The sequence below is a fragment of the Zhenhengia yiwuensis genome (assembly GCF_014384995.1).
GTDB classification, from domain to species: domain Bacteria; phylum Bacillota; class Clostridia; order Lachnospirales; family Cellulosilyticaceae; genus Zhenhengia; species Zhenhengia yiwuensis.
In genome coordinates, this window is the sequence record NZ_JACRSY010000023.1 from 1 (window position 1) to 56,446 (window position 56,446).

The window sequence follows — 56,446 nt, forward strand, 5'->3', positions numbered from 1 at the left end:
TTCGGACATCTACGGATCAAAGTTTATTTGCAACTCCCCGTAGCTTTTCGCAGCTTATCACGTCCTTCATCGGCTCTCGGTGCCAAGGCATCCACTCTACGCTCTTAGTAGCTTGACCTGCTAACAAATTCTTAGTGAATGTAATGAGTTTAGAATTTGTGTACTCAGCCTAGCTGAGTTTCCTTTCAAACTCTTTCACTAAAAGTTTGTAACTTGCCTTGTTCTCGTTAAATTTAAGAATAAGTTATATCGGTTAAATTGTAGATTTAAAATTTGATAAGTTTAAATCTATTTTTCGATTATGTTTAGTTTTCAAAGTACAATTTCTTACTTGTTTCAGCAGCGCCCGCCGCTGACTTTTAGAAGTATACTAAATCTATATATGAATGTCAACTATTTATTATAAATTTATTTCCGCAACATTTAAGTCTAACTTTAATAAATTTTTCTTTAAAATTCTTACGATCTTTCTTATCCTAAATACATTTATACATAGACTCTTATTATTTATATATTCCTTCCTTTGGCAGTGAGAACTACACTCACCTGAGCATCTCTTAAAGATGCAGGGAATACTTCTCCTTCTTTCCTATCCTAGAAAAAAAATAATACCCTATTAGGGTATTATTTAAAAATAAAACGATCTTTATTTACATTAACCCATTCTCTAGCTTGTGCTGATTCTGGAACAATTTTTGCAAGTACAGTATTGCTGTCTTCAATACCATTAAATCTACAAAGTGATTCTACAAGTACACTATCAATTAAAGATACTGGGCCTACCCCGATATTAACATCAAAAGTAATTGTATCTTCTTCTATATACCAAAGTCTGCTTTGAAGTACTTTAACATCTACTTTCTTTGGCATTTTCTCAAAGTGCTCACCGTAAATTTTTACACGCTCTTTAAGCTTACTTAAAGTTTTAGCTATGTACCATTCTAAAAGTGGTAGCATCATTGTTTCTTTTGTAATGTTTTGTCCTTCTACAACAAACTTACCTCTTACAAGTTTAACAACTGCTTTCTCTTTTGTTTCATCTTCTACGAATTCAATACCATAATTTTTACCTAAGTACATACAATGGTTTGCATATTCTTTTGCACGCTGGATACGTAAAAGCTCTCCTAAAATCCAATCTGCATTTCCTTTTACTTTATCTACAACACTAAAAATAGGTGTCCCTACTGGTGCAAGTACTTTAATTTCTCCATTTTCTTCTACTTGTATAGCAATGCTCGATCTTTTTTTGTATGTTAGGTCATAATTGATCTTTGTTCCTTCGAACTCAAAACTTAATTTCATATCATACCTCTTTACTATTTATTCTGTCCTTTTTCTGTACAATGTAGTATTATAACATAAATTCGTTAAAACTTTGTATAGTTTTTTTTGGTTTTTTCATCCATTTCAACTTTGAAACTTTCAAAATATTCCCACTTGTGTTATACTCTACCTATCAAATTCAAACATAGGGGAAATAGGAGTGATATAAATGGTAGAAACAAGTGAACTTGAACAGTTCCAAAATTTTATAGATGATTTAGTTTTACGCAACAAAAGCATTTTAGATCAAATGACAAAATTACAAGATGCTTCTGCACGTCTTAACCGTACCCTTTCAAAATCAGCTACTACTTGTGGCTGTATTAAAATGAATATTATCAAACAACAACTTGATTTTGCACACATTACTTCACCAGAAGAACTTAAATCTCTTCTCAGTACACATATAGAAGGTTACCCTTGCCCTGAATGCAATGAAGCTATTGAAAAAGAAATGGGGCGCGTTCTTTTTTATCTTGCAGCAATTGCTAATACTTTAGGTATTTCTCTTTCTTCTGTACTCGAAAATGAAAAAACACGCACAAATCTTCTTGGTAACTATTCCTTAAAGTAATTTTTAGCGTCTTAAAAACTTTTTTAGTGTTTTTAAGACGCTTTTTTTATACTTATCCACACTTTATCCACATTTTGTGAATAATTGGTATTAATTTCCATATTATTTTTCAGTAATCATGCCTCTATGATATACTTCATAATCTTTAAAATCGTTTTTTAAGTCTTCCCAAAATTGTTCTTTGAATACTGGAGGAAAAATAGGAATTTTGGAAGCTTGAATTTCTTCTTTTGAAACAAAACGACACTCTTTAATATACTGTACTTCTACTTCTGGATCATACCCAGCTTTTATAGTACTTTCATCTTCTACTTTCGTTAAAAAGAACATACCTAAATGATGTGTATCTATTGTATAATCTACATACTCACTCATATAAATAAGTTTAATTGGCCTACATTTAGTATTACACTCCTCTGCTACTTCCCTTACTATTGTATCAATAACACTTTCCTCTGGCTCCATCCCTCCTCCAGGAAGTGTCCACCATTCAAACCCTGTCTCTGGATTTTGCTGTCTTAATAGAAGCAATTCTTGCTTATTATTTAATATAATCGCTGCTGCCCTTGGTCGTATATTCATTCTTCCCCTCCATCTTATATAGTTATATATTATTATATCATATTTAAAATCCTACTACTTACAAAATCCCCCCTTCTCCTTGAAAATCCCTCTATACGTACGCTATACTATTTCAAATAAGTATTTTACAAAAGAAAGAGGTTTATAATGAAAGATTTTAATCTAGAAATTTGTATTGATTCTGCTGAGTCTGCTCTTATAGCTGAAAAAAATGGTGCAACACGCATTGAATTATGTGGTCACCTTATGATCGGAGGTGTTACACCTTGTACAGGTCTTATAGGCATGGTGAAATCTCTTGTATCTATCCCGGCTTATGCCATTATTCGCCCTCGTTTCGGTGACTTTGTATACTCTGACTTAGAGTTTGAACAAATGAAACGTGATATTGTAACATGTAAAGAACACCTTGTAGATGGTGTTGTACTTGGTATGTTAACACCTGAAGGTGATTTAGATGTTCCTAGACTTAAAGAACTTATTGACTTAGCTGGCGATATGCACCTTACACTTCATCGTGCCTTTGATGTATGTCGTAATCCTTTTAATGCTTTAGAAGACGCTATCAATCTAGGCTTTCACACTATTTTAACTTCAGGTCAGAAAGCTACAGCCTATGAAGGGCGTACACTGCTTAAAGAACTTATTCAAAAGGCCGATGGCCGTATTGACATTATGCCGGGTGCAGGTGTATCTAGTAAGAATCTAGAGCTTATCCTTCAAGAAACAGGGGCTAAAAGTATCCATCTTTCAGCCAAAACACTTCGCCCCTCTGAATCTCTTTATAAAAACCCTGAAGTCTATATGGGCTTACCAAGTATTGATGAAAGCATTATTTATCAGACAAACGGTGAAGAAGTTAAAGCTGCTCATAATATTCTTCTTTCCTTTTAATCATTTAACCGTTTCCCTATAACAAGGAAACGGTTTTTATATTCTATAGCAGACAAATAAAAATAGGGGTACCATTCCCGAGTCTATCTATAGCAGCTATACTCACGAACGCCTTACCCCCATCCTATTACAGAATATGGTTAATTCCTATTTTTTACTTAAGCTTTCTATCTAAATAAATCCACGCTTTCCAGCATAAGAATCCCCATCCAGCAAAAAATCCTACTATAAATATAGGGCTTAAAGAATGCGCATACTTATGTGTAAAGAAATATTTCTCCCAACCTGGTATATCACTATAATAGTAAGAACCTGGTCCAAAATTAAGTCCATCTATAAGTCCAATATCATTCTTCATAATATATAATGCTGCACCTATAATAACAATGAATACTATAAGTGCTATTACATTTAAAACCTTTACCATTTGCATTCGCTTCATGACTTTACCCCCCGTAAACTCTAAGCTACAATAGTTGGAATTGGTAAGAATAATCCACTAAGTAATAACCATGCTACAAATAATGTAAGTACTAAATTGAATGTCTGTCCAACAACGTAAAGTGTAAGTGGTTTACCCCCTTGAAGCTGAGATGCCATTTCTTTAAAGTTTGTTTCAAGGCCGATACTCATAAATGCAAGGCAGAAACACCATCCTTTAAATCCACTAAGTGATTTAATAATAGCTTTTGTTGTTTCTGTACCAAATGCTGGTTCCACTAAGAATGAAAATACAACTGAAGCTAAAATGAACCCAATAATGAATTTAGGGAAACGATGCCAAATTTCTGAAATACCTACTTTATTATCACCAGTTTTATCTACTTTTGTTGTAAAGAAGATTGCTACTGCAAAAGCAATAAATCCGATTAAGATATTTTGAATCATTTTTACAAGTGCTGCTACTTGCCCACCAATTGGACCAAGTGCTTCACCTGCAAGTACTACTGCACCAGTTGAGTCAACTGTACCACCAATCCAAGCCCCACCAATCATTGGATCAAGATTAAACCACTTACAAACAAATGGCATAGCTACCATCATAACAACTGTGAAGATAAGTGAAAGACCTACTGCAAAAGTTAAGTCATTCTTCTTACCTTTACAAGCTGCTGCACATGCAATAGCTGCTGATGTACCACATACTGATGTTGCACATGCAATAATCATAACCATTGCTTTATTTGTCATCTTAAGGAACTTCGTTCCGAATAACCACATAAAGATAATAACTACTGGTGTTACAAGCCATGCAATGCCCAGTCCATATATTCCAAACTCTGCAATGTTTGAGAAAAGTACTTCCGCCCCCATAATAACAAGACCTGTTTTAATATAAAACTCAGTCTGAATAGCTGGCTTTAACCAATTTGGTGTTTTGATTGTATTACATACTAACATACCAATAAGTAATGCCCAGAAAGCATATTCAAGGTAGTTCTTCATTGTTACTTGAGCTGCTAATGTATAGGCAAATAATGATAATAAGAAGACACCTGCAAAAGCTCCTATAAATTTAACAGGATTTTTCCCCATAACTTTAAGACCAATACTAAATAATAGTCCTAAAACAATAAATGTAAATCCTACACCTAATATAAACTTTCCATCACTTAATACATGTAATACAGATGGATTCTCTGCTGTTCCCCATGTTGCAACCTTTACCCCTTTAAATGTAAAGCTCCCTGTTACAACGCTTACAAAGCCAAGTGCAATTACTGCAAACCCAAGCCATATAGCCCACCAGTCTTCATTTTTGTAAAGATCTGACCAACTAAATTTGCTTGCTACAACAGCTTCTTCATTTGCTTCTGCTCTTACAGGAGCAGATACAGGACTTTCTACTGTTTTTTCAAATGCTCTTTCCATATTATCCTCCCAGATTAAATAAAAAATGTTAAAAAAATAACTATTTATACTATTAAAATAACATACGTTACATATTTAGGTCAATAATTTTAAAATAGTTTAATCAAAAATAGTATTTTTAATCAATTTCAAACATTATTTTTAGTTAATCTGACAGTACATTTACTACTCTCACCCATTATGATACGACTGATATGTACAAGAGGGTAGAATTTACATCACAATTAAATAGCTATAAAAGGCACTAAATGTACTATATACTAAGAAAACACAGCGACTTTGACTGATTTTAGTCAAAGTCGCTGTGTTTTAACCATTCTATAGGCAATAATAGCTTATCACATTTCAGCTTATCTAACTGTAATGACTTCTAGGGCTTCTCCTATATGTGAGACACCTATTACTTTAATACCTTTTATAAATGGTAACTTTTCTACATTAGCTTTCGGCATAATGCATGTTTTAAAGCCTAATTTAGCCGCTTCTACTACACGTTTTTCAGCCATGGCTACACCTCTAATTTCGCCTGTAAGACCCACTTCACCAAATACAACAGTATGGGGATCAATAGGTGTATTTCTAAAACTTGATGCTATAGCAAGGGCTGCTGCAAGATCTAAAGAAGGTTCATTAATACGCATACCACCAGCTAAGTTCACATATACATCATAATTCCCCATATCTAGACCCGCTCTTTTTTCTAATACTGCAATTAAAATAACCATTCTGTTATAATCAATACCTGTCGCTGTACGGCGTGGCATCCCAAAACTTGTAAAACTTGCAAGAGCCTGTACCTCTATAAGCATAGGTCTTGTCCCTTCTAGAGAGCAACTTACAAGAGATCCTGCAACATCCATAGGCCTTCCTGCAAGCATAATTTCAGAAGGGTTAAGGACTTCTTTAAGCCCTACATCTTGCATCTCAAATACGCCTATTTCATTGGTAGAGCCAAAACGGTTCTTTACCGCACGAAGTATTCTAAATGAAGCATGCCTTTCCCCTTCAAAGTAAAGTACTGTATCCACCATATGTTCTAGTACACGAGGGCCAGCTAGTGCTCCCTCTTTTGTTACATGCCCTACAATCATTATGGTGATACCATAGCCTTTTCCAAGGTTCATTAGCTTATGAGTTGCTTCTCTAACCTGGCTCACACTTCCTGGCGCAGATGTAATATCATCACAATAAACCGTCTGAATAGAATCTAATATAACAAGGTCCGGCTTCGTGTTTTTTATATGTGCTTCTATAAAACTCATATTTGTTTCTGCTAAAAGATTAAGATTCTCTGTATGAACATTTAATCTTTCTCCTCGCATTTTAATCTGAGCTACGGATTCCTCTCCTGAGATATACAGAACTTGTCTATTTTGATTACCGAGTTCTTCACAAATTTGAAGAAGCAATGTGGATTTTCCAATTCCCGGGTCACCACCTACTAAAATGAGAGATCCTTTTACAATCCCTCCTCCAAGTACGCGATCAAGTTCTTTCATACCTGTTGTCGTTCTGGTTTCATTCTCTATTTTAACATCTCTAAGTTTTACAGGTGCGCTACTTGCTGCTCCTCTTGAACTCGGTGCTGTTAAAGAAGGCTTCTTCGCTTCTACTACTTCCTCAACTAAACTGCCCCACTCATTACAGCTCGGACATTTGCCCATCCATTTTCCTGATTCATATCCACACTCTTGACATATATATACCTGCTTAAGTTTTGCCATTCCTATAAGCTCCTTTTTCTATATTATTTAATACTTTATCCAATTTTAATCTATATCAATCTATTTTCATGCATTTAAAAAGAGGCTGCATGACACAGCCCCTTGATTAAGCTACTTTTTTAAGAATAACATGTTTTGCTGTAGAATTTACTTCTACTGAAAAAACAACTTTACCTGAAAGGTTTGTTTTGACATGATCTACAAGCAGATCATCTATCATTAACTTATACTCTGTATTTGGCTGTATTTCTAAAGTAATTTGCGCCATTTTATTGCCTTCTACTTCGAAGCTTACGCCATCATCTGTCACCATAAAATGATGTACAGTTGTACCAGGTAATGATTCGTAAACAAGTGCACCATCTTTTTTTAGCTTTGTTACTTCATAGAATGATTTTGCTTTATAGAAACGTCCATCTACTTCAAAATCATTTACTTTTGTTTTTTCTTGTAACTCATAGTTTCCGAAACTAAGTGTGCCATCCTCGTTAAGACGAATAAGTTCTGTAATAACAGCCATTGTTAAAACCCTCCACTAAATTAAATTAAGACTATCTCTATCTTTGTATTATACATGATTTACACAAAAAAGTATAGGATTATTGTCTTTTCAGTACAATTGCATCATTTTCGAATTCCACTAAAACTCTATCTCCTTCATGAATATGACCTTCTAGTATTTCATCTGCTAGTTTATCTTCAATATGACTTTGAATCGTACGTCTTAAAGGTCTAGCACCATAAGCTTTGTCATATCCTTTTTCAGCAAGGAAGTCTATAGCCCCTTGTGTTAAGGTTAATGTAATACCTACATTTCTTGTAATACGTTCTACTAGCGTACGTATCATAAGTTCTGCAATTTCTTTAATATGCTGCGCTGTAAGTGGATGGAATACAAGTGTCTCATCAATACGATTGAGGAATTCTGGTCTAAATAGACGCTTCACTTCTTCCATTACATTTTTCTTCATATCTTGATAGTTTTTTTCTGTATCCACTACACTATTAAAACCTACTTTTTTAGGTTCAATAATATTTCTAGCACCTAAGTTAGAGGTCATAATAATAATGGTATTTTTGAAGTTTATACGTCTTCCTGTAGAATCTGTAATATGTCCATCATCTAATATTTGAAGTAAAATATTAAATACATCTGGATGAGCCTTCTCTACTTCATCAAAAAGAATAACGCTATAAGGCTTACGTCTTACTTTCTCTGTAAGTTGTCCACCTTCCTCATATCCTACATACCCTGGAGGTGAACCAATAAGCTTGGATACTGTGTGTTTTTCCATATACTCACTCATATCCATACGAATCATAGCATTTTCATCACCAAACATAACCTCAGCCAGTGCTTTAGTCAGCTCAGTTTTTCCTACACCTGTTGGACCTAAGAATAAGAATGAACCAATTGGTCTATTTGGATCTTTAAGGCCTACTCTACCACGGCGCACTGCTCTTGCAACAGCTTTAACAGCTTCATCTTGACCAATAACACGCGCGTGAAGTATACCTTCAAGATTTTTAAGACGCGTAGCTTCAGCTTCTGCTAATCTTTTAACCGGAATATGTGTCCAGTTACTTACTACTTCTGCAATCTCTTCTTCATTTACAATTAACTGGGATTTTGTATGTTGAGTTTCCCACTCTACTTTTGCATTTGCAAGTTCTTCTTTAAGCTGATTTTCTTCTTGCTTAATCTCACCTGCTCTTACAAAGTTTTCATCTACTATTGCCGCTTCTTTGTCATTTTGAAGTTTTTCTAACTTACACTCTATATCTTTAATTTTTTCTGGTGAAGTATAAGCTCTTAATCTCACTCTAGATGCTGCTTCATCAATAAGGTCAATCGTTTTATCTGGCAAGTATCTATCCGCTATATAACGACTTGATAGACGTACTGCAGCTTCTAAGGCTTCTGCTGTAATCTGAACACCATGATGCACTTCATATTTATCTCTAATACCCTCTAGAATACTAATTGTTTCAAGCTCAGTCGGCTCATCTACCTGAACAGGTTGGAATCTACGTTCAAGAGCAGCATCTTTCTCAATATGCTTACGATACTCATCTAAAGTGGTTGCCCCTACAAGCTGAATTTCTCCTCTTGCAAGTGAAGGCTTCAGAATATTAGAAGCATCCATAGCACCTTCTGCTGCACCTGCTCCAATAATAGTATGAAGCTCATCAATAAAGAGAATAACATCGCCTACTGTGCGCACTTCTTCTAATACCTTATTAATGCGCTCTTCAAATTCTCCCCTATATTTAGTACCTGAAATCATAGAAGATAAATCTAAAGAAACAACTCTTTTAGTTTTAAGTAAATCTGGTACGATGCCACTTACAATCTTTTGTGCAAGACCTTCTACCACTGCTGTTTTACCTACACCAGGTTCCCCTACTAAGCAAGGATTATTCTTGGTACGACGAGATAAAATCTGTGTAATACGCTCGATCTCTTTTTCTCTTCCTACAATTGGATCAAACTTATCTTCTCTTGCTAGTTGTGTCAGGTCACGGCTATATTTATCTAAAGTCGGTGTTAAAGACTTAGCGCCTTGCATCTTTGTTTTAGTTGATATAAAAGAAGACTCTTTAACTTTGCCATCTCCTGATATAATTGCCATTAAATCTGATAATAGTCTATTAATAGGTACATTTAAAATCTCAAGTAAACTAACAGCTACGCAACCTTTTTCTTTTAAAATAGCCATAAGAATATGTTCTGTACCTGCTGCTGGTACGCCCATTTGTTTAGCAAGTGCCACACTATTTTCAAGTACACGTTTTGTACGTGGTGTAAAGTCTCTAGAAATAACCATAGTCTGGTTTCCAAAGCCCATTACTTCTCTTATCTTTTCTATAAAATCATCTTCTGTAAGACTATATTTTCTAAGTGCTGACTCAGCAACAGAGTCTTTTACATGAAGTAAACCAATAAGTAAATGCTCTGTTCCTAAATAACCATGGCGAAACTGCTCCTTAATATCTTGGGCATACTTAATGGCTTCATTTGCTTGCATTGTAAATTTTCCTTGCATGTAGTCACCTCCTGCATTTTTTAGAGTTTATTGCCACAATGAATACAATATAGTGCTTCTGTTGCATTACCTATATTACAATTTGGACAAAATTTCATCATTTTGATACCATTATCGTCTCTTTTCATACGCACACCTTGACCTTCTTCATTCCAAGTACTACGCACGTCTCTTTTATAGGCATCAAAACTATCTTTTTGTATATTAACTACTTCTTCTACTTCTTTTTCTAAACGTGCAATCTCTTTTCTAAGATTTGTAATACGATTGCACAGTGCGCTTTGATGCACCGGCTCCTGGCCTTCTATATAATGTTTATATTGCTCTTCACCAAGTCTTTGATAAAGTTTTTTAAGGTCGTTTTTTAAAGTTAAGATTTCACTGCGATATTTAGCTTGGTCTGCAGTTTTTTGAGTTTGGTCTACTGCTTCTTTACATGTATTTTTAATACTTGTTCCTAGTTTTCCAAATAAATCTTTCATCTTTTTACTCCTTTATTTTAGTGGTTTAATTGTATCACAAAAAAGGAGACTAGTGAACTAGTCTCGCAAAAGGCTTATGTATTTAATCCAAAACTGGCTTTAAGTCCCTTATCTACGAGTCTCATGAAATCATCATCTAGATGACAAATCTTTTCTTTGAGACGTCTCTTGTCAATGGTACGAATTTGCTCTAATAAAATAACTGAGTTCCTAACAAGTTCGTATTCTGTTGCGTTAATCTCTACATGAGTTGGCATCTTTGCTTTATTGATTTTGGATGTAATAGCGGCACAAATAACCGTTGGACTAAATCTGTTACCAACATCATTTTGTACAACAAGCACTGGTCTTATACCGCCTTGTTCGGATCCAATCACGGGGCTCAAATCTGCATAAAATATATCTCCACGTTTTACTCGCACTCTACCTCACTCTCCGCGGTGTGGTCGTAATAAGACTCGACCTCTCTTTCTACTTCAAAGTATAACTTTGATAAAGATAAATTGATGGCTGCCATTTCCTGATAGCCTTTCTTCATAGTACTTATCATCTTTTTATCCGTGTAGTGATCTATAGAAGCCTTTTCATTTGCTTTTGCAATATAACTTGGATTTAACATAGCAAACCACTCCCTACTTATACCATTGCCAACTTTTTATAAGATTAAACATAAATACGTGGTACTCTTTTCCCAATCATACACATAATCTCGTAATTAATCGTATCCGTAAGTCTTGCTAATTCTTCTATTGTAACAGTCTTATCTCCTTGCGTTCCAAAAACAACAACTTCATCCCCTACAGTAATATCTGGAATATGAGAAACATCTACCATAAATTGATCCATACAAATATTACCAATTACATTAGCATACTGACCTCTTATAAGAACTCTTCCTTTATTAGAAAGTCTTCTTGAATAACCATCTGCATAGCCTATAGGAATGGTTGCAATTTTTGTCTCACGTGTTGTACAGTACTTCCTGCCATAACCTATGTAGTGTTCTTTAGACAGTTCTTTAATATGCACAACTTGTGTTTTGAGTGTCATAGCTGGTTTAAGGTTTATTTTTTTACCATGTAAATAATCGGATGGGTAATAACCATACATAATAATACCTGGACGCACCATATTCACATGAGTATAAGGATGGCCCATTGTTGCAGCACTATTAGCCGCATGTACAATAGGAAATTCTATACCCGCCTCATGAAGCTCATTTAAAAATCCTGTAAAAATACTCCACTGATCCCTTGTATAAGTCTTATCTACTTCATCCGCTGTAGAAAAGTGCGTGAAAATCCCCTCCATATTAATATTAGGAAGCTGTGCGATTTTCTTAATCTCCTCTATACTTTGTGGATCTGCTAAAAATCCAATACGTCCCATACCTGTATCTACTTTAATATGAACATTGATAGACTTACCAAACTTTTTGGCCTCTCTTGAAATAAACTCTGCCATCTCAAAAGAAAAAACTGTCTGTGTGAGATCATAGGTAATAAGTGCTTCAATATCAGCAGCTGGTGTATAGCCTAATACTAAAATAGGTTTTGTAATACCTGATTTTCTTAGTTCTTCCCCTTCCTTTGCAATAGCAACAGCTAACTGATCTACCCCTTCTTCTTGTAAAATATTTGCAATTTCCGCGGCACCATGACCATATCCATCTGCTTTAACAATGCCCATTATCCCCGTACTATGAGGAATAAGTTTTCTAATTTCATGGTAATTGTGCTTAATAGCCTCTATGCTAACCTCTGCAACAACACGTGGTCTTAAAGATAACATATGAATCCTCCTTCAAAATCGCCTACTTTACAGGGTTATATATAAAATTCACAAAATCAATGCGTATTGTAAGCGACCCTTCTGTATCGTATATTTCCATTTTAATAGGATAAGTCGTTTTGTAGTCAAACCACACTTTTTCAGTTGCCATATACTTAAATTCACCAGCGATCGGCACCGTTACTGCATAAACATTTTGCCCATCTAACTGTTCTTCTACTATTTGAGCTGATTCATTATTTAAATAATTATGAAGGAATGTGCCAAATAATAACTGATTTTTTACTGGACTAACTTCTATTTGCATGGATTTTTCTGTAATAGGATTGTACTCAGATACTTTAGTGCCATCACAAACAGTGGTGTAGCCGTTTAACCGTTTGGGCTCTATAATCGTCATCTGATACTTTCCTTCTTTATCATAAATATGATTCATCTTTATGTTACTCTTATCTTTGTTTTTTGTAAATGTTATTGAGACGTCTGCTTCATAATTTTTCAAATTCTGTAGCATGCTTGCTACACTTTTATTGCGACTTGTACCTATATCCCTGTTATGACATCCCCATAAACTTATTGTAAAGCTGAGTATTAACCCAATTAATAAAACCCTTTTTAATTTGTACATAAAACCTCCTAATAAGCATATAAAAGGAAGGGTGCACTTTAATCAAAAAGCAAAATCCAAGTTATTTCTTATGTGCTCTTATACTCATTTCCTCTATAAATAATATACTCGTTAGGAGGTTAATATATGATAAACTTTGCTAATGCTTATTTTCTAGACCCTTAAAACTTTCCCCTACATGCTCTATAAGATCACTAGGTAGGACACTATAACTTCCTTTTAACCTTGCTAAAGAGCATGCTGTGTCTGCATGCAAGTAACATCCTAAAAGAGCTGCAGATACGGGCTGCTTATTTTGCGCCAATAATCCTGTAATAAATCCTGTTAAAACGTCACCCGCTCCGCCTTTTGCAATAGCTGAGTGACCTCTACTATTAATATAAATACTCCCATCTGGCACAGCCACAATCATTCTCTCAATCTTTAAGACTACAATGATGCCGTATCGCTCACTAAAACTTCTCGCACTTTCTACTGGATGCGCCAAAATATCTGCTATACTTTCTCCGCTTAAATAACTCATTTCTCCTGGATGTGGCGTTATAATAATTGGAGCCTTACGTGCTTTAAGCTGATTTAAATAAGGCTTAAGTGCATATAATCCATCTGCATCTACCACAATAGACTTATCACTTTCAAGCACCACTTCCATTATTTTCTGAATCATACCACTACGGCCAATACCTGGTCCTATTCCTATGGTAGAGTATTGCATCATATGCTCTTTCAAAATAGTTGCAGCCGTTTCATCTAAGTGTCCATCTCTTTCTGGCAAAGACAATGTAATCGCCTCTGTTACTTTTTGCTGTGTAAGGAGTGCTAAGGCATTTGGGACAGCTATTGTCACAAGCCCTGCACCAACTTTCATCACAGCCTTACTTGCTAGACATATAGCTCCTCCCATGCCTACTTGCCCACCAATCATTAGGACTTTTCCATAAGTGCCTTTGTTACTTCGTATAGGGCGATCCGGCAACATACCTTTAGCCATGTCTTCATCAATAGCATAATGCATACAAGACATCTTACTTACCAATTCTTTTGGAATACCAATATCTACAACACGTAAGGTACCTATATGAGCAATCCCAGGATAAAGGAATTGTCCTACTTTAGGTACTTGAAAAGTCAATGTACAGTCCGCTTCTACTGCAATCCCTAATACATCTGCTGTATCGGGGTGAATACCTGAAGGTATATCTACACTTACTTTAAAGGCTGAACTTGCATTCACCTTCTCAATGACTTTATAAAAGCTCCCTGTAATAGGTCTTGTAAGCCCCGTTCCAAAAATTGCGTCTACTAGGACCTGGGCTTCTTCTATTAACTCCCATACAAGTTCCATCTCTTCTAAATAGCGATAGATAGGTATACCCAATTTTTCACAGATGGTGTAATACACCTTTCCATCTGATGATAACTTCTCCTCTTCCACGAGTAATACCACTTGTACTTGTACCTTCTTAAAGCTATAGAGAATCCTAGCTAAAGCAAGTCCATCTCCTCCATTATTACCTGACCCACATAAAATAGTAACTGATTTACCTTGATGCTCTTCCATTAAATAGCAAAATACCCCATAAGCTGCATGCTCCATAAGAAGTAAGCTCGGTATACCATATTGACTCATAGCATCTTGATCTAATTGATTCATTTCTCTCTTAGTTGCAAGTTTCACTTACATTCCCTCTTTCTATAATGGCAAAAGCTGTTGCATAAAATTGACAATGGGAAATGCTTACGTGTATTTGGTTTACACCTAGCTCATCAGCTCTTACCCTTGCACCCTTATAAAGTTTTACAAAAGGCTTTCCCTTCTCATCTTTCAAAATTTCTATATCCGTCATCTCAAATGTTACAAAGCCTGTTCCCAATGCTTTACTCACTGCTTCCTTTGCTGCAAATAAGCCTGCTATAGACTCATAAGAGAGCTTATTAGCTTTATGCATTCTCTCCTGTTCTACTGGTGTAAGTAGTTTATCTAAAAATCTAGTCGTTCTTTCTACCGCTCTTTGTATGCGTTCAATTTCTATAATATCGTTGCCTATTCCTATAATCATATTTTAACTTCTCCTAGTATTCCATCTCTTTTATTAATTCCCTCTCCCTTTAAAGCTCTCTATTCTTTTTCCTATATGCATTAGGTGTTATACCAAATACCTTAATAAACACCTTACAAAAATAATTCTGATCTGCAAAACCACACCGAGTAGCAATCTCCCCTATTTTCATATCTGAAACCGATAATAATTTCTCAGCCTTTTCTAGTCTTGTTAAAGTCATAAAATGGCTAATAGTCTCTCCATAAGTTTTTTTAAAAGAATGGGTAAGGGTAGCCTTACTACAATAAAACTGCTTACACAGTATCTCCAAAGTTATTTTCTTCTCATAGTTTTCCTGAATATATGTTTTCACATCTTGTGCGAGATTTTTAGTAGATGCTTTGAACCTGTTACTAAGTGTAATGTACTCTGCACAGATCCCCATAATATTAATACACGAAGAAATCTTATCTTTTGTAGCCGCTGGAATACTCTCTATAGCCTCTTTCAAAACTACTGGATTGGATACATATTGGCGAGATAATCTATAAACCTCCTCCTTCGTATGTATGGAAGTATCTAAAGCTTGCCCCATCATAAGATACCCTGATAAAATACCTGAATAATAGAGGGGGGCTACTGCCTCATATAATCCAAATTGACACCTGTAAATATAAGGTTGTTCGTCTTTTTTCACTTTATCAAAGGCAGCGCTATCATTTTTTACACAACTTCTATAAATACTTGTATCTTGTTGCATCATCCCACAAAACCTAGTAAGTTCCTTAGGATAGGATGCAATTTCTTTATGATGAATATCATGCACAGAGATACGAAATCCTGATATGTTATGAAGCTCCTTTAATACCATTTCTAGTGAAATGATTTCACTCATAAAATCCCCCTTTAGCACTATTGAAATGATTAGCCTATTTTACTAATAATTATACTATTTTACATAGAAAACACCAAATATATTTTCTATACTGTAAGCAAGTTATAAATAATTTTAAAGGATGTGATAATGATGAATGAACCAATTCTTGTAATTATGGCTGCTGGTATGGGAAGCAGATATGGTGGACTTAAACAAATAGATCCAATTGATCAAGAAGGGCATTTAATTATCGACTTTTCAATCTTTGATGCCGTAAGAGCAGGCTTTAAAAAAGTTGTATTTATTATTAAAAAAGAAATCGAAGCAGACTTTAAAGAAATGATTGGAAATCGTATCAGTCAGTTCGTAGATGTTTCATATGTCTATCAAGAACTTGATACACTTCCTGAAGGTTATACACTTCCTGAAGGACGTATTAAACCTTGGGGAACAGCTCATGCAATCTTATGCTGCCTCGAAACAGTTGATGCACCTTTTGCAGTAATTAATGCAGATGACTACTATGGTAAAGATGCTTTTACTGCCATCTATAATTACTTACTAAATGTAAAAGATGATGATTACTATCGCTATGCAATGGTTGGATATGTTTTAGAAAATACACTCACAGAAAATGGATCTGTAGCAAGAGGTATTTGTGTAGTTGACTCGAACAACATGCTTACAAACATTACAGAGCGCACACGTATTGAAAAAACTGCAACTGGAGCAGCTTTCACTGAAGATGATGGAGTAACTTGGGTAAATATAGCTCCAGACTCTATTGTCTCTATGAATATGTGGGGCTTCACTCCAAGTATTTTAAAAGAAACTAAGGCGAGATTCTCTAGCTTTTTAGACGCATCACTCCCAGTTAATCCATTAAAATGTGAATACTTCTTACCTTCAGTAGTGTCTGAGTTATTAACCGAAAATAAGGCAACTGTTAGTGTCCTTACTTCTACTGACCGATGGTACGGTGTAACTTATAAAGAAGATAAAGAAACTGTTGTACATGCTATTGAATGTTTCAAAAATAATCATATCTATCCAACACATCTATGGGAGGAAAAATAATGAGCCAAACATTAAGTTCAGCCAAAATCATGGAAGCCATTGAAAACATGTCATTTGAAGGTAAATACTTAAATCACACTTCTTACGGTAATGGTCATATTAACGATACATACTTAGTAAACTTTCAAAAAGATGGGAAAACAATTCCTTATATCTTACAAAGAATTAATCATCAAATCTTCAAAAATCCAGATGCCCTTATGCAAAACATCATTGGTATCACCTCTTTCCTAAAAGAGAAAATTATGCTTAGAGGTGGTGATATAAACCGTGAGACACTTAATATCATCCCCACAAAACAAGGTAAATCTTACTATCAAGACAGCTTAGGAAACTACTGGAGGAGCTATGTTTTCCTTACTGATACAACTTGTTACGAAATTCTAGCAGATGCTGAGCTTTTCTACCAATGTGGTTATGCCTTTGGACATTTTCAAAACCTACTTGCTGATTATCCAGTTGATACACTTTCTGAAACAATTCCTAACTTCCACAATACACCTGTTCGTTTTCAAGCTTTCGCAGATGCTGTAGAAGCTGACATTTGTGGACGTGCTAAAGATGTACAAAAAGAAATTGCTTTCGTAATGGAAAGAGAGCCTTTAACCCATATACTGGCTAATCAATTAGCAAATGGGAATCTTCCACTTCGCGTGACGCATAATGATACTAAACTGAATAACAGTATGTTTGATAATACAACCCATAGACCTATTTGTATCATTGATTTAGATACTGTCATGCCAGGTTTATCTGTAAATGATTTCGGTGACTCGATCCGCTTTGGTGCTACAACTGGTGCCGAAGATGAGCCAGACCTAACAAAAGTAAACTTTGACCTTAACTTATTTGAAAGTTATACAAAGGGATTCTTAGAAGGCTGCGGTGGCAATCTTACGGAAAGAGAAATTGACATGCTTCCTATAGGTGCAATGACAATGACACTTGAATGTGGTATGAGATTCTTAACAGACTACTTACAAGGTGATACCTACTTCAAAGTGCATAGAGAAGGTCACAACTTAGATCGTTGCAGGACACAATTCAAACTTGTATCGGATATGGAAAAACATCTAGATACCATGAATGAAATCGTTAATAAATATCGTTAGTTTTATCATCTATCTAGAAAACCACTTTCTTAATGTGGAAGCGACAAATTACAAAATACTAGTGGCTTTTTTCACTTAATTTTAGTCTACAATTTAGGTAGTGTGCCAAAAATTAAATTTTCTGAAATATACACTAGTCTTTTTCTTTCTTATAGTGTATAACTAACTTATAAAAGGTGTTCATACCATTCTAGATAAGTATAAGCATCTTCTACTCGCTAAGATGTTATTTGAAAGTTTTAGTTCCCCCTTCTAAAGCTTACTTATTTCTTCTTAGCCAACTGCACTATTTGGTAGTGGCAATCAAATAGTTTACAGGGCACGTCCTATACACTCAATATTTTAAGCTACATTCTACTTCACAAAGAAGTAAGCTTAAAGGCAATGCCTACGGTAAATCCTATGTACAAAGTTTCTACTTCAGACACTTGCAGTGATAAATGCATGAGCATCTCTTTCACCTATAGACCCTGATTAGAAGCACCTGTAACAAGGTAAGTCCTTCCGCTTAGCCCACTGGCTTATATCTTCATACTGAAGCTGAATGTTAACCAGTACCTGAGTGTCCTTGCCACACAATAAAAACCTAGCTTAAGTTTCGCCTATATTGATAAGGGGGAGGCGACTTAAGCTAGGTTTTTTTGCGTAAAAAAAGATTCACCCATCCTTAATTGTTTTCTCTAAGATAGGTGAACCTTTTATTTATATAGGCCTCTAAAAAGGTTTATAATCATTACCATTATCAAGTTCTTCTGCTTCATTAATCTTATAGGCTAAAGTCATTAATGAATGTGACAAGTGCACATTTTCAACATGTACATGTTCTGGTAAAAATAAATCTACAGGTGAGAAGTTCCAAAGCCCTTTCACACCCCATTTTGCTAAGTTCTCAGCCGTCTCTTTAACTCTTGTTTTTGGCATTGTTAAAATGGCAATATCTACTTTATTTGTTTTAACGAAGTCTTCCATTTTATCTATATCCATAACTTCAATGCCTCGCATACTCATACCTATAAGCCTTGGATTAATATCAAATAAACCAATGAGATTAAAGCCACGTTTGCTAAAAGATGGGTAGTTAGCAAGAGCTTGTCCTAAGTTACCTACACCAACAATAATCATTGTATGTGTTTTATCAAGTCCTAGTATTTTTGCAATCTCTTTGTGTAAATATTCTACATTATATCCATAACCTTGCTGCCCGAAACCACCAAAGTTGTTAAGATCCTGTCTAATTTGAGAGGCTGTAACTTTCATTTTCTCGCTAAGTTCTCTAGAAGATATTTTAGTCACTCCGTTGTCTAATAATTCCCCTAAATACCTATAGTATCTTGGCAATCTACGGATTACTGCCATAGAAATCTTTCTCTCTTCAGTCACAGACTTACCTCCTTCTTTTTCTATCTTTTTTAGTATAGCATTTTAGTTTTTTTTTTGTCAATTAACCTTGGCTATTACTCACTTTTATTTTTCTAGTTTTTCTGTTAAGATGAATCTAGATTAATGAGGAGGATAGCTTATGATTGCAAATTGTCATGCTGTATATAAATCTTTTAATGAGCAATCTATCTTAAAAGATATTTCATTTCATATAGAAGACCATGAAAAAGTAGCACTTGTCGGAAATAATGGTGCAGGAAAAACCACACTTTTTCGTATTTTAACAGGAGAACTTGCACCTGATAACGGCGAAGTTTTCTTTGCAAAAGGTATTCGTATCGGCTACCTTGAACAGAATATGCATTTTAATTCAGGCTGTAGCGTCTATGAAGAGCTCCTTCATGTATTTGATGAAGTGATTGCTCTTGAAGAAAAGCTTCATCAAATGGAAGAAGAGATTGCAAAAACACATTCTCTTGCTCTTACACATACTTATGATGAATTACGTAGCACTTTTGAGAATATGCGTGGTTATGAATATAAAAGTCTCGTACGTGGTGTTCTTAAAGGTTTGGGCCTTAAAGAAGAAATTTATACCCAACCTATCACAACCTTATCTGGCGGTCAAAAGACACGTGTAGCACTTGCTAAACTACTTCTAGAAGAACCAGACCTCTTACTTCTAGATGAGCCGACTAACCACCTTGATATTGTAGCTACAGAATGGCTGGAAAACTATTTAAGAAGTTATAAAGGTTCTGTTCTTATTATTTCCCATGACCGCTACTTTTTAGACAGGGTTGTTACAAAAGTCATTCATCTTGAATTTGGCCATGCTATGGTCTATAACGGCGACTATAGCCACTTTGTTATAGAAAGCGAAAAAGTGTATGAGGCTGCTATGAATCAATATGAAAAGCAGCAACAAGAAATCGCTAAGCAAAAAGCGGTTATTGCTAAACTACGTCAGTTTAATCGCGAAAAATCCATCAAGCGCGCTAGAAGTCGTGAAAAGCTATTAGAAAAAATAGAAGTCATGGATCTTCCAATGATTGATGACAAACCTATGAACCTTGTACTGACACCACGTATTACAAGTGGAAATGATGTTTTAACAGTTAAGGAGCTGACTAAGTCCTTTGAAGATGGCGCTCTCTTTAATAATATTACTTTTGATATTAAACGTGGTGAAAAAGTAGCTATTGTTGGCCCAAATGGCGTAGGTAAAACAACACTTTTCCGTATGATTATGGCCCAAAGTGACATTTCTGGTGGTAGCATTACACTAGGTAGCAATGTACACATCGGCTACTACGATCAGGAACACGCTACACTTAATCCAAACTATACGATTATGCAGGAAATTCAGGATGCTTTTCCTGACCTTACAAATACAGCAATTCGTAATATGCTGGCTTCTTTCTTATTCACAGGAGAAGATGTATTTAAACCTATTAGTGCTTTAAGTGGCGGTGAAAAAGGTCGTGTAGCACTTGCTAAAATTATGCTTTCAAAAGCAAATTTCCTTATTCTAGACGAACCAACTAACCACCTTGATATGATGTCAAAAGAAGTACTAGAAAATGCACTTAACCAATATGAAGGTACCATTCTTTACGTATCTCATGACCGCTACTTCATCAATCAAACTGCAACCAAAGTACTTGATATGCAAAAAGACCATATGTCTGTATATTTAGGTGACTATGATTACTATATGGAAAAGAAAAAAGAAATACCCGTATTGTGCACTTCTGGTACTCAACAAAGTACACCAACTTCTTCTAAAGAAGACTGGCAAAAGCAAAAAGAACTTCAAAATCGCATTAAGAAACTCCAAAGTACTTTAACAAGTATAGAAGAAAAAATCGAGCTTGAAGAAGGTAAACTCGCTGAACTGGATGAACAGCTTTGCCTTGAAGAAGTATATACGAACCCCGATGCTTCTCGTGACATTATGAACCAAAAAGCAGCTATTGAAGAAAATATTGCTTCTCTCTATACAAATTGGGAAGAAACATCTGAAGAGTTAGAAATACTTAACAGCTAAGCTTAATTTACAGGCCTATTAGGCAAAATATGAATATTATATTAGGTTAAAAGACCAGTAACATAATGTTACTGGTCTTTTATTTGTAGTATATAGAAATTAGCATTATAGGCTATATTCCATAATAAGTAAACCCTTTTCACTAAACTTATTTGTACTAACAAATCCAACTTTTTTATAAAGATGAATTGCATGCGTATTTTTCATAGCCACATGAATTCTTACAACTTCAAACTTTTTCTCTTCACGAAAAATATCAAGAGCTAATCTCACAGCTTGTGTTGCAATTCCTTTACACTGATAAGATTTATCAATTATCAAATTTGTAAACATATAATAATCATCATACACAGAAAAGTCTAGTCTTATCATACCAACTACTCTATTATCATCACTAATACAATATAATTTACTTTTATCCTTGAATGATGCATATGCAGCTTGCAACAACGACCATACAGGTGAATTTGTAAATTCACACTGTTCTTGTGTACACATCAACCCAGAACATGCTTCATAATTATTTTCATTAATATCAGAAAGTTTAACCATAATATTTACCTCTTCAAATATAAATAACAAGAAATCTATAATAAATTAAAACTTCATATTAACGTGCATATTTTATTATGTCATAATTTATAAACATCTTCCCATTTCTAACCTTACTTCTTTTTGCTCTGTATCTCTATTAGAGTAAGCTGTTAAGTCACACCCTATTAAAGTAAAACCACATCTCCTATAGAACTTAATCGCAGGTGCATTACAGCTCTGCGTTTCTAAGACTATAGCCCTTGCCTTAATGTTCTTTCCATGTTCTATAGCTTTATCCATTAAAATCTTCCCTATGCCTTGATAACGATAAGGTTTTTCTACAAAAATATTCGAAATCCTTAACCTGTTATTCCACTTCTCATGACTTAGCTCAATAAAGCCAACTAACTTATCTTGTTTAAAAGCACCTAATAACATAGGGTCCTCTAAGAAGTCTTCTAAAAGCACTGATTCAAACTGCTTTTGTATAGCTTTCTCAAAAGACTTCTTAATAAAACGTAGTCCCCATTCCTCTTCTTTCTCAGTGGCTTCTATATCAAAGTAATGTGTAGTCTCATATTGAAATAGAAACTTCTTCCCTTTATAAGATTCATCTAATTCTCTAATCTCTACGTTCATTTAAATTCCCCCTCTTTTATATAACATAAAAGGCGAAGCACTACTGCTTCACCTTTTTACTTATTATTAATATGCAAGTTATGCTCTACATTTTGAATATGTTTTTCTACTAACTTTTCTGCAAGTTCACCATTTCTTGCTTTAAGTGCTTCGTAAATACCTTCATGCTCTTTTAAAACTTCTTTTGGTCTACCTGGTGTAGAAATAGAAGTTTTTCTTGCTTGCTGAATATAAGAATGAAAATCTGAAAGCATATGATTAAGTGTCTTGCTATGCGTTGCATTATATATAATATCATGGAACTTATGATCTAACTCTTTGAGTTGATTCACTTCATTTTTTTCTACATAAAACGAAGTCAGCGCTAAAATCTCTTCCATCTCTTGTAAATCTTGTTCTGTAATACGTTCTGCTGCTTTTCTCGCTGCTAAACCTTCAAGTCTTGAACGAATAAGATAAATATCTTCAACGTCCTCTTGTGTAATCCCTGCTACGACTGTTTCTTTATTAGGTATGGATTGTACTAAGCCTTCTAGCTCAAGCTGTCTAATAGCTTCTCTTACAGGCGTACGACTTACACCTAACTCCGTTGCAATTGTACTTTCTCTAAGCACATCCCCAGGTTTGTAACTTCCTTCTAGAATAGCTTCCCTGATTGTGTTAAACACTTTACCTCTAAGAGAAGCTTTATCTGATACACCAATATTGTATCCCACTTTAATCCTCCTTACCCGCACCCATTCGTACGCGTATCTATGTATACAAACCTTATTCTAACAAATTCTATGAAAAGTGCAATTGTTTTTTTAGTAGGCAACCCATTTATCATCTTTATCCTTGTAAGAAACAAGACTTTCCTCTAACACTCTATCTTTAAGCTTATATTCTTCCCCATCTATACTTAATGTCATCACCCATCTTAAAGCAATCTTATACCCTACATTTTGCATCTTGCCTGTATCGTTTACTTCCCTATTCGTTAAATGGACAATCTCTAACACGCTAGCCTCTAAATCTCCATTTTCTGTAACCTCTACCTGCTCTAGCTCTACTTCCATTTGAGCATTTTGAACATCTTTATTTTTAATGAACCAGTCTTCAAATTCTCCTATTATGGATTCCCTACTCTCTGAAACCACATGATTTTCTAAGTTCTTACTGTTATGTCCTTTTATTCCTTTTATATAAGCTGCGTAAAAAGTATTAATACTTTGATTAAACCTTTCACTACCAGTCTTAGAAAGCTTAAAATCCTCTATAACAAACTGCTTCTTTTCATTTGAGATGGTAATTTCACTCTCATAAGTTTCAATATTACCATAAATATCATAGATTTTTAAAGGATATGTCCCCTCTAATACCTGTTCAAAATCAACACTCCCTTCCCAGTTAGCCTGCTTCTCACCACCTAATTCTACTATCGTCCCTGGAATAGTCTCAATATGAACTCCCACCGTTTGGTAAGGTATCTTTATCTCTGTCTGGGTAGGCACCTCTATATCTGTAATATAATCACTACATATTTCATTTGGAAAAGCTATACGTACAGTATAATGACCTGGTAACACATTTTTTACAATGTATTTATTGTTTTCCTTTTGTGTAACAGGTTCATCATTAAACCATACAGTAGACCCTAAAGGTGTATAAATATTAACATTCTCTATTCTAAAAGGAAATACAACCTGCCACTTATCCTCTACTTTTACCACACTTAAAGTGCTGGTTACGTTCTGCCCCGCAAAACTATACCTCACTTCATAAAAAGCTTTTGCTTCATTTCCTGTTTGCTCCCCTATCTGTCCTCTACCTTCTTCCATTTTGACGAATCCTTTTTCCTCAAAATAGTTACTTAAATACTGTGCCATTTCTACATCATTAAAATCATGTAATCGCTCATCCTCATAAAACAGAGAAGCTGCCGATACATAGTCCCTACTATTAAGTGCTTTCATATATGCGTTTACAATATAACGCGGCTTCCCCTTATAATCATTAAAAAGACACCATGCAGTACCTAAACTAAGAACAATTAAAGCCATTGTCACTAGAAGTACCTTCTTATTCGTTTTCATTAGTTTCCCCCCATATATGTGGATATCGTTTAGTATAACTATATGATACGGTTGTCCTATTTATGCTCAGTCATTCTAAAAATATTAATTTCTTAAAATTGTTTAATACTCAATAATTTTATGATAAAATATAAAAAATAGCAAAACCTGGGGAGCTCGTGTGCGGGCTGAGAGGAAGTCATCAACTTCGACCCTTTAAACCTGATTTGGGTAATGCCAACGTAGGGAACAAGGTTAGTCATAGCATAGCATATTACTAAGCGAAACTTGTCTACGGGTAGGTTTCGCTATTTTTATACCTAAAATTAAACTTTAATCAAGGAGGAACAAACTATGCATTACACAACTCAAATAGATGCAGCCAAAAAGGGAATTCTTACACCCCAAATGCATCATGTAGCATCCTATGAAAACATATGCCCTGAAACTTTACGAGAACTTGTTGCTAAGGGACATGTTGCTATTCCAGCTAACAAAAATCACATATGCCTTACACCTTATGGCATAGGACACAAACTTAAAACTAAAATTAATGTCAATTTAGGTACTTCAAAAGACTGCCTCAATCTAGATGTAGAAATGGAAAAGGTAATGACTGCTATAGACTTAGGTGCTGAATCTATCATGGACCTAAGCTCTTTTGGAGATACAGCAGCTTTTAGAAGAAAACTTACCAAGGAATGCCCTGCTATTATCGGAACTGTACCTATCTATGATGCTGTTGTCTACTATAACAAGCCTTTAAAAAAAATCACTTCTGATGAATGGATTGAGATTGTGCGTATGCATGCCGAAGATGGAGTAGACTTTATGACCATTCACTGCGGCATTAACCGTGATACAGCCAACTCTTTCAAACAAACAAAACGTCATACTAATATTGTTTCTAGAGGTGGCTCTATTATCTTTGCTTGGATGGAGCTTACTGGGCTCGAGAACCCATTCTTTGAAAGATATGATGAAATTCTAGATATCTGCGCCGCTTATGACGTTACCTTAAGTCTCGGCGATGCATGTAGACCTGGCAGTATTGAAGATGCTGGAGATGTCTCTCAAATTAAAGAACTTGTAGCATTAGGTGAACTTACACAGCGTGCGTGGGACCGTAATGTTCAAGTCATTATAGAAGGCCCTGGCCATATGCCACTTAATCAAATCCAAGCCAATATGGAAATTCAGCAGACCATCTGCAAAGGTGCACCATTCTATGTGCTTGGGCCTTTGGTAACAGATGTAGCACCAGGCTACGACCATATTACAGCTGCTATTGGTGGCGCGATCGCTGCGACTTATGGAGCCTCTTTTCTTTGCTATGTGACACCAGCCGAACACCTTAGACTCCCAACTGTTGATGATGTTAAGGAGGGTATTATTGCTTCTAAAATAGCCGCTCATGCTGCCGACGTAGCGAAAGGGCTTCCTGGTGCAAAAGATTGGGATTACGCTATGAGTGAAGCAAGAAGAAACTTAGACTGGGAAAGACAGTTTGACCTTGCTATAGACCCTAATAAAGCGAGAGATTACCGCACTTCTAGTACTCCAGAGCGTGAAGATACTTGTACTATGTGTGGTAAAATGTGCGCTGTACGTAACATTAATAAAATTCTTCGCGGCGAAGATGTCGATATTATGGACTAAAACATTCGAAGAAAGAAGGAATCTTTAATGAAAGTTAGAAAGCTTACACTTGCAGGTTTATTAATTGCTTTAGGCGTTATATGTTCAGCTTTTTATATTCCACTTGGAGCTGCTAAGTGCTTCCCTGTACAACATATGATTAACGTTATAAGTGGCGTTATTCTAGGTCCTTTTTACGGCCTAGGTGTAGCCTTTTGTATCTCTCTTTTAAGAGTACTCTCTGGTACTGGTACACTACTTGCTTTTCCTGGTAGTATGATTGGCGCCTTCCTCTGCGGCTTATTATATATGAAAACACAAAAATTACATATGGCTTATATCGGTGAAATCATTGGTACAGGTATTATTGGCGGGCTTGTAGCATTCCCTATGGCTACACTTATTATGGGTAAAGAAGCAGCACTTTTTGCCTATGTTATGCCTTTTATGATTAGCTCATTAGGAGGCGCAACTATTTCTATTATGGTTCTTAATGTATTACGTAAAACAAAAGTATGGCAAGAGTGGCTAACATGTTTAAGCAAATAGCTAGTAAGGTCCACGAAGTACGTCCACTTATTCATTGTATTACCAATTATGTAAGTGCCAATGACTGCGCTAATGTACTTCTAGCTTGTGGTGCTTCTCCTATTATGGCTGATGATGTACATGAAGTAGAAGAAATTACAGCATCTGCACAGGCTCTTGTCCTTAATTTAGGTACACCTAATGAATCTAAATTTATCAGTATGCTAAAGGCAGGTCAAAAAGCTAATAACCTTGGTATACCTGTTATCTTTGACCCCGTTGGCATAGGTGCATCCCAATTTCGAAAAGATTTAGCTAAGACATTACTAAAAGAAGTTTCTTTTTCTGTTATTAGGGGCAATGCCTCTGAAATCACTACGCTTGCTACTTGGCAAAATCATTCCTCTTGTATAGATACCAACGCTTTAAAGAGGTCTTCTTATGATATGCTTATTGAACTTGCTAAAAACCTTAGTGAAAAGCTTGGTTCCATTATTGTCATAAGTGGTGAGGAGGATATTATTTCTTCTCCTCATATCACTTACAGGGTATTCCACGGACATCCTGCCATGAGCACTATTACAGGTACCGGCTGTATGCTTACTAGCCTTATTGGTGCTTACTGTGGTGCAAATCCAACTCAGTTGCTCCAAGCTACTTTAGCCGCCACATTAGCCATGGGACTTAGTGGTGAGCAAGCTTATAGTAAGCTTTGTCAAATTCAAGGTGGGACTGGATCTATGCATATCCTACTTATAGATGCCATAAGCTTACTAGATTTCTCTAAAGTTGAAGGAGGATTAAACTATGAACTTTACGAAAAGCTATCTTAAACTCTATGCTGTAACTGACCGCACCTGGCTCAAGGGCCAAACATTAGCCTTCCAAATAGAAGAAGCTCTAAAAGGTGGTGTAACTATTGTCCAATTACGTGAAAAAGGGTTATCTACAAAAGCATTTGTTCAAGAAGCACTTGCTATAAAAGCTATTACCACACGTTACAATGTACCACTTATTATTAATGATAATGTAGAAGTTGCTCTTCTAAGTGATGCAGATGGTGTCCATCTAGGTTTAGATGATATGAGTGTGTCCAAGGCACGTACTCTACTAGGCCCTGATAAAATCATCGGTGCTTCTGCAAGAACTATAGAACGTGCTTTGGAAGCTGAATCTGAAGGTGCTACTTATTTAGGCGTAGGTGCCATCTTTGGTACTACAACTAAGCAAGATGCTAAAACCATTACACTGGATTTACTTCACTCTATATGTCTAGCTACTGCCATACCTGTAGTAGCCATTGGTGGTATTAATGAAGCTAATCTACTTCAACTTAAGGGTTTAGGTATTAGTGGTGTAGCAGTCATCTCTTCCCTTTTTGCTAAAACTGATATATACGTAGCAGCTCAAGCACTTAGTAAACTCTCTCAAGAGGTGATACAAATATGAAAGCCATCTTAACTATTGCCGGTTCAGATTGTAGCGGAGGTGCAGGTATTCAAGCAGACCTTAAAACTATCACTATGCATGGTTTATATGGTATGAGTGCTATTACAGCACTTACTGCCCAAAATACGCAGGGTATCACTTCTATCTTAGAAGTTCCCCCAGACTTTCTTTCAAAGCAGCTTGAATGTATCTTTCAAGATATTTTGCCTCATGCTGTTAAAATTGGTATGGTTGCAAATAGCACTCTCATTGAAGTCATTGCTTACTATCTAGATAAGTATAGACCAGCACACATTGTTATAGACCCTGTTATGTCTGCTACAACGGGTAGCTCTTTAAATAGTACCAGTTCAAAAGAAGCACTTATTACTCAGCTCTTTCCACTTGCATCACTTATTACACCTAACTTACATGAATTGCAACAACTATCGTTTAATAATCCTATTCACACTAAAAGCCAGATGTTGGAATGTGCTAAGGAATTATCTCTTCATACGGGTAAACCTATCTTAGCAAAGGGGGGGCATCTTGAAGAAAGCGCAAGTGACCTCCTATACCTTCCTAATGGCACCTCCTACTGGTTTGAAACAGAGAAAATTAATAATCCTAATACACATGGTACAGGCTGTACACTTTCCTCTGCTATTGCCTGTAACTTGGCACTAGGACATACACTTCCAATAAGTATTCAATATGCTAAAGATTATGTAACAGGTGCTATTTCCGATGGACTTAACTTAGGCTATGGCAATGGTCCCCTTAATCATTGTTACAAAATACAGCAAGTATAAAACAAAAGACTGTTGCACGAACTCGTTCATGCAACAGTCTTTTTGCCTAATAAATACTTGTCTTTTCTAAATAGTTTTTAAGTTCATCTCTTAAAGCTAAAAACTTCTCTGCAATTGGAAGACCAACTTCGCCTCTATCCACCATTTGGTCTAGCTCTTCTAACGTGACCCACTTAGCTGCTACAGTCTCTCCTTCCTGCATGACAAGTTCTTCTATGGATCTATCTACTCTTACGATATACGTATCACTGAAAGTATCCTCAGTTCTTTCTGTTTTAAATAAGATAAACTCTTCTTCTGTTACATCAATACCGGTTTCTTCAAAAAGCTCTCTTTTAGCACCCTGCAAACTTGCTTCCCCCGCGCGTACACATCCACCTGTATTTTCCCAGCAATCTGGATAAAAATCTTTATCTGGATGTCTAAGAGTGAGCAGAATCTCATTTTGACTATTAATCGTCCAAATTCCTACTACAACATGATAGTGTCCCTTGGCTATTTCCTCTCCTCTATAATGTACTTTATTTAAAGGTTGTCTGTTTTCATCAAATAGGTCCCATTTTTCCATGACTGCCTATCTCTCCTGTCCATACTTAGTCTATAGGCCTACTATTATACCTTTAAATAGCTCCTTTTTCTATAATGTTTTTCGCATTTAAATTTCTACTTCGCTACCTGCTCGTAAATAGTGAATCTGTTGTCCTAAAATCTAAAAAGCCCTGTAAGTTACTAAAAATGAATAACTTACAGGGCTTTTTCACTCTCTTATATACACTTTATCAACTTATAAATTTCGAATGACACAATCTGCAAATTCTGCTCCTGTTGCGCCATCGCTACGTCCAGTCATCTTTACTGTACTATTCGCCACTTTAAGTGCTGCAAGTACTCTATCTGCTTTATCTACATGACCAATATGACGAAGTAAGAGCTCTGCTGCTTTAATCATACTTGCAGGGTTAGCATACTGTGCTCTACCTGTTTCTACCATACGTGGCGCACTACCATGGATGGCTTCAAACATAGAATAGCGATTCCCAATGTTTGCACTACCAGCAGTACCTACCCCTCCTTGGATTTGTGCTGCCTCATCTGTAATAATATCTCCATATAAGTTAGGTAATACAAAAACTTCAAAACCACTTCTTACTTTCTCATTAATCAGGTTAGCTGAAATAATATCTACAAACCAGTCATCTACTTGAATTTCAGGATAATCCTTTGCCACTTCATAACAAAGCTCAAGGAATTTACCATCAGTCTTTTTTAATATATTCGCTTTTGTAATAATCGCTACACGCTTTTTGCCATTATTACGTGCAAAGTCAAAAGCAGCTTTTGCAATACGCTTAACACCTTGGGTTGTAATCACTCTAAAATCAAAAGAGATATCTTCATCAATATGGATACCACGGCTACCTAATACATATTCACCTTCAGTATTTTCACGGAAGAATGTCCAATCAATACCAAGCTCTGGTACACTTACAGGACGTACATTAGCAAAAAGGTCCAGTTCACGCCTCATTGCTACATTAGCACTTTCAATATTAGGGCCATCTCCTTTAGAAGGTGTTGTTGTAGGTCCCTTTAAAATCACATGACACGCTTTAAGTTCTGCTAAAACATCATCTGGAATGGCTTTATTTACTACAATACGATTTTCTATTGTAAGACCTTCAATATCCCTAAAATCTATTTTACCACTAGCAACCTCATCTTTAAGAACTGCTTTAAGTACACGCTCTGCCTGCGCTGTAATAGCCGGCCCTATACCATCTCCACCACAGCATCCTATAATAAGTTTATCTAATGCCTGATAGTCTACAGGGCCTTCGTCCTGTTTCATACGTTCTACACGTTTAAGTTGTTCTTCTACAATTTGTGCAAAGTGCTCTTTTGCCATCTGTAATTTATCCATTTTTATTCCCCCCTATCGCTTTGCTAACTCTTTAATCCTATTAATTTTTCCACCTAAAAGTAACATTTTTCTTTCCCTATCAGATACTTCTAGCTTGACTGTATAGGTAAGGTTCTTTGTTTTATTAATTACTGTTAAACGCTCTTTTCCAGCTACCTGCTTCTTAACTTCTGGAATCTCTAATTCATCCATAACTTCAATAGTCTCATAGTCTTTCGGATTTTCAAATACAAGTGGCAATATACCTGAGTTAATCAGATTCGCTTTATGCATGCGTGCAAAGCTCTTTGTAATAACTGCTTTTATCCCTAACTGAAGTGGCGCCAATGCAGCATGCTCTCTAGATGAACCTTGACCATAGTTATCTCCACCTACAATCATACCTCCGCCTTGCTCTATAGCACGCTTTGGAAATTCCAGATCACATGGAGCTAGACAGAAGTTAGCTAAATAAGGTACATTGGAACGGAAAGGTAAAAGACTTGCATTAGAAGGCATAATATGGTCTGTTGTAATATTATCTCCTACTTTAATAAGCACCTTACCCTCACAAGTTTCAAGCACAGTATTAAGTGGGAATGGTTTAATATTAGGTCCTCTTACTACTTCTACAGTCTCTGGATGCTCACTTGGTTTAATAACCATGTTATCATTGACTACAAAGGTCTGCGGCATTTCTACTGCAATATCTAAATCTCCATTCTCTAAAGGTGATGTTAATACACCTGTAAGTGCACTCACTGCTGCTGTCTCTGGGCTTACTAAGTAAACACTTGCTGAAGTTGTACCACATCTTCCTTTAAAGTTACGATTAAAGGTACGTAAGGAAACAGCATCTGTTGCAGGCGCCTGCCCCATTCCAATGCAAGGTCCACATCCTGATTCTAATATTCTTGCACCTGCTGCTACTAAATCAGCTAAAGCACCATTTTGTGCAAGCATGGTGAGTACTTGTTTAGAGCCTGGTGAAATAACTAAACTTACTTCTGGATGTATAGTCTTTCCCTTTAAAATTTTAGCTACTCTCATTAAATCTAGATAAGAACCATTTGTACAGCTTCCAATAGCTATTTGGTCTACTTTCTGACCAGCTACTTCTTTAACAGCTTTCACAAGATCTGGACTATGAGGAAGAGCGACTAATGGCTCAAGTTCATCTAAATGAATCACTATCTTTTCATCATATGCTGCATCATTATCAGGCATAAGCTTTGTAAATACTTCTGCTCTATCTTGCGCTTTAAGGAACCTTTCGGTAACTTCATCACTTGGGAATATTGAAGTTGTTGCCCCAAGCTCAGCACCCATATTCGTAATGGTTGCACGCTCTGGTACAGTAAGATGCTTGATCCCTTCTCCTGTATACTCAATAACTTTGCCTACACCCCCCTTTACACTTAATCGTCTTAGCACTTCTAAAATAATATCTTTAGCGGATACAAAAGGTCTAAGTTTACCTGTCAGTTCTATATTGACAACATGGGGCATTGTAATATAGTAAGTGCCTCCCCCCATTGCTACAGCTACATCAAGTCCACCTGCACCTATAGCAATCATACCTATACCGCCACCAGTAGGTGTATGACTGTCAGAACCTAGAAGGGTCTGCCCTGGAATACCAAAACGTTCTACATGCACCTGATGACAAATACCATTACCCGGTTTTGAAAAATAAATGCCATGTTTATATGCAACAGTTTGAATATACTTATGATCATCTGCATTCTCAAAACCTTGTTGCAGCATATTATGATCAATATAGGCCACTGAACACTTCGTCCTAACAGTATCAATATCCATTGCTTCAAACTGTAGGTACGCCATTGTCCCCGTTGAATCCTGTGTAAGCGTTTGGTCAATACGAATACCTATTTCATTTCCTCTAATCAGCTCCCCTTCTACAAGGTGAGCTTTAAGAATTTTCTCTGTTAATGTAAGTCCCATGCTTTCCCTCCTATTTTATAATCTATACAAAATATTATATATAATTACGAAATTTTAATCTATTTTTTTTCCCCAACCCCTTATTCTAGTCCGTTATCTTTTCATATACGTGAATAAGTTCTTCTAACTCTTCATCTGTAATAACAGTGACTCTTCCCTGTGCATACTGCTCATCTACCCAGTCCTTAAGATAAATACAAAGTGGGTTATTCTTATCTATACCTTTATACGCATATAAAGCAGGGTTACTATTCATCCAATGTGCAATACCAGCTAGCCCTGATGTATTACTAATAGCTACACGTGGTGGTCTATTTAGTATTTTACCTGTATCAAAAATATTATAAATCTCTTCATTCTTTAGGAGACCATCTGCATGAATACCCGCGCGCGTTACATTAAAGTTTTTCCCTACAAAAGGTGTTCTTGGCGGAATAACTTCACCTACTTCTCTTTCATAATACTCAGCCAGTTCTGTAATAGCTGTAGGATCCATCCCATCTAAAGTGCCCTTAAGCTGTGCGTACTCAAATACCATGGCTTCAAGAGGTGTATTACCTGTTCTTTCTCCTATACCAAATAATGAGCAGTTTACAGCACTTGCACCATATAACCATGCTGTTGTAGAGTTAGCTACTGCACGGTAAAAGTCATTATGTCCATGCCATTCTAAAAGTGCATGAGGAACATCTGCATCTTTATGAAGATTATAAATAATACCATGTACACTTCTTGGAATCATAGCCCCTGGATAACTAACACCATATCCCATCGTGTCGCAAGCACGAATTTTAATCGGTACGCCTGTTTCTCCCATTAACTTCATAAGCTCTCTTGCAAATGGAATAACAAAATGAAATATATCCGCTCTTGTAATATCTTCAAAATGACAGCGAGGTTTAACACCTGCCTCAATACAGTCTTTCACAACACCAAGATAATGTTCTATAGCTTCTCCCCTCTTCATATGCAACTTATGGAAGATATGATAATCAGAGCAGCTTACTAAAATTCCCGTTTCCTTAATACCCATTTCTTTTACAAACTGGAAGTCTTTCTTTGAAGCTCTAATCCAAGAGGTGACCTCTGGGAAATCATAGCCTAAATTCATACATTCTAAAGCAGCTCTTCGGTCCTGCTCACTATATAAAAAAAACTCAGTCTGTCTTATGATCCCCTTTGGTCCACCTAAACGATTAAGCAACTTATAAATTTTCACAATTTGATCTGCTGTATAAGGGGCTCTTGACTGCTGACCATCTCTAAAAGTTGTATCTGTAATCCATATTTCTGAAGGCATATTCACTGGAACATGCACATTATTGAAAGCTATCTTAGGTATCTCCTCATAAGGATAGAATTCTCTAAACATCCTTGCCTCATCTACTTCCTTTAATTGATAGCGGTGCTCTGGTAATTCTAATAGATTTGATTTTTTATCCAATTCAAACATACTGCTTCCCCCTTTTGAAGTTAAATTTCATTGATCAATTAAATTTCTGAAAATTTATATAGGTATAATTGTATACAATTGTTCTTCATCTGTCAACAATATTTTTATTTGTATATAATTTAATACAATTTCATAAACTAATACAAACATATACCTTTTTAGGAGGCTGCATTATGCGTACTTTTATCCCAGGTGAATATAATCACCAAGATATTGATCCTCATTTTTTAAATTCAAATATAAACAGTACTTCTCACCCCCAGTTCAATATGAAATCTGATTGTAAATCTAAATCTGAATCTGATCTAAAATCTGAATCTCATTCAACTCCTAGCTCTGCATCCCTTGAAACAAATGACTTCCTTCTCCCACTCATTTTCCTTTTACTTTATTTAATGGAAAATGAAGAAAATAAGTAACATTTTTTACCATAGTTCATAAGATATTATTGTAGTAATTAATCTTAACTACTTCAATCAACATCCTTTAAGTTTAAAGAAAGGTGTGGTAACTATATGTGCAACAGCACGTAGATTTGGATTATCATTATCTTCTTACTTTGCAGTGGTTGCCTCGACAATCTATTAGACTATTTAGCAGAGTGCTTCCATATGGACAGATGCCTTGTTATTGTTCTCTTCATTGTTTTTGTCTACTGCTTCTGTAATACAGGATCAATTTGCTAAGGATGATGTATTTTTCGCCTTATAGCCTAATAAAATAGTTGTAACTCTATAAATCTAGGAGGCTTTGTATGGCACTCAACTATTTTTATAATGCACAACTTCAAGAATCACCTGAAGCATCACGACCCGCATCAGGTAACCATTCTGAATGGCTATGGCTTATGTTATTAGTTTTTTTATTCTTAACTCATAATGATTTAAACACTTGTAGACATGGTGAAAACTCTACTAATCTGATTGTTATCCTTGTCATACTCTTCTTCTTCACCAAGGCTACTTGTTAACTTTATAATTACTCAAAATTCAGGAGGTATATTTTATGAACTCATGTTTCGGTTTAGATAATTGTTGGATTTGGATCATCATCATCTTCTTACTCGTATGCTGCTGTGGTGGCAATGGATTTGGAAACTTATTTGGTGGTTGCGGCAATGGCTGTGGCAATAGCTGTGGTGGCTCAGACTGGACTATCTGGATTATTATCATCATCATTTTCTTCTGTTGCTTCCAAAATAACGGATCATTCTGCTAATCCTAAATTGTAAATAAATAAATAACAAGAGGGTTAATTAGATAAATCTAATTAACCCTCTTCTTTAATTGTTCGAAAGAAATGTAGCTTACATCAAAACATTTCTCTTCCCTTTATACTGTAGTAAAATAAAACTTTTCTAGCATAGAACAAAAGAGTGTCCTCTTATGGACACTCCTACGATTAGAACCTATTTCTAATGGTTCTCTATTGAACTCATAATTTTAAATAACAGTACTTTTACAATAGTTTCTTTTATAAATTGATCACTATTTAGGCCATCTTGACGCATACCTTCTACAGGTGGTGTCAAGGGGCCTATTAGTCTAGGTAGCATAGCCTGTGCTACTTGCTCATATCGCATCAAACGGCTTACCTGAGTAAGTATATCTTTTTTATCATCTGGTGTAAAAGGTATAAGCGCTTCAATAAGCTGAGCTTCTCTAGACATGTGCCCTTTGCATTGCTGTTCACATCTAAAAACTTCTTTGGTTAAATCATTGATGTACGTCTTAGTCATATAACTTTTTATAAGTTTCGCTATCTCATTTAAATCCCTGTCTATATTAATACGTAGTAATGGATCCATAAATCTCCTACCTCTTTTATAGGTTCATTACTAGTGTATTCTTTAAAACCTTTAAAAATGACTTTCTTATCCTTCATAAAAAGGAATCATGCCCAATCGCCAATAAGAAATGCCTTGAATGCCAAATAATTTAGCTAAATCCGTTTTTGCCTTCACACTCTTATTATTTTCGTACCAGATTATATTTCTAATACCATTTTCTTCATAGACTGCATAAGGATTTTGGTAAGTCTCATCATAAAGTGATTGTGTACTCGAGTTCTTTAGCCTTGCATAAATTTTATCATAAGTAGGTGTATAAGCCTTGCTATTTATTACCTTTCCTTCTTTTGTCTGCCATTGGAGAGCTCCATAGGAAATTTGAAGTACAAGTTTACTTTTATCCTGTATACCTGTAGCACTATTAGTAATGGCGGCAAAAGAAGCATATACTTCGTTAATAGGTGTAAGTGGTGTTATGATGCGCCCTATTTCTTGTTCAAAAGGTGTAAGTGACTTAGTTGAATAATCATGTGCCATTAAAATAACTTTGTCTGCATATTCTCCTATTCCTCTATAGTCATAGCCTTTAAAGTGTATAGTAGGTGGGACCGCCACATTAAGCTTTTTATTATGAAGTTTTAACTGCGTTTTTAACTTACTTAAAAACTTAGTATATGGGATAGCTAAATCACTACTTATAAAGTTTTCAAAGTCAATAGTTACACCATCAAAGGCCCTGGTTACACCATCTTTTGTAATGCCATTACTTAAGTCTACAATCTGTTTAATGAGTTTATCTACCTGCGTCTCATTATTAAGAAGCTGCTTAGCCATTCCATTTTTGTCTTCAAAGAAAACCATAAGATAAGTTTCTACACCATTAGATTTTGCTAAATCGAGTGGTTTTTGAAAACCTGTGGGTACTTTAAAGTCTCCCTGGGTAGTCTGAATGCCAAAGCTTTGTTTTGCTGCATCATAACCTACTTGCGCCCAACCAAAACTCACTGCATCATAAGTAGGTATAAGCTCCATCTGGCTACTAGAAGAAATAGCATAAAAAGCATGATTCCATGTTGCTTGCTTATTTAGCTTATTTTGGATTCTTTGGGTAATGATTTTAGCTTGCTCATAAGTCACTGGTTTTGTAGGCGTAAATAATCCTGTACCTGTGCCACTCATAATACCGAGTTGACTTACAATATGTATCTCTCCTTTATAAGCCGTTACATCCTTATAAAGTGTGCTATTTTTATAGTCTTTTGCAATACCTTCATAGCCCATGAGCTTAATAATCAGCGCTGCTGCCTTCTCTCTTGTAAGTAGTGCCTTAGAACTTTCATTTATATTTAATCTATTACTTGTATCAAGTGGTTTTAAAAGTTTAGTAAATTCTAATGTAGAAATATTGGTCACTTCTTGTGCATATACTCCTGTAGCTATACTAAGCATCATGCATAGGATTAGTACACGTAGTATATTTTTTACTTTTTTCATAGTCTCCCATCCTTTCTTTTTGCATCTTTCGTACTTCTTTCATTCTACTTACTTCTATTAAATTTATCAATAACAGATTTATGAATAAACTTTTATATCTTTTGTTCTATTTAAAGCTTATCCGGTCATATATTATAGAGATTCATAATAAGGAGGGGCCACTATGTCCATGTCACCAACACCTTATCGAAGTGGAAATAGACTTGATGATCAAGTTAACACAGAGTTTATGCGTGTTTGCAAATGCGTACTACCTTATTTAGATAGAGGTATGCAAAAAAATCTCGCTATTTCGCTTAAAGCTTTAGAACTTATTTCTGTTATGCAACTTTATAGCGCTGAACCCCCAATAACCGAAGTACCCCTTATGCGTGGGGAGAACTGGGAAAATAATTTATTAAATGATGTACGTAATAATTTAGATTCAGATAAAACTTATATTATAGATGCTATGATGAAACTATCAGAGTTTAGAAACATTATGGCTCAAAGCAAAAATCCACCTGCTCCTGAAGTAGCTGACCCCATTAATTTTAATTCACTAGATCCTGCAAACGCAGAACCTACGGAAGAAGAACCTGTAAGAACAACGACTCAATCCCCACCACCACCAAGTTCACCTAATCCTGCTGATATGCTCAGCGCTATCTCACCTTTACTAGATGATAAACAAAAACAGATGCTTAATTTACTTTCAGCCTTTATGAAACCTAATAATGGATAATAGGAGGTAATACTATGAATAATATGAGAGGCTTTTATGACCATCCTGCCTTTGATGGCATTGATAAAAATTTCCTACTTAACGTAGACCGTACGCTTCGTAATATCTCAGGCAAAGACCCTACAGAAGTTCTTGCTGCTATTATGGCCATATCTAATGAGGCTAAACGCTACAACGTTCAGATGACACCAGAAAGACAACAGGCACTTATGATGCATTTACGTAATTGTCTTCCTGCTAATAAGCGTACTCAATTTGATTCTCTATTACGTATGATGATGTCAAATATGTAACTTGTCCTTTGACATGTTCTGAGGAATAGATGCATATACTAAACTAAATAGAAAGTTTAACTTTCCAATTTAGTCCTCCTTTTCTAAATAATAAAAAATCCCCCTAATTCATTCAGGGGGATTTTTTATTATTTAGCTACAATGTTAACGATACGACCTTTAACATAGATTTCTTTTACAATTTGTTTGCCTTCAAGACGTGCTGCTGCAACCTCGTGTGCTTTTGCAAGTACACTTTCTTCTGCTTCATCTACACCTACTTTAATTTTACCAGCCATTTTGCCACTTACTTGAACTGCGATTTCGATTTCATCTTCTACCATTTTTGATTCATCGTATGTTGGCCATGATTGTTTGAATACGCTATCTGTTTCTCCTACCATTTCCCATAACTCTTCACTAATGTGAGGTACGAATGGTGCAAGTAAAACAATAAGTGTTTTAATTGTTTCATGGTCGATACCACCAGCTTGTTTTTGAAGATCTACTAAACTGTTTGTATATTGCATGAAACCACTTACTACTGTATTTAAGTTGAAGCTTTCCATACGAAGTGTAATATCGTATACCATTTTATGACGGATACGTTCCATTTCTTTTGTAGCTTCTACTTCTTTATTTTCACTTACAAGTTTCCATACTTTATTTAAGAAACGGTAAACCCCTTCAATACCTCTATCATCCCATTCACTATCAAGTTCTGGTGGTCCAATGAAGAGTTCGTACATACGAAGTGAGTCACAACCATATTTCTCTACAAGTTCATCAGGAGATACAACATTTCCTTTTGATTTACTCATTTTAGCGCCATCTTTTGTAACCATACCTTGGTTGAAAAGACGTTTGAATGGCTCAGCAAAGTCTACTACACCAATATCATTTAAGAATTTAGTATAGAAACGTGCGTAAAGAAGGTGAAGAACAGCATGTTCAATACCACCTACGTACATATCTACTGGTACCCATTTTTTCATATCTTCTTTGCTGATAAGCTCTTTATCATTATTTGGGTTCGGATATCTTAAGAAGTACCATGATGATCCCGCCCATTGTGGCATAGTGTTTGTTTCACGTTTAGCAGGGCCACCACATTTTGGACATGTTGTGTTTACCCATTCTTCAATCCCTGCAAGTGGAGACTCACCTGTACCTGTTGGTTCATAGCTTTCTACATCTGGAAGTCTTACTGGAAGGTCTTCTTCTTTAACACCAACTACACCACAGCAGTCACAGTGTACAACTGGAATTGGTTCACCCCAGTAGCGTTGACGTGAGAATACCCAGTCACGAAGTTTATAGTTTGTTGTTTTCTTACCAATATTTTTTGATTCAAGGTAATCTGGAATTTTAACTTTTGCTTCACTTGATTTCATACCATTGAAGTCACCTGAGTTAATCATAATGCCTTCTTCTGTATATGCTTCTTCTAAAGTTTCTTCTTCTCCTGTTTTTGAAATAACTTGGATAATTGGAAGTTCGAATTTCTTAGCAAATGCAAAGTCACGTTCATCATGAGCTGGTACACACATGATTGCACCTGTACCATAATCTGCAAGTACATAATCTGAAATCCAGATTGGAAGTTTATTTCCATTAAGTGGGTTCACAGCATATCTACCTAAGAACACACCTGTTTTTTCTTTATCTGTCATACGATCAACTGATGATTTAGTTGATGCGTCAAATACGTATTTTTCAACTTCTGCTTTTTGCTCATCTGTAGCAAGTTCAAGTACATCTGCGTGTTCTGGAGCAAGTACCATAAAGCTTGCACCGTAAAGTGTATCTGGTCTAGTTGTGAAAACTTTAATGCTCTTATCCATACCTTCTACATTGAAGTCGATTTCAGCACCATAGCTTTTACCAATCCAGTCAGCTTGCATTTTCTTAACTTTTTCTGGCCACTCTAAACCTTCTAAATCGTTAAGAAGTCTTTCGGCATATGCTGTAATTTTAAGCATCCATTGACGAAGGTTTTTCTTTGTAACAGTGCTTCCACATCTATCACATTCACCATCTTTAACTTCTTCATTTGCAAGACCTGTTTTACATGATGGACACCAGTTGATTGGCATTTCTTTTTCATAAGCTAAGCCATTTTCAAACATTTTAAGGAAAATCCATTGTGTCCATTTATAGTAGTTAGGATCTGTTGTATTGATTTCTTTATCCCAGTCATATACAGCACTGATTTCTTGAAGCTGACGTTTGAAGTTAGCAACGTTTTCTGCTGTAGCTGTTGCTGGATGTACTTTCTTTTGGATTGCGTAGTTTTCTGCTGGAAGGCCAAATGCATCCCATCCCATTGGATGAAGTACATGGTAACCATGAAGAATTTGATAACGGCTCCAAACATCTGATAATACATAACCTCTCCAGTGACCTACATGAAGACCATTACCTGATGGATATGGGAACATATCTAAGCAGTAATAATGTTTTTTGTCTTCTGTATCTTCATTGATAGGATTTTCTTCCCATCTTTTTCTCCATTTTTGTTCAATGGCTTGTGCATTGTATTGCATATTTATTCCTCCTTTATAGTTCAAGCTCTAAATAAAAATAAAAAAACCTCTCATCTCTAAAAATTTAGAGACGAAAGGTGCTATTTCGCGGTACCACTCTAATTCGGCCATTAAGCCGCACTTATGTCTTCTATAACGGGAAGTTCCCGCTTAACCTACTCCTATTTCAGTTAAGTTGCTCCACGACGAGTTCATACTCTTTCTTGCTATTTCTCACCTGCCAATAGCTCTCTGAAAAAAAAGTTGGTATTACTACTTCGCTTCCTTGCTTATTATAATATTCATATTAATTTGTATTATGTCAAAGCAATTCTATCATATAGTTTTTGGAAAATCAACGTCTAAAACTAATTATTTATACTTCTTCTACATATTTTACTACTGGCAAACCACTAATCATACTAATAAGTTCTGCATGAACTTTCTTTTGGTGTTGTTTCACTGTCAGAAATACACCTGCTTCTCTTGTGCCATTATTTTCCGACTTAGTAATTTCAATATAAGTTGTCTCAATTTGGTTCTCTCTAAGAAGTGTTACAACTTCATTAATATTTTGAATCGCTTCTAGTTCTATATAAAGTTCTACTATCTTTGACTTAGATAACATATAGTCATCAATACGGTGCAAGATGGTCATACCTCCAAAAATAAAGACACATCCTATAATAGCGCCCTCATAGAAACCTATACCTAGAGCTAGGCCCATACATGCAGATGCCCAAAGACCCGCTGCTGTTGTAAGACCTTTGACCTGTTGCCTACCTGTAACAAGAATAGTTCCTGCTCCTAAAAAGCCTATGCCACTAATTACCTGTGCACCTAGTCTTGTAGGATCTCCCCCCATTCCCATTACTTGTACAATATATTGGTTAGTAATCATAGCTAAGGCTGAACCTATACATACAAGTATGTGGGTTCTAAAACCTGCTGGTCTTTTCTTTTTACCTCTATCAAAACCAATAATGCCTCCAAAAATCATGGCTAAGCTTAATCTTAGTATGATGGAGACCATATTAATGTCTCTTAAGTAATCTAGTGTATCTATCTCCATCTTTTTCACATCCTATCATTTGGTCTCTTAATTCATATATATACAACGTTTTAGTGAAATGTTCCGCTCCCTATTTTAATCTCTAATTCGTTTGTATTTCAATATAAAGTATAATATACTAATCTTATTATTTTTCTATCTATTTTAATAAAAGGGGGAGGACTTTTATGAAATGTCCAATTTGCCACGGCCCACTTAAAGGCGAAGCTTATTGTCCAAACTGCGGACAAGCTATTACTTATGAAGGCATCAAACAAACTTATTCTGATATAACACTCGTACCTTCTGAAGTCAAAAAATGGAACTGGGGTGCTTTTACTTTTAATATCTTCTGGGGAATTGGAAATAAGACTTATTTACCACTTCTTTGCTTGATTCCGTATTTCAATTTAATCTGGATATTTGTATGTGGATTTAAAGGTAATGAATGGGCTTGGAAAAGTGGAAACTATAGTGTAAATGATATAGAAAAGTTTTTAATGATTCAAAACACATGGAACCGCGGTGGTCTTGCCAAATTTATTATAGGTCTTATTGGTACCATCCTCATCTTTATTCTATATGGAATGCTTTTTGCCTATTTAATGGGCTTTTACTATTATTAAATTGATTAAGGCAATGTTGAAAGGAGAAATCAATATGAACTGTTCAAAATGTAATGCTCCCCTTCAGGGACATGAGGCTTTCTGTCCTAACTGCGGTGTGTTTATCAGTATAGAAGAACCTATGAAACCAGAGGCGCCAACTACCGAACGTCCAGTAGAATCTTCTAATTCTGCTGATTATGTATCTTATCCCAATACACACTCAAATACCTTCCACCCCCAAACTGCTTATACGACAAGCTCCGTGCCTCCTGAAATCAAGAAGTGGAACTGGGGTGCCTTTACTTTTAGTCTATTTTGGGGGATTGGGAATTATAACTACTTGCCGCTTCTTTGTCTTATTCCATTCTTCAATTTTATCTGGGTGTTTGTGTGTGGCGCAAAAGGTAATGAATGGGCTTGGAAAAGTGGAAAGTTTAATAATGTAGAAGACTTTTTAGCTGTGCAAGAAACCTGGAACCGCGCAGGTTTTGTTTCTTTCATCATTACGCTTATTGCATGTGGCGTATCTATTTTACTCTTCTTCTTATCTTTTCTAACATCTGCATTTTTCTCATAAATTCTCATAAGTAAACTCACATGTATTTTCACGATTGAAGTCTCATGTGAGTTTCTTTTTTATTAATAGTTATAGGAACTTTTATACTTTACATAATCATTTAAGAAGACTAAAAAACAAGTGGGCTAAATTTAAACCCACTTATGTTGACTTAATTATTAAGTTTTGCCTCAATATCTTTTAGTACATCCTTATTGTTTTGATAAAAAGTATTCTTAAAAAATTCAGCAGTAAAATCATCCTTAAAAGCATCTATCACCTTTTTAGCAATAATTAATTGAACTTTTGACTTTTCCTTTTCTCCTTTTTCAGTGTAGTAATCTGAAAGTCTCATCAGCATTTCTATAAGCACATCTGCAGCTAAGTTTTTTTGCCTATGAGCTGGTTCGTACATATCTTCCCCATCAAGTAACAGAGCAGCAACTTCTAATTTAGTAAAATAAATTTCAGGAATCTTGTTTATTGCTGCCTTAGCAAGGCTGTATTCTCCTATAGATTTATATGCTTCTGCCATAATACGGCATGCATCATATTTAATATCATCATGTTTTGTACATTCAATTAGTGCCTTACACGTATCTATAATCTCCAAGCTTCTTTCAGGTATAGGTAGAACACCAATTATGCAGTTAAGTAGTACATCATTTCCGGGATATTTCTTCAATCCTTCACGTAATATTTTTTCACACATTGCAGGGTCGCAGTAGTAATATTCCCCTGATTTTGTAACAATATCATCAATGTTTTTCTCAATTTCATAGAGATTAAAATCAAAAAGTTCATCTGTTGATACCTCAAAAAACGAAGCTATTGCAGGTATTAAGGTCACATCAGGCATAGCTGTATCATTCTCCCATTTAGATACTGCTTGAAATGAAACACCAAGATATCTGGCAAGTATTTCTTGAGAAATATTTTTCTGCTTACGTAAAGATTTAATTTTTTCGCCTAGTTTAATATTCATAGGTATTACTCCTAAACATAAAGTAATCAGCACTGATCCTAATTAAATTATATCAGTTATTTTTAATATACGAATAACTCATTCGTTGAGAACTTTTCAACTATAGGTAGAAGTATTAAAAAAAGTCAGTATCCACTGACTTTTTTAGGATTAATGACATCCAAATCCTCTATTACTTCTATTAGTATTTTCCATACGTTCTAAGCAGTAATCAATCATGTCCTTAGCCTGTTCTTGTGTAAGATTCCCTGCTGCCACTTGTTGTTCCATCATCTTCTTCATTACATCATAAGCTTCATCATTGGCTGCGATTTGTGTGTTTTTATTTTGTTCATATACTCCTGTTATCTCCTCAACGCCTAACCTATTGACTTGAGTATTGAGGCTAACTTCTTGTGCAAAAACCGAGAAGCTCCCCACTACAAGAATACCTGCCATCACTATCCCTAAATATTTTACTTTCATTTTATTCCTCCTAATATCTATTAGATTTATTACGCTATAGTACACATGATATATAATAAATATCTAATAATAATGGAATAATTACGGAATAATGATGTGTTTTTAAAGAATAACTAAAATTAAAAAGGAGCCGCTACATTAGCGGCTCCTTTGCACTAAGCAAGCTCTTTTCTTGCATCAATCACTTTTTGTTGAACGTCACTTGGTGCTTCTTCATAACGTTCAAAGTAGTATTCTACAGTCCCTCTGCCTTGTGTCATAGAACGAAGATCCGTCGCATAACGATAAATCTCAGACATTGGCACTTCAGCAATAATAAGTTGTTTCCTCTGCTGTAATTCCATGCCAATAAGGCGACCACGGCGTTTTTTCATATCGCCCATAATATCACCTGTATATTCATCTGGTACACTAATTTCAACATGAGCAATAGGCTCTAAAATAGTTGGTTTTGCTTTAACCACACCTTCTTTAAAGGCAATAGTTGTTGCCATCTTAAAGGCCATTTCAGAAGAATCTACTGGGTGGTAAGAACCATCTAATAAGACAGCTTTAAGCCCTACTACAGGATAGCCTGCAAGTACACCTCTATGAATACATTCTTCAAGTCCTTTTTCAACTGCTGGGAAGTATTGTTTAGGTACGGATCCACCAAATATTTTCTCTTCAAATACATATGGCATATCAAGATCACCTGATGGTTCAAATTCCATTACCACATCACCATACTGACCATGTCCTCCAGATTGTTTCTTGTGTTTACCACGTACTTGCATCTTACCTTTAATGGTTTCACGGTAACGTGTTGTAGGTGGAGCAAGACGCACACCTACTTTAAATTTATCTTGAAGCATATTGACAACAACATCTAATTGCTGCTCACCAATGCCATAAATAACGGTTTCATGTGTTTCTTTATCATACTCTGTATAGAAAGTCTTATCTTCAGCCATAAGTTTTGTAAGAGCAAGAGACATCTTTTCCTCATCGCCCTTGCCAAGTGGGAAGATAGCCATTTGTACATAAGGTTTATCAAAATCAATAGGTTCATATTCAATATTCGCATCTTTGTCTCTAAGTGTATCACAGGTATTCGTATTGCGCAGCTTAGATACCGCGCCAATATCTCCTGCATACAGCTTTTCTACTTCCATCTGCTCCTTACCTTGTAGCACATAGATATGAGATAATTTTTCAACCTCTCCTGTACGTACGTTAAGAAGCGAATCATCTCGGTTTACCTCACCACTTCTTACTTTAAATAAGGAGAATTTTCCAATGAATGGATCTACCATTGTCTTAAATATGAAAAGACCTGTTTTATTTTCCATATCACATGGCTCTACTGCTTCATCAGGTGATGGGAAGCATCTAATAATATTATCCATCAGGGTACGGATGCCTGCTCTATCTACTGAATTGCCACAAAGTACAGGGACAATATCTCCTGCTGCTACACCTACTTTAAGCGCTTTTTCAATTTCTTCTACTGTAATTTCTTCTTCTGCAAAGTACTTTTCCATGAGGTCTTCATCTGTTTCTGCAACAGCTTCTAGAATCATAGTTCTTACATGTTCAAGTTTTTCTTCATAGCCTTCGGGGATATCGCATTCAATAACTTTATCGCCTTCAAATCTTCTGGCTACCATTTTAACTGCATGGATATATCCTATATATTTTTCGCCGTCATACCAAGGCACCTGCATGGGGGCAATACTCGAACCAAACTTAGCCTTACAATCATCTAATATAGCTTCAATATCTACATTAGGGGCATCCATTTCTGTGATATAAAGCATACGAGGCAATTTTGCCTCTTCGCAGATTTCCCATGCCTTTTCAGTTCCAACCTCGATTCCGCTTGATGCTTTCATAACAATAATAGCTGCATCACAGGCACTTACAGCTTCTTTTACATTTCCTACAAAATCAAAGTATCCTGGGGTATCTAGCACATTAATCTTATGATTTTTCCATTCTACAGGAATAAGAGATGTACGAATTGAAATTTTTCTTTTAATCTCCTCTTGATCAAAGTCACTTGATGTATTACCGTTTTCGACTCTTCCGAATCTTGACTTGCCTCCTGCTGTATAAAGCATAGCTTCTGTGAGTGTAGTCTTACCGCATCCTCCGTGTCCTAATAGCGCAATGTTACGAATCTTCTTTGTTTCATACACATTCATAGACATACCTCCTATAGAATTCGATTAAGTTTGGTGCTTACCTTCTATTTTCTACGAATCTTATAAAAATTCCTCTATAATTCCAAAATTTTTATGAAATATAGATGACGCTTTGTCCTTTTATTTATATGAATGGTATAGGAAAAAAATACCTGATGATAGTACACTATCATCAGGTATAAGTTCATTCTATAAAATGGCAGTTTTTAGTATAATGGATATTTCTCTAAAAGTGTTGCTACACGCTCTTTACACTGCACCTTATTCTCTTCAAAATTTGAAAGTGCTAAAGACATAATCTCTGCAATCTCAGTCATATCTTCTTCTTTCATACCTCTAGTCGTTACAGCAGGTGTACCCAGTCTAATACCACTTGTTACAAATGGACTTTCTGGGTCAAAAGGAATAGTATTTTTATTGCAAGTAATACCAATTTCATCTAGAAGATGCTCCGCATCTTTTCCTGTAATCTGTTTATTACGAAGGTCTACATTCATAAGATGATTATCTGTACCACCAGAAACAATAGTGAAGCCTCTATCTATAAGTGCATTACATAATGCTTTAGCATTCTCTATGACTTGTTTCTGATAAGTATTAAATTCCTCCGTAAGAGCTTCTTTAAAGCATACAGCCTTTCCTGCAATAACATGCATAAGCGGTCCCCCCTGAATACCTGGGAAGATAGCTTTATCAATAGCCTTTGCATGCTCCTCTTTACAAAGAATCATACCACCTCTAGGGCCTCTAAGTGTCTTATGTGTAGTCGTTGTAACAAAGTCTGCATAAGGTACTGGAGATGGGTGAAGCCCAGCAGCAATAAGTCCTGCAATATGAGCCATATCTACCATAAGGTACGCACCCACTTCATCTGCAATTTCTTTAAACTTCTTAAAATCAATGGCACGTGCATAGGCACTCGCACCCGCAATAATCATTTTAGGCCTATGCTCTAATGCCTTACTACGTACACACTCATAGTCAATAAGCCCTGTTTCCTTATCTACTTCATAAGATACAATATTATAATGTTTACCTGAAATATTGACTGGGCTACCGTGTGTGAGATGTCCTCCATGACTTAAGTTCATTCCCATTACAGTATCTCCTGGCTTAAGGACTGCAAAAAACACAGCCTGGTTAGCTTGTGAACCAGAGTTTGGCTGTACATTGGCATGGTCTGCACCAAAAAGCTCTTTTGCACGCTCTCTTGCTAAGTCTTCAATCTTATCGACAACTTCACAGCCTCCATAGTAACGTTTACCTGGATACCCCTCTGCATATTTGTTTGTTAAGGTACTTCCCATAGCTGCCATAACAGCTTTGCTTACAAAGTTTTCTGAAGCAATAAGTTCTATCTTACTTTGCTGTCTTTTAGTCTCTTCTTCAATTAAATCCGCGATTTCTCTGTCTACTTTTCTTACTTCTTCTAATTCGTACACAAAATCACCTGCTTTCTCTTAATAGGATTATTTTTCTAGGTACGCTTTATATCCTCTTTTTAATGCTTCTTTATTCATTTGAATGGTATGTTTAGGTACAGTCACTTCTACAATATGTTCCCATTCCTCTAGCGTGTCGCCAACATAAGCTGCATAAGCACCAATCATAATCATATTTACAACTCGCACATTACCAATCTCTTTAGCAATAGAAAGAGCATCTATAAGACACGCTTTATCATTCACACTTTTTATCTGCGTTTCTACATCTTCAGGATACTCAGCCATACCCATTACAACTGGCATTGGATCAATACGTTGTGTATTAGCAATGATTACACCATCTTCTTTAAGATAGTGTATGTATCGTAGAGCTTCTAACTTTTCAAAAGCAAAGATGATGTCAGCTTCACCTGGTTCTACTAATGGAGAATGGACTTTATCTCCATATTTAACCTGCATAAGCACACTTCCACCACGTTGTGCCATACCATGTACTTCTGACATTTTTACATCTTGCCCTTTCATCATAGCATAATTGCCTATGATTCTTCCAGTAAGAAGTGTTCCTTGTCCGCCTACTCCTACAATAAGTATATTTTTAGTCATCCTAATTCTCCCCCTTTGAAATAGCATCTTTTGGACAGATAGCTGCACATAAGCCACATCCGGCACAAAGTGCATCATTAATTTCAGTCACTACTTTACCTTTAGCTAAAGCTGGACAACCTAACTTACTACAGATGCCACAGTTAATACATTTATCTTCATCTATTCTATAAGCATCCCATTTTTCTTTAATCAATAATTTACACGGTGCCTTTGTAATGATGACAGAAGGTGCTTCTTTTGCTGTTTCTTCTTTTAGTGCTGCTTCTACCGCCTTCATATCATAGGCATTTACTGTACGCACATTTGAAATTCCTACTGCTTTAACAAGCTCTTCAAGATTAAGTGCTGCAGTAATCTCCCCTTTAAGGGTCTTCCCTGTAGCTGGGTGATTTTGATGTCCTGTCATACCTGTTGTAGAATTATCAGCAATAATCACTGTTGAAATGCCTTGATTATAAACCACATTAATAAGACCTGTAATACCTGAATGAATGAATGTAGAATCCCCTATAATAGCTACTGTCTTTTTCATAGCTTCCTTGCCACGTGCTTTTTCAAAACCATGACTCATACCAATACTTGCTCCCATACAGATACATGTGTCCATAGCAGCATGTGGCAGAGATGAACCTAATGTATAACATCCAATATCCCCCGTCACTGTAAGATTTAATTTCTTAAGAACAGTATAAACACCTCTATGTGGACAACCTGGGCATAATACTGGTGGACGTATTGGTAGCTCTTTAGCTCCTTTTACTTCATCTACCTCATAACCTAATACTTCTCTAATCTTTCTGACTGTAATTTCACCTTGTCTTCCGAAAAAGCTCTTTCCTACAGCATCAATACCCATACTTCTTACCTGCTCCTCAATAGCAGGTTCAAGTTCTTCTACTATATAAACTTTTTCTACCTTCTTAGCAAAATCTTTAATAAGGTCTTCTGGTAGCGGATTCACCATATCTAATTTAAGAATATTAGCACGAACACCACTTTCTTTAACATATTGATAGCAAATACCACTTGTAATAATCCCTATTTTACTATCTGTAAGCTCTTCCTTATAAAGGCCAAGCTCTTTTATATCTTTTGCAAGTTTTTGCATGCGTTCTTCTACAACCACATGACGTCCTTTAGCATTCCCTGGTGTCATAACATACTTTTTGATATTTTTTACATAAGATTTAAGCTTAAATGCCTCTGGTTCACAGACTTCTACAATCCCCTGAGAATGTGAAACTCGTGTTGTAAGCCTTACAATAACAGGTGTATCATAAGTCTCACTGATACACATAGCTTTTTTAACAAACTCTTTGCATTCCATGCTGTCTGCTGGCTCTAAAACAGGAACCTGAGCTGCACGTGCAAGAATTCTAGTATCTTGCTCATTTTGTGAGCTATGCATACCTGGGTCATCTGCTACAAATATAGTAAGCCCTGCGTTCACACCTGTATAGGCCACTGTAAAAAGTGGATCAGCTGCCACATTAAGACCTACATGCTTCATCGATACAACTGAACGGGCACCACCTATAGCACTTCCTATAGCAACTTCCATAGCCACTTTCTCATTAGGTGACCACTCTGCATAAATCCCATCATATTTCGCAATACATTCTGTAATCTCAGTACTTGGTGTCCCTGGGTAAGCAGAAGCTACTGTAGCACCTGCTTCATAAACTCCTCTTGCAATAGCTTCATTGCCAAGCATTAATTTTTTCATATTATCCCCCTAGTCTTATTGTTTAAATATACACAATAATTTTATATTAACACTACTTTTCTGTATATTACAAGCATTTAGAATGAATAATTCTACAATCCCTTTACACTTTCCTTCTAAACGTTGTATACTTATGTTGAATATTTTTTGACCAAGCGAGGCGTATTATGGATTGTATAAAGGACTATGAAGCTGTTCTAGCTTTTGCTGTAAACCTTGGTGAAATCATGCTAAAAAGTGGGGCTGAAACTTACCGTGTAGAAGATACTATATGCCGTATTTTATCCCATCACAATTTCGATAAAGTCGATACATTTGTTACACCAACCGTCGTTATGGCAACAATAAAAAACAAAGAAATTCCTAATTCTACTACGCTTACACGTATTAAGAATCGTAGTACTAGAATGGATAAAATTGAATTGATTAATCAGCTTTCTCGTAATTATGTAGAAGAGAAACTCTCTTTAGAAGAAGCTGTAGCAACCTTAAAAGAGATAGACCATACACCTGCTTATTCTAAGAGAACCATAGCTTTGGCAACAGCTTTTAGCTCTGCCTTTTTTTCTCTTATGTTTAACGGTGGACCCTTTGAATTTATCTTTGCATTTTTCATTGGTTTTGGTGCCTGTATGGTTCAATCTCATCTAAAATCAAAGGAAATTGTTAATTATCTTGTACTTTTTATGGTATCACTTTTTATAGGGAGTATTATGGTTCTGCTTAGCTTATGTGTCGATCCTATACTGGATCTAGAAGCCATCGTCATTGGTAGTATTATGCCTCTTGTTCCTGGGCTTGCTTTTACTAATGGTATTCGTGATACTATCGGAGATGAACTACTCTCTGGCATGTCACGTCTTGCAGAAGCTGTGTTTATTGCCGTAGCCATTGCTGCAGGCGTTGGTATTCCTATGAGTGTGGGGCTTTATTTAGGAGGTGCTTTATAATGGCTTATCTTTTTATTCATACCATTAGTGCTTTCTTTGCTACTATTTTCTTTTCTGTTCTTTTTAATGTGCAGAAAAAACACCTTATAGCTTGCGGTATTATGGGGGCTTGTGGATGGGCGATTTACATTATAGGAACGATGCAGAACTATTCACCTGTATTATCCACCTTTTTAGGTGCTTATCTTGTTGCTCAAGGCTCTTATTTTCTAGCTAAATATAAAAAAGCACCTGTTACTGTATTTCTTATTCCTGGAATTATTCCACTGGTTCCTGGAATTGGCTTATACCGTACTATGTATGCTCTGCTCTTCTCTCAGTACACAAAAGCTTTAGAATATGCCTTACTCACTTTTCAGCTTTCAGGTGTTATTGCAGGCGCTATCATTATGGCTGCACTTTTACCACTTTTATTTAGATCACGTAGACAAAAAATTTAAATACTCTAAAAGGGGCTGCCTAGGCAGCCCCTTTTATTTTTATCTAGCATTTTTTATTACAGTTACAAGCATTTTGGAAACATTTTGGTCTTTCAGCTACATCAAGTGGTTGAATACAAGGCTCGAGAAGATCGCCTTCACAGAATATCTTACAACTGCTTTCTTCAGTGTTGCTAGCTGCTAAGAATTTTGGTGGTACTACAAGACCTTCATGTTGGAACTTATATTGTACGAAGTAAATAGCTTTGAAGTAAAGTGTAATACCAACTGCCATACATTCATCATCTTTTGCAATAACTTTTGCAAGTGCTTGAGCAGAAATACCTTGACGTAAACTATTGTTTGCTTCAAATTCATGGAAGTCATGGCATACTTCTGGGCAATCACAGTTTTGACAATGCTGTCCTTCTACTAGGCCGATAAAATTAATTGTTGGAACAAGTTTGTTACAGCCTGCTGGATTCTCTGGTGCATAAGAAATACCATATGGTGTATATAAATCAAATGCAATATTACTTGGATTCGTTTCTTCTGAAAAACCTGGGCAGTTTTCGCTAGGAAGGTATCTTAAAGTTAGCATACCTTCTTTACATACTCTACAGGTACTATCCATGATGCTTACTGATAAAGTTACATCGATGTCTCTTAAAACAACTCTTGATAAGTTAGGTGTGTTCTTGCTTGGTCTAATTTCTGAAAATCTACAGGTTTCTGGACATATAAAATTAAAGTCGATGTCAACAACGTGCAATTGAATCGTATTTGCATTTTCAAGATCACATTTTGTCAGGCCATCAAAAAGAATATCGGTTGTACGATTTGATGGGCGTTCACATACGTCTAATAAATCATCTATTGCGAAGACACGGCAAAGATTAATGCCTGCTTCATCAAATACAACAGGTGCCATCATTGTTAAGCATTTAGGTTCTCCAAAATGTCAAATAGGGCACCGATAAGTCCCTTACTTACTTTAGTAGGGGATTTTCTATTTCCCATTAGTTAACTTTAACCTATATAAAATACTTATTTTTCACAATATAGTTTATTATACTCCCTCTGAAATCTATTCCATGATTGACCAACAGTTATAGGTGTTGGTAAGTTCCTTTTCTCCAACTCCATAAACTCTTCTCTAAGGTTGTCTATATTCATGTCACACTTTTCCATACACTTCACTATAGCTTTTAGTATTCCTGGTGCAACCAATCCTGTTGAGATTTCAAAACACCTAGATAAAGGGTATATTTTATCACGATTACTACATCCATTTACATCTAAATAGGTAATATAAAGATATTGTTGCAATGCAGCTTTATAATTATTTTCATCTTCAAGAAATTGCCCCATCTGTTGATGTACATTTCTATGCAAGCCTAATTTTTTATTATGAAACTCCTCTAATGACTTGGTGTTCATAAGATTCCAAACTACATCTCTATAAGAAAATTTACTTCCCAATTTTTCTTTTACTTTCTCATAATCATTTTTTGTAATCCCTAAGCTATGTAGATTAATACTTAATCTTTTAAAGTAAAAAAATGTCTCTCTATACTTTTTCAAGGCTTCCTTTTCATGCTGATTCAATAGCATAGATTTATCTGCTTCAATATAACTCTTCACTACATAAATAGGCTCTTTACAGCATGGACATTTCCCCCTTTGCTTAGGTACTTTTTCTAATTGTGTATCGCAGTTCGGACATGTCATATTTTCATAATATCCAAATCGATTAATTAATTCATTCTCATAAGTCTCTGCTTCTCCTCCGTCATTTACTATATTTTCTGATGCAATCAATTCATATCTATCTCTTTCTTTAGATTTTAAAATATATTTCTCGATTTTTTCTATATATCTATCAGATTTATCAGGATATACATCTTTAGTATTTTTGATTTTATAAACCAAGTCTAGGGCATTCGTGTATTGCTTCGCCTTAATATATAAATCAGGTAGCCTAAATGTCCAACGAGAACCATTAAACTTTAATCCTCCATTAGCCCATATACCCTCCCAAAATTCAATCAAGGTATCTAAGTTCTTATCATATTCATACTTTGCCTCAGCTTCTTTAATTAAGCTAAGCTGTACATCTTGTTCTTCCAGTTTTTTATGCATAGTTGGATTAATCTCTTTTAAATCTACCATAAATTCTTCGTTATTAGTATTGTTGGCTTTAATAAGTTCAGTATTACGTTTATTGATAACTTCCATATAGTTACTCTTATCCCCAGCACCTAACATAAGATTTAAATCCCATACAGTAAAATTGGTATATGTACTATGACGATGCATATAAGGAACATACTCATTCTCTTCTAGTTCTATTTTTCCAAAATCAGTAAGTACATATTTTTGGGTAGAGTCATTCAAAGTAATAAACCCACGTTCTTCGAGCGATTTAAATACTGAACCTACATCTCGAATTCCGTACTTAAACCACCAATATCCTGGATAACCTCTTTTAGGGTTAGGGTATTTATGGCAAAAGTGAAGCATTAGAATTTCAGGTACATATAAACCATTTCTTGAAGGAATAGACGTCTCTTTTCTTCTTTCAAATGGAATAACTTCTTTTACTAGCATAGTCCCTTCAAAGATCTTTGTTTTATAATATGAATCTGGTTGATAATATTTCTTTTCAGACTCTGGGATAGTTGTAGATGGAGCTATTCCAGCTAACTTTTTCTTGATTGTATCTACATTTTCTTTTAATAAATCAAATAAACTCATTACTCAAACTCCTTAACTATATTTATGAGAATTATACTAAATATTTATACTTTAATTCAACTTTTATCATATATAATGTACCTTTATGTATGATTAAGCCCGATTTTGCTATCTTTATATATATACTTTATAAAAAATAAATATATATATACTCAAAACAACTCTAAAAATGCATCTATCCATTGACTATCAAGGTTTATAGTGTACCATACCCCATACACCAATCATACACTGATTTTTGAGTAAAACATACTGATAATTCTGTACTTATCATAAATATAACCATAGTACCTACAGATTGATTTGATATACGTTTTCGGCAAAAGTGGCGAAAAAAAGTGTGGGCATCTCCCACACCTTTGCTTATAATGACCCCATTGTGATTACCAACTATAACCCTAGTTAAACCTTAATTCAACATATTGCAATACTAATTCTTAAGCGATATTATTTATTTGACATGTAAGTTCTATCTAGATATAATTATTTTGTTGGTTTTTTCTAAAATGCATGGTAAAAAAAGGCAGTATGTTACTCTCATAGCATGCTGCTTTTTATTGCTAAACGAATAGCTTGCATTCATTTTTTCACTATGCTATATTATTTATGCAAGTTGTTTGTAACTGAGTGACAGGTCTAAAAAAGTGGTATGTTCCCATAACGACATACTGCTTTTTTGTTGCTCTAAACTCTACATTATGCTATATTATTTATAGATATTCTTTTTTGAAAATAAATCTCACTAAATTAAAAGGTAGCCTACGGGCTACTTTTTTTTACTGCTTAAAATACATTTACTTTACACATGTCATAGTATTATAATTTATATCGTTGTAATACAACCAGTTCTACACGTCCCCATGTAGAATAACTTAGGAGTAGATTAGTCTGCTCCTATTTTTGTGTAAAGAAAAAAGATACTCATTTAATCCCCTTTAAATGTAGTATCTTTTTCCTGTATTTATTCCCCTAAATAACCCCTTACATTAAATATTATATCACTTTATCAGATGCATTTCTATGAATCGTTGTGAATTAACTATAATATTTTATAATATAACATCAAATATTGACTCTTTTTGTATTTAAATGTTATTATATATCCATAAATATTACTTGTTCGTTACGGTAATATTTATGGATACACCATGTAACTCCCCTAAAATTACAAGGTCCCTAACACTAAAAGAAGTAGCTTCTCCGGTCTACTTCTTTTTTTATACAAAAATAAAGGCTAGAACCGATGTCCTAGCCCAGAAGATATTTTTATTGGCTTGTTAGTAAGCGGTTAATAACTGAGTATATTTCCATACTTCCTTATTAATGAGATAATTACTCCAAGACATTCATTGTTTTGGAGTCTTTTACTCTAACTCTATTTGAAATAAGGAGGTACTCTTATTGAGAAAGACCAGTCAAGAAAAAATAAATCTTTGGACATCACGTATTATGGAGTGTCGTAAAAGTGGTCTTCCT

55 protein-coding genes, 1 rRNA gene, 1 riboswitch and 1 other annotated feature are annotated in these 56,446 nt (G+C 35.5%); of the genes, 19 read left to right on the forward strand and 37 right to left on the reverse strand.

Features of this window, described 5'->3' with window-relative positions:
- Positions 1-118: ribosomal RNA gene (locus H8718_RS13560) — 23S ribosomal RNA — on the reverse strand; the annotation flags it as partial.
- Between the two features lie 506 nt (positions 119-624).
- Positions 625-1,305, reverse strand: coding sequence for a YgjP-like metallopeptidase domain-containing protein (locus tag H8718_RS13565; protein WP_177670968.1), 681 nt, complete (start codon positions 1,303-1,305; stop codon positions 625-627).
- A 190-nt stretch (positions 1,306-1,495) separates the two neighbouring features.
- On the opposite strand from H8718_RS13565, the gene H8718_RS13570 reads away from it, so the two are divergent.
- Positions 1,496-1,900 (forward strand): nucleoside triphosphate pyrophosphohydrolase family protein, encoded by a 405-nt coding sequence (locus tag H8718_RS13570; RefSeq protein ID WP_177670967.1) that lies wholly within the window; start codon positions 1,496-1,498, stop codon positions 1,898-1,900.
- Positions 1,901-2,002: 102 nt separating this feature from the next.
- Here the strand turns inward: H8718_RS13570 and H8718_RS13575 are convergent, their stop codons facing one another.
- Positions 2,003-2,482: an NUDIX domain-containing protein gene (locus tag H8718_RS13575; protein ID WP_177670966.1), complete on the reverse strand. Its 480-nt coding sequence runs from the start codon at positions 2,480-2,482 to the stop codon at positions 2,003-2,005.
- 147 nt (positions 2,483-2,629) lie between these two features.
- Here H8718_RS13575 and H8718_RS13580 point away from each other — a divergent pair, with 147 nt between their 5' ends.
- Positions 2,630-3,376 (forward strand): copper homeostasis protein CutC, encoded by a 747-nt coding sequence (locus tag H8718_RS13580; protein WP_249333304.1) that lies wholly within the window; start codon positions 2,630-2,632, stop codon positions 3,374-3,376.
- Positions 3,377-3,530: 154 nt separating this feature from the next.
- Here the strand turns inward: H8718_RS13580 and H8718_RS13585 are convergent, their stop codons facing one another.
- From H8718_RS13585 to H8718_RS13645, 13 genes are all read right to left on the reverse strand, one after another.
- On the reverse strand, positions 3,531-3,818 hold the full coding sequence (locus H8718_RS13585) for a hypothetical protein (protein WP_177670964.1): 288 nt from the start codon (positions 3,816-3,818) through the stop codon (positions 3,531-3,533).
- 20 nt (positions 3,819-3,838) lie between these two features.
- Entirely contained in the window at positions 3,839-5,248 is a 1,410-nt protein-coding gene (locus H8718_RS13590) for a YeiH family protein (RefSeq protein ID WP_249333305.1), read from the reverse strand.
- 350 nt (positions 5,249-5,598) lie between these two features.
- Positions 5,599-6,972, reverse strand: coding sequence for a DNA repair protein RadA (gene radA, locus H8718_RS13595; protein WP_177670962.1), 1,374 nt, complete (start codon positions 6,970-6,972; stop codon positions 5,599-5,601).
- A 106-nt stretch (positions 6,973-7,078) separates the two neighbouring features.
- Positions 7,079-7,492, reverse strand: coding sequence for an endosialidase (locus H8718_RS13600; RefSeq protein WP_177670961.1), 414 nt, complete (start codon positions 7,490-7,492; stop codon positions 7,079-7,081).
- A 79-nt stretch (positions 7,493-7,571) separates the two neighbouring features.
- Positions 7,572-10,019 (reverse strand): ATP-dependent Clp protease ATP-binding subunit, encoded by a 2,448-nt coding sequence (locus H8718_RS13605; protein ID WP_249333306.1) that lies wholly within the window; start codon positions 10,017-10,019, stop codon positions 7,572-7,574.
- A 20-nt stretch (positions 10,020-10,039) separates the two neighbouring features.
- Complete coding sequence (locus H8718_RS13610; RefSeq protein WP_249333307.1) at positions 10,040-10,501, reverse strand: hypothetical protein; 462 nt, start codon at positions 10,499-10,501, stop codon at positions 10,040-10,042.
- 74 nt (positions 10,502-10,575) lie between these two features.
- Positions 10,576-10,923 carry a type II toxin-antitoxin system PemK/MazF family toxin gene (locus tag H8718_RS13615; protein WP_177670958.1) on the reverse strand — a complete coding sequence of 116 codons (348 nt, stop codon included), beginning with the start codon at positions 10,921-10,923 and terminating at the stop codon, positions 10,576-10,578.
- Complete coding sequence (locus tag H8718_RS13620) at positions 10,914-11,120, reverse strand: hypothetical protein (protein WP_177670957.1); 207 nt, start codon at positions 11,118-11,120, stop codon at positions 10,914-10,916. The genes H8718_RS13615 and H8718_RS13620 overlap by 10 nt, the downstream gene beginning before the upstream one ends.
- A 44-nt stretch (positions 11,121-11,164) precedes the next feature.
- Positions 11,165-12,292 (reverse strand): alanine racemase, encoded by a 1,128-nt coding sequence (gene alr / locus H8718_RS13625; protein WP_177670956.1) that lies wholly within the window; start codon positions 12,290-12,292, stop codon positions 11,165-11,167.
- 22 nt (positions 12,293-12,314) lie between these two features.
- Positions 12,315-12,920 carry a LolA family protein gene (locus H8718_RS13630; RefSeq protein WP_249333308.1) on the reverse strand — a complete coding sequence of 202 codons (606 nt, stop codon included), beginning with the start codon at positions 12,918-12,920 and terminating at the stop codon, positions 12,315-12,317.
- 139 nt (positions 12,921-13,059) lie between these two features.
- The gene (locus tag H8718_RS13635) at positions 13,060-14,598 is read right to left on the reverse strand and encodes an NAD(P)H-hydrate dehydratase (RefSeq protein ID WP_249333309.1); all 1,539 of its coding nucleotides are present in this window, start codon (positions 14,596-14,598) and stop codon (positions 13,060-13,062) included.
- Positions 14,582-14,980 carry a holo-ACP synthase gene (gene acpS / locus H8718_RS13640; RefSeq protein ID WP_249333310.1) on the reverse strand — a complete coding sequence of 133 codons (399 nt, stop codon included), beginning with the start codon at positions 14,978-14,980 and terminating at the stop codon, positions 14,582-14,584. The genes H8718_RS13635 and acpS overlap by 17 nt, the downstream gene beginning before the upstream one ends.
- Positions 14,981-15,029: 49 nt before the next feature.
- Positions 15,030-15,857 (reverse strand): PocR ligand-binding domain-containing protein, encoded by an 828-nt coding sequence (locus H8718_RS13645; protein WP_249333311.1) that lies wholly within the window; start codon positions 15,855-15,857, stop codon positions 15,030-15,032.
- A 132-nt stretch (positions 15,858-15,989) separates the two neighbouring features.
- On the opposite strand from H8718_RS13645, the gene H8718_RS13650 reads away from it, so the two are divergent.
- Complete coding sequence (locus tag H8718_RS13650) at positions 15,990-16,916, forward strand: nucleotidyltransferase family protein (protein WP_249333312.1); 927 nt, start codon at positions 15,990-15,992, stop codon at positions 16,914-16,916.
- Entirely contained in the window at positions 16,916-18,028 is a 1,113-nt protein-coding gene (locus tag H8718_RS13655) for a phosphotransferase enzyme family protein (RefSeq protein WP_177670951.1), read from the forward strand. Before H8718_RS13650 ends, H8718_RS13655 begins: the two co-directional genes overlap by 1 nt.
- A 714-nt stretch (positions 18,029-18,742) precedes the next feature.
- Here the strand turns inward: H8718_RS13655 and H8718_RS13660 are convergent.
- Complete coding sequence (locus H8718_RS13660; RefSeq protein ID WP_177671411.1) at positions 18,743-19,408, reverse strand: redox-sensing transcriptional repressor Rex; 666 nt, start codon at positions 19,406-19,408, stop codon at positions 18,743-18,745.
- Positions 19,409-19,547: 139 nt separating this feature from the next.
- Between H8718_RS13660 and H8718_RS13665 the strand changes: the two genes are divergently transcribed.
- Positions 19,548-21,458 (forward strand): ABC-F family ATP-binding cassette domain-containing protein, encoded by a 1,911-nt coding sequence (locus H8718_RS13665; protein WP_177671410.1) that lies wholly within the window; start codon positions 19,548-19,550, stop codon positions 21,456-21,458.
- A 105-nt stretch (positions 21,459-21,563) separates the two neighbouring features.
- On the opposite strand, the gene H8718_RS13670 is transcribed toward H8718_RS13665, so the two are convergent.
- The 4 genes from H8718_RS13670 to H8718_RS13685 form a co-directional block, all read right to left on the reverse strand.
- Positions 21,564-22,010 carry a GNAT family N-acetyltransferase gene (locus tag H8718_RS13670; protein ID WP_249333313.1) on the reverse strand — a complete coding sequence of 149 codons (447 nt, stop codon included), beginning with the start codon at positions 22,008-22,010 and terminating at the stop codon, positions 21,564-21,566.
- A gap of 87 nt (positions 22,011-22,097) precedes the next feature.
- Positions 22,098-22,631 carry a GNAT family N-acetyltransferase gene (locus H8718_RS13675; protein ID WP_177671409.1) on the reverse strand — a complete coding sequence of 178 codons (534 nt, stop codon included), beginning with the start codon at positions 22,629-22,631 and terminating at the stop codon, positions 22,098-22,100.
- A 56-nt stretch (positions 22,632-22,687) separates the two neighbouring features.
- Positions 22,688-23,347, reverse strand: a complete 660-nt coding sequence (locus H8718_RS13680) for a GntR family transcriptional regulator (RefSeq protein WP_177671408.1) — start codon at positions 23,345-23,347, stop codon at positions 22,688-22,690.
- 90 nt (positions 23,348-23,437) lie between these two features.
- Positions 23,438-24,706: a hypothetical protein gene (locus tag H8718_RS13685; protein WP_249333314.1), complete on the reverse strand. Its 1,269-nt coding sequence runs from the start codon at positions 24,704-24,706 to the stop codon at positions 23,438-23,440.
- A gap of 142 nt (positions 24,707-24,848) precedes the next feature.
- A riboswitch (TPP riboswitch) is annotated at positions 24,849-24,951 on the forward strand.
- A gap of 88 nt (positions 24,952-25,039) precedes the next feature.
- Here H8718_RS13685 and thiC point away from each other — a divergent pair.
- The 5 genes from thiC to thiD are packed head-to-tail and all read left to right on the forward strand — an operon-like array spanning position 25,040 to position 29,091.
- Positions 25,040-26,344, forward strand: a complete 1,305-nt coding sequence (gene thiC / locus H8718_RS13690) for a phosphomethylpyrimidine synthase ThiC (protein ID WP_177671406.1) — start codon at positions 25,040-25,042, stop codon at positions 26,342-26,344.
- Positions 26,345-26,371: 27 nt separating this feature from the next.
- Entirely contained in the window at positions 26,372-26,872 is a 501-nt protein-coding gene (gene thiW / locus H8718_RS13695; protein ID WP_249333315.1) for an energy coupling factor transporter S component ThiW, read from the forward strand.
- On the forward strand, positions 26,857-27,684 hold the full coding sequence (gene thiM, locus H8718_RS13700) for a hydroxyethylthiazole kinase (protein WP_177671404.1): 828 nt from the start codon (positions 26,857-26,859) through the stop codon (positions 27,682-27,684). Before thiW ends, thiM begins: the two co-directional genes overlap by 16 nt.
- A complete protein-coding gene (thiE, locus tag H8718_RS13705) occupies positions 27,659-28,300 on the forward strand; it encodes a thiamine phosphate synthase (RefSeq protein ID WP_177671403.1) in 642 nt (213 codons plus the stop codon). The genes thiM and thiE overlap by 26 nt, the downstream gene beginning before the upstream one ends.
- Positions 28,297-29,091, forward strand: coding sequence for a bifunctional hydroxymethylpyrimidine kinase/phosphomethylpyrimidine kinase (gene thiD / locus H8718_RS13710; protein WP_249333316.1), 795 nt, complete (start codon positions 28,297-28,299; stop codon positions 29,089-29,091). The genes thiE and thiD overlap by 4 nt, the downstream gene beginning before the upstream one ends.
- Positions 29,092-29,137: 46 nt before the next feature.
- Here the strand turns inward: thiD and H8718_RS13715 are convergent, their stop codons facing one another.
- From H8718_RS13715 to H8718_RS13730, 4 genes are all read right to left on the reverse strand, one after another.
- Positions 29,138-29,659, reverse strand: coding sequence for an NUDIX hydrolase (locus H8718_RS13715; RefSeq protein ID WP_249333317.1), 522 nt, complete (start codon positions 29,657-29,659; stop codon positions 29,138-29,140).
- Between the two features lie 216 nt (positions 29,660-29,875).
- The gene (locus tag H8718_RS13720; protein WP_249333318.1) at positions 29,876-31,012 is read right to left on the reverse strand and encodes an isocitrate/isopropylmalate family dehydrogenase; all 1,137 of its coding nucleotides are present in this window, start codon (positions 31,010-31,012) and stop codon (positions 29,876-29,878) included.
- A gap of 12 nt (positions 31,013-31,024) precedes the next feature.
- Positions 31,025-32,956 carry an aconitate hydratase gene (locus tag H8718_RS13725; protein ID WP_249333319.1) on the reverse strand — a complete coding sequence of 644 codons (1,932 nt, stop codon included), beginning with the start codon at positions 32,954-32,956 and terminating at the stop codon, positions 31,025-31,027.
- Between the two features lie 85 nt (positions 32,957-33,041).
- A complete protein-coding gene (locus H8718_RS13730; protein WP_249333320.1) occupies positions 33,042-34,409 on the reverse strand; it encodes a beta/alpha barrel domain-containing protein in 1,368 nt (455 codons plus the stop codon).
- Positions 34,410-34,582: 173 nt separating this feature from the next.
- Here H8718_RS13730 and H8718_RS13735 point away from each other — a divergent pair, with 173 nt between their 5' ends.
- From H8718_RS13735 to H8718_RS13745, 3 genes are all read left to right on the forward strand, one after another.
- A complete protein-coding gene (locus H8718_RS13735; protein ID WP_249333321.1) occupies positions 34,583-34,828 on the forward strand; it encodes a hypothetical protein in 246 nt (81 codons plus the stop codon).
- 335 nt (positions 34,829-35,163) lie between these two features.
- The gene (locus H8718_RS13740; protein ID WP_177671396.1) at positions 35,164-35,379 is read left to right on the forward strand and encodes a hypothetical protein; all 216 of its coding nucleotides are present in this window, start codon (positions 35,164-35,166) and stop codon (positions 35,377-35,379) included.
- A gap of 35 nt (positions 35,380-35,414) precedes the next feature.
- Positions 35,415-35,627 carry a chorion class high-cysteine HCB protein 13 gene (locus H8718_RS13745; RefSeq protein WP_177671388.1) on the forward strand — a complete coding sequence of 71 codons (213 nt, stop codon included), beginning with the start codon at positions 35,415-35,417 and terminating at the stop codon, positions 35,625-35,627.
- Between the two features lie 196 nt (positions 35,628-35,823).
- On the opposite strand, the gene H8718_RS13750 is transcribed toward H8718_RS13745, so the two are convergent.
- Both H8718_RS13750 and H8718_RS13755 read right to left on the reverse strand, forming a co-directional pair.
- Positions 35,824-36,216, reverse strand: coding sequence for a hypothetical protein (locus tag H8718_RS13750; RefSeq protein ID WP_177671395.1), 393 nt, complete (start codon positions 36,214-36,216; stop codon positions 35,824-35,826).
- Positions 36,217-36,282: 66 nt separating this feature from the next.
- A complete protein-coding gene (locus tag H8718_RS13755; protein WP_249333322.1) occupies positions 36,283-37,692 on the reverse strand; it encodes a glycosyl hydrolase family 18 protein in 1,410 nt (469 codons plus the stop codon).
- Positions 37,693-37,855: 163 nt separating this feature from the next.
- Between H8718_RS13755 and H8718_RS13760 the strand changes: the two genes are divergently transcribed.
- A complete protein-coding gene (locus H8718_RS13760) occupies positions 37,856-38,416 on the forward strand; it encodes a hypothetical protein (protein ID WP_177671393.1) in 561 nt (186 codons plus the stop codon).
- Positions 38,417-38,430: 14 nt separating this feature from the next.
- Positions 38,431-38,709, forward strand: coding sequence for a hypothetical protein (locus H8718_RS13765; protein WP_177671392.1), 279 nt, complete (start codon positions 38,431-38,433; stop codon positions 38,707-38,709).
- Positions 38,710-38,837: 128 nt separating this feature from the next.
- On the opposite strand, the gene leuS is transcribed toward H8718_RS13765, so the two are convergent.
- Both leuS and H8718_RS13775 read right to left on the reverse strand, forming a co-directional pair.
- Entirely contained in the window at positions 38,838-41,234 is a 2,397-nt protein-coding gene (leuS, locus tag H8718_RS13770) for a leucine--tRNA ligase (protein ID WP_177671391.1), read from the reverse strand.
- A gap of 63 nt (positions 41,235-41,297) precedes the next feature.
- Positions 41,298-41,509: a binding site (T-box leader), on the reverse strand.
- 80 nt (positions 41,510-41,589) lie between these two features.
- Positions 41,590-42,285, reverse strand: a complete 696-nt coding sequence (locus tag H8718_RS13775; RefSeq protein WP_249333323.1) for an MgtC/SapB family protein — start codon at positions 42,283-42,285, stop codon at positions 41,590-41,592.
- Positions 42,286-42,452: 167 nt separating this feature from the next.
- Here H8718_RS13775 and H8718_RS13780 point away from each other — a divergent pair, with 167 nt between their 5' ends.
- Both H8718_RS13780 and H8718_RS13785 read left to right on the forward strand, forming a co-directional pair.
- Positions 42,453-42,890 carry a ribonuclease G gene (locus H8718_RS13780; RefSeq protein ID WP_249333324.1) on the forward strand — a complete coding sequence of 146 codons (438 nt, stop codon included), beginning with the start codon at positions 42,453-42,455 and terminating at the stop codon, positions 42,888-42,890.
- 34 nt (positions 42,891-42,924) lie between these two features.
- Complete coding sequence (locus H8718_RS13785; protein ID WP_249333325.1) at positions 42,925-43,449, forward strand: hypothetical protein; 525 nt, start codon at positions 42,925-42,927, stop codon at positions 43,447-43,449.
- Between the two features lie 151 nt (positions 43,450-43,600).
- On the opposite strand, the gene H8718_RS13790 is transcribed toward H8718_RS13785, so the two are convergent.
- From H8718_RS13790 to iorA, 6 genes are all read right to left on the reverse strand, one after another.
- A complete protein-coding gene (locus H8718_RS13790; protein ID WP_249333326.1) occupies positions 43,601-44,413 on the reverse strand; it encodes a helix-turn-helix domain-containing protein in 813 nt (270 codons plus the stop codon).
- 150 nt (positions 44,414-44,563) lie between these two features.
- Complete coding sequence (locus H8718_RS13795; RefSeq protein ID WP_249333327.1) at positions 44,564-44,878, reverse strand: hypothetical protein; 315 nt, start codon at positions 44,876-44,878, stop codon at positions 44,564-44,566.
- 155 nt (positions 44,879-45,033) lie between these two features.
- Positions 45,034-47,064, reverse strand: coding sequence for an elongation factor G (locus H8718_RS13800; RefSeq protein ID WP_249333328.1), 2,031 nt, complete (start codon positions 47,062-47,064; stop codon positions 45,034-45,036).
- A gap of 206 nt (positions 47,065-47,270) precedes the next feature.
- Complete coding sequence (locus H8718_RS13805; RefSeq protein ID WP_249333329.1) at positions 47,271-48,506, reverse strand: serine hydroxymethyltransferase; 1,236 nt, start codon at positions 48,504-48,506, stop codon at positions 47,271-47,273.
- A 27-nt stretch (positions 48,507-48,533) separates the two neighbouring features.
- Complete coding sequence (locus H8718_RS13810; protein ID WP_249333330.1) at positions 48,534-49,115, reverse strand: indolepyruvate oxidoreductase subunit beta; 582 nt, start codon at positions 49,113-49,115, stop codon at positions 48,534-48,536.
- Between the two features lies 1 nt (position 49,116).
- Positions 49,117-50,844: an indolepyruvate ferredoxin oxidoreductase subunit alpha gene (gene iorA, locus H8718_RS13815; protein WP_249333331.1), complete on the reverse strand. Its 1,728-nt coding sequence runs from the start codon at positions 50,842-50,844 to the stop codon at positions 49,117-49,119.
- 167 nt (positions 50,845-51,011) lie between these two features.
- Here iorA and H8718_RS13820 point away from each other — a divergent pair, with 167 nt between their 5' ends.
- Positions 51,012-51,794, forward strand: coding sequence for a threonine/serine exporter family protein (locus H8718_RS13820; protein WP_177668510.1), 783 nt, complete (start codon positions 51,012-51,014; stop codon positions 51,792-51,794).
- Entirely contained in the window at positions 51,794-52,234 is a 441-nt protein-coding gene (locus H8718_RS13825) for a threonine/serine exporter family protein (RefSeq protein ID WP_177668512.1), read from the forward strand. Before H8718_RS13820 ends, H8718_RS13825 begins: the two co-directional genes overlap by 1 nt.
- Before the next feature lie 43 nt (positions 52,235-52,277).
- Here H8718_RS13825 and H8718_RS13830 read toward each other — a convergent pair whose 3' ends face one another.
- Positions 52,278-53,147 carry a hypothetical protein gene (locus tag H8718_RS13830; protein ID WP_249333332.1) on the reverse strand — a complete coding sequence of 290 codons (870 nt, stop codon included), beginning with the start codon at positions 53,145-53,147 and terminating at the stop codon, positions 52,278-52,280.
- 113 nt (positions 53,148-53,260) lie between these two features.
- Positions 53,261-54,970 carry a hypothetical protein gene (locus H8718_RS13835; RefSeq protein WP_249333333.1) on the reverse strand — a complete coding sequence of 570 codons (1,710 nt, stop codon included), beginning with the start codon at positions 54,968-54,970 and terminating at the stop codon, positions 53,261-53,263.
- Positions 54,971-56,446: the final 1,476 nt, after the last annotated feature.

Bases quoted from the DNA above. Each gene is read 5' to 3' on its own strand.
- H8718_RS13775 (WP_249333323.1), bottom strand. From the start codon at position 42,285: ATGGAGATAGATACACTAGATTACTTAAGAGACATTAATATGGTCTCC.
- thiD (WP_249333316.1), top strand. From the start codon at position 28,297: ATGAAAGCCATCTTAACTATTGCCGGTTCAGATTGTAGCGGAGGTGCA.
- H8718_RS13835 (WP_249333333.1), bottom strand. From the start codon at position 54,970: ATGAGTTTATTTGATTTATTAAAAGAAAATGTAGATACAATCAAGAAA.
- H8718_RS13760 (WP_177671393.1), top strand. From the start codon at position 37,856: ATGTCCATGTCACCAACACCTTATCGAAGTGGAAATAGACTTGATGAT.
- H8718_RS13745 (WP_177671388.1), top strand. From the start codon at position 35,415: ATGAACTCATGTTTCGGTTTAGATAATTGTTGGATTTGGATCATCATC.
- leuS (WP_177671391.1), bottom strand. From the start codon at position 41,234: ATGCAATACAATGCACAAGCCATTGAACAAAAATGGAGAAAAAGATGG.
- H8718_RS13735 (WP_249333321.1), top strand. From the start codon at position 34,583: ATGCGTACTTTTATCCCAGGTGAATATAATCACCAAGATATTGATCCT.
- H8718_RS13750 (WP_177671395.1), bottom strand. From the start codon at position 36,216: ATGGATCCATTACTACGTATTAATATAGACAGGGATTTAAATGAGATA.
- acpS (WP_249333310.1), bottom strand. From the start codon at position 14,980: ATGATTATAGGAATAGGCAACGATATTATAGAAATTGAACGCATACAA.
- H8718_RS13600 (WP_177670961.1), bottom strand. From the start codon at position 7,492: ATGGCTGTTATTACAGAACTTATTCGTCTTAACGAGGATGGCACACTT.
- H8718_RS13585 (WP_177670964.1), bottom strand. From the start codon at position 3,818: ATGAAGCGAATGCAAATGGTAAAGGTTTTAAATGTAATAGCACTTATA.
- H8718_RS13590 (WP_249333305.1), bottom strand. From the start codon at position 5,248: ATGGAAAGAGCATTTGAAAAAACAGTAGAAAGTCCTGTATCTGCTCCT.
- H8718_RS13570 (WP_177670967.1), top strand. From the start codon at position 1,496: ATGGTAGAAACAAGTGAACTTGAACAGTTCCAAAATTTTATAGATGAT.
- H8718_RS13665 (WP_177671410.1), top strand. From the start codon at position 19,548: ATGATTGCAAATTGTCATGCTGTATATAAATCTTTTAATGAGCAATCT.
- H8718_RS13825 (WP_177668512.1), top strand. From the start codon at position 51,794: ATGGCTTATCTTTTTATTCATACCATTAGTGCTTTCTTTGCTACTATT.
- H8718_RS13790 (WP_249333326.1), bottom strand. From the start codon at position 44,413: ATGAATATTAAACTAGGCGAAAAAATTAAATCTTTACGTAAGCAGAAA.
- H8718_RS13715 (WP_249333317.1), bottom strand. From the start codon at position 29,659: ATGGAAAAATGGGACCTATTTGATGAAAACAGACAACCTTTAAATAAA.
- H8718_RS13565 (WP_177670968.1), bottom strand. From the start codon at position 1,305: ATGAAATTAAGTTTTGAGTTCGAAGGAACAAAGATCAATTATGACCTA.
- H8718_RS13785 (WP_249333325.1), top strand. From the start codon at position 42,925: ATGAACTGTTCAAAATGTAATGCTCCCCTTCAGGGACATGAGGCTTTC.
- H8718_RS13575 (WP_177670966.1), bottom strand. From the start codon at position 2,482: ATGAATATACGACCAAGGGCAGCAGCGATTATATTAAATAATAAGCAA.
- H8718_RS13580 (WP_249333304.1), top strand. From the start codon at position 2,630: ATGAAAGATTTTAATCTAGAAATTTGTATTGATTCTGCTGAGTCTGCT.
- thiM (WP_177671404.1), top strand. From the start codon at position 26,857: ATGTTTAAGCAAATAGCTAGTAAGGTCCACGAAGTACGTCCACTTATT.
- H8718_RS13810 (WP_249333330.1), bottom strand. From the start codon at position 49,115: ATGACTAAAAATATACTTATTGTAGGAGTAGGCGGACAAGGAACACTT.
- H8718_RS13765 (WP_177671392.1), top strand. From the start codon at position 38,431: ATGAATAATATGAGAGGCTTTTATGACCATCCTGCCTTTGATGGCATT.
- H8718_RS13620 (WP_177670957.1), bottom strand. From the start codon at position 11,120: ATGTTAAATCCAAGTTATATTGCAAAAGCAAATGAAAAGGCTTCTATA.
- H8718_RS13795 (WP_249333327.1), bottom strand. From the start codon at position 44,878: ATGAAAGTAAAATATTTAGGGATAGTGATGGCAGGTATTCTTGTAGTG.
- H8718_RS13830 (WP_249333332.1), bottom strand. From the start codon at position 53,147: ATGATGGCACCTGTTGTATTTGATGAAGCAGGCATTAATCTTTGCCGT.
- H8718_RS13740 (WP_177671396.1), top strand. From the start codon at position 35,164: ATGGCACTCAACTATTTTTATAATGCACAACTTCAAGAATCACCTGAA.
- H8718_RS13650 (WP_249333312.1), top strand. From the start codon at position 15,990: ATGAATGAACCAATTCTTGTAATTATGGCTGCTGGTATGGGAAGCAGA.
- radA (WP_177670962.1), bottom strand. From the start codon at position 6,972: ATGGCAAAACTTAAGCAGGTATATATATGTCAAGAGTGTGGATATGAA.
- thiW (WP_249333315.1), top strand. From the start codon at position 26,372: ATGAAAGTTAGAAAGCTTACACTTGCAGGTTTATTAATTGCTTTAGGC.
- H8718_RS13630 (WP_249333308.1), bottom strand. From the start codon at position 12,920: ATGTACAAATTAAAAAGGGTTTTATTAATTGGGTTAATACTCAGCTTT.
- H8718_RS13820 (WP_177668510.1), top strand. From the start codon at position 51,012: ATGGATTGTATAAAGGACTATGAAGCTGTTCTAGCTTTTGCTGTAAAC.
- H8718_RS13610 (WP_249333307.1), bottom strand. From the start codon at position 10,501: ATGAAAGATTTATTTGGAAAACTAGGAACAAGTATTAAAAATACATGT.
- H8718_RS13720 (WP_249333318.1), bottom strand. From the start codon at position 31,012: ATGGATAAATTACAGATGGCAAAAGAGCACTTTGCACAAATTGTAGAA.
- H8718_RS13755 (WP_249333322.1), bottom strand. From the start codon at position 37,692: ATGAAAAAAGTAAAAAATATACTACGTGTACTAATCCTATGCATGATG.
- H8718_RS13725 (WP_249333319.1), bottom strand. From the start codon at position 32,956: ATGGGACTTACATTAACAGAGAAAATTCTTAAAGCTCACCTTGTAGAA.
- H8718_RS13685 (WP_249333314.1), bottom strand. From the start codon at position 24,706: ATGAAAACGAATAAGAAGGTACTTCTAGTGACAATGGCTTTAATTGTT.
- H8718_RS13675 (WP_177671409.1), bottom strand. From the start codon at position 22,631: ATGAACGTAGAGATTAGAGAATTAGATGAATCTTATAAAGGGAAGAAG.
- H8718_RS13655 (WP_177670951.1), top strand. From the start codon at position 16,916: ATGAGCCAAACATTAAGTTCAGCCAAAATCATGGAAGCCATTGAAAAC.
- thiE (WP_177671403.1), top strand. From the start codon at position 27,659: ATGAACTTTACGAAAAGCTATCTTAAACTCTATGCTGTAACTGACCGC.
- H8718_RS13670 (WP_249333313.1), bottom strand. From the start codon at position 22,010: ATGGTTAAACTTTCTGATATTAATGAAAATAATTATGAAGCATGTTCT.
- H8718_RS13800 (WP_249333328.1), bottom strand. From the start codon at position 47,064: ATGAATGTGTATGAAACAAAGAAGATTCGTAACATTGCGCTATTAGGA.
- H8718_RS13730 (WP_249333320.1), bottom strand. From the start codon at position 34,409: ATGTTTGAATTGGATAAAAAATCAAATCTATTAGAATTACCAGAGCAC.
- H8718_RS13780 (WP_249333324.1), top strand. From the start codon at position 42,453: ATGAAATGTCCAATTTGCCACGGCCCACTTAAAGGCGAAGCTTATTGT.
- iorA (WP_249333331.1), bottom strand. From the start codon at position 50,844: ATGAAAAAATTAATGCTTGGCAATGAAGCTATTGCAAGAGGAGTTTAT.
- H8718_RS13605 (WP_249333306.1), bottom strand. From the start codon at position 10,019: ATGCAAGGAAAATTTACAATGCAAGCAAATGAAGCCATTAAGTATGCC.
- H8718_RS13645 (WP_249333311.1), bottom strand. From the start codon at position 15,857: ATGAGTGAAATCATTTCACTAGAAATGGTATTAAAGGAGCTTCATAAC.
- thiC (WP_177671406.1), top strand. From the start codon at position 25,040: ATGCATTACACAACTCAAATAGATGCAGCCAAAAAGGGAATTCTTACA.
- alr (WP_177670956.1), bottom strand. From the start codon at position 12,292: ATGTTATCTTTAAGACCACGTGTTGTTGCAGAGGTTAGCATAGAGGCT.